At 64.6% G+C, this 57671-nt stretch carries 51 protein-coding genes and 1 tRNA gene (2 of these 52 running past the window's edge); 31 read left to right on the top strand and 21 right to left on the bottom strand.

The annotated features are described in order from the left end of the window. Both nucS and B4400_RS08660 read left to right on the top strand, forming a co-directional pair. Positions 1 to 566, top strand: partial view of an endonuclease NucS gene (gene nucS / locus B4400_RS08665; protein ID WP_078309366.1) — the 3' portion only. It extends 124 nt beyond the left edge of the window; only the last 566 of its 690 coding nucleotides appear in the window; its start codon lies off the left edge, out of view; its stop codon occupies positions 564 to 566. A gap of 29 nt (positions 567 to 595) precedes the next feature. After that, positions 596 to 901 (top strand): Rv1322 family protein, encoded by a 306-nt coding sequence (locus B4400_RS08660; RefSeq protein WP_078309363.1) that lies wholly within the window; start codon positions 596 to 598, stop codon positions 899 to 901. Here the strand turns inward: B4400_RS08660 and mce are convergent. Continuing rightward, positions 898 to 1371 (bottom strand): methylmalonyl-CoA epimerase, encoded by a 474-nt coding sequence (mce, locus tag B4400_RS08655; protein ID WP_078309361.1) that lies wholly within the window; start codon positions 1369 to 1371, stop codon positions 898 to 900. The genes B4400_RS08660 and mce overlap by 4 nt on opposite strands. A 60-nt stretch (positions 1372 to 1431) precedes the next feature. Between mce and B4400_RS08650 the strand changes: the two genes are divergently transcribed. From B4400_RS08650 to B4400_RS08640, 3 genes are all read left to right on the top strand, one after another. Next, a complete protein-coding gene (locus B4400_RS08650) occupies positions 1432 to 2610 on the top strand; it encodes an acetyl-CoA C-acetyltransferase (RefSeq protein WP_078309359.1) in 1179 nt (392 codons plus the stop codon). Between the two features lie 62 nt (positions 2611 to 2672). Then, positions 2673 to 3026, top strand: a complete 354-nt coding sequence (locus B4400_RS08645) for a DUF3817 domain-containing protein (RefSeq protein ID WP_078309357.1) — start codon at positions 2673 to 2675, stop codon at positions 3024 to 3026. A gap of 34 nt (positions 3027 to 3060) precedes the next feature. Further along, a complete protein-coding gene (locus tag B4400_RS08640; protein WP_078309355.1) occupies positions 3061 to 3990 on the top strand; it encodes a tetratricopeptide repeat protein in 930 nt (309 codons plus the stop codon). A 24-nt stretch (positions 3991 to 4014) separates the two neighbouring features. Here B4400_RS08640 and B4400_RS08635 read toward each other — a convergent pair whose 3' ends face one another. Genes B4400_RS08635 through B4400_RS08625 form a run of 3 tightly spaced genes read right to left on the bottom strand, consistent with a single transcriptional unit; the run spans position 4015 to position 9798 of the window. Further along, a complete protein-coding gene (locus tag B4400_RS08635) occupies positions 4015 to 5469 on the bottom strand; it encodes a neutral zinc metallopeptidase (protein WP_078309353.1) in 1455 nt (484 codons plus the stop codon). Positions 5470 to 5521: 52 nt separating this feature from the next. After that, on the bottom strand, positions 5522 to 7729 hold the full coding sequence (gene glgB / locus B4400_RS08630) for a 1,4-alpha-glucan branching protein GlgB (RefSeq protein ID WP_078309351.1): 2208 nt from the start codon (positions 7727 to 7729) through the stop codon (positions 5522 to 5524). Beyond that, on the bottom strand, positions 7726 to 9798 hold the full coding sequence (locus B4400_RS08625) for a maltotransferase domain-containing protein (protein WP_078309459.1): 2073 nt from the start codon (positions 9796 to 9798) through the stop codon (positions 7726 to 7728). Before B4400_RS08625 ends, glgB begins: the two co-directional genes overlap by 4 nt. A 75-nt stretch (positions 9799 to 9873) precedes the next feature. Here B4400_RS08625 and glgP point away from each other — a divergent pair, with 75 nt between their 5' ends. Next, positions 9874 to 12492 (top strand): alpha-glucan family phosphorylase, encoded by a 2619-nt coding sequence (glgP, locus tag B4400_RS08620; protein ID WP_078309349.1) that lies wholly within the window; start codon positions 9874 to 9876, stop codon positions 12490 to 12492. 6 nt (positions 12493 to 12498) lie between these two features. Here glgP and B4400_RS08615 read toward each other — a convergent pair whose 3' ends face one another. The 5 genes from B4400_RS08615 to B4400_RS08595 are packed head-to-tail and all read right to left on the bottom strand — an operon-like array spanning position 12499 to position 18522. Then, positions 12499 to 13956 carry a neutral zinc metallopeptidase gene (locus B4400_RS08615; RefSeq protein ID WP_078309457.1) on the bottom strand — a complete coding sequence of 486 codons (1458 nt, stop codon included), beginning with the start codon at positions 13954 to 13956 and terminating at the stop codon, positions 12499 to 12501. A gap of 19 nt (positions 13957 to 13975) precedes the next feature. Next, complete coding sequence (locus tag B4400_RS08610; RefSeq protein WP_078309347.1) at positions 13976 to 16030, bottom strand: ATP-dependent DNA helicase; 2055 nt, start codon at positions 16028 to 16030, stop codon at positions 13976 to 13978. Continuing rightward, positions 16027 to 16581, bottom strand: a complete 555-nt coding sequence (locus B4400_RS08605; protein ID WP_078309345.1) for an isochorismatase family protein — start codon at positions 16579 to 16581, stop codon at positions 16027 to 16029. The genes B4400_RS08610 and B4400_RS08605 overlap by 4 nt, the downstream gene beginning before the upstream one ends. Before the next feature lie 24 nt (positions 16582 to 16605). Beyond that, the gene (locus B4400_RS08600; protein WP_078309343.1) at positions 16606 to 17199 is read right to left on the bottom strand and encodes a TetR/AcrR family transcriptional regulator; all 594 of its coding nucleotides are present in this window, start codon (positions 17197 to 17199) and stop codon (positions 16606 to 16608) included. 18 nt (positions 17200 to 17217) lie between these two features. Beyond that, entirely contained in the window at positions 17218 to 18522 is a 1305-nt protein-coding gene (locus B4400_RS08595) for a nicotinate phosphoribosyltransferase (RefSeq protein WP_078309341.1), read from the bottom strand. Between the two features lie 115 nt (positions 18523 to 18637). Here B4400_RS08595 and clpS point away from each other — a divergent pair, with 115 nt between their 5' ends. The 11 genes from clpS to rdgB are packed head-to-tail and all read left to right on the top strand — an operon-like array spanning position 18638 to position 26019. Then, positions 18638 to 18940, top strand: a complete 303-nt coding sequence (clpS, locus tag B4400_RS08590; protein ID WP_078289020.1) for an ATP-dependent Clp protease adapter ClpS — start codon at positions 18638 to 18640, stop codon at positions 18938 to 18940. A gap of 11 nt (positions 18941 to 18951) precedes the next feature. Beyond that, positions 18952 to 19539 carry an oxidative stress transcriptional regulator AosR gene (aosR, locus tag B4400_RS08585; RefSeq protein ID WP_078309338.1) on the top strand — a complete coding sequence of 196 codons (588 nt, stop codon included), beginning with the start codon at positions 18952 to 18954 and terminating at the stop codon, positions 19537 to 19539. Then, positions 19536 to 20528: a P1 family peptidase gene (locus B4400_RS08580; RefSeq protein WP_078309337.1), complete on the top strand. Its 993-nt coding sequence runs from the start codon at positions 19536 to 19538 to the stop codon at positions 20526 to 20528. The genes aosR and B4400_RS08580 overlap by 4 nt, the downstream gene beginning before the upstream one ends. 39 nt (positions 20529 to 20567) lie before the next feature. Then, positions 20568 to 20981 (top strand): M67 family metallopeptidase, encoded by a 414-nt coding sequence (locus tag B4400_RS08575; RefSeq protein WP_078309334.1) that lies wholly within the window; start codon positions 20568 to 20570, stop codon positions 20979 to 20981. Positions 20982 to 20999: 18 nt separating this feature from the next. Further along, positions 21000 to 21281 carry a MoaD/ThiS family protein gene (locus tag B4400_RS08570; RefSeq protein WP_078289084.1) on the top strand — a complete coding sequence of 94 codons (282 nt, stop codon included), beginning with the start codon at positions 21000 to 21002 and terminating at the stop codon, positions 21279 to 21281. Between the two features lie 6 nt (positions 21282 to 21287). Beyond that, positions 21288 to 22250: a cysteine synthase gene (locus tag B4400_RS08565; RefSeq protein ID WP_078309332.1), complete on the top strand. Its 963-nt coding sequence runs from the start codon at positions 21288 to 21290 to the stop codon at positions 22248 to 22250. Continuing rightward, positions 22247 to 22906: a rhomboid family intramembrane serine protease gene (locus B4400_RS08560; protein WP_078309330.1), complete on the top strand. Its 660-nt coding sequence runs from the start codon at positions 22247 to 22249 to the stop codon at positions 22904 to 22906. The genes B4400_RS08565 and B4400_RS08560 overlap by 4 nt, the downstream gene beginning before the upstream one ends. Next, complete coding sequence (gene murI, locus B4400_RS08555; RefSeq protein WP_078309327.1) at positions 22903 to 23757, top strand: glutamate racemase; 855 nt, start codon at positions 22903 to 22905, stop codon at positions 23755 to 23757. The genes B4400_RS08560 and murI overlap by 4 nt, the downstream gene beginning before the upstream one ends. 42 nt (positions 23758 to 23799) lie before the next feature. Then, entirely contained in the window at positions 23800 to 24561 is a 762-nt protein-coding gene (locus B4400_RS08550) for a cyclic nucleotide-degrading phosphodiesterase (protein WP_078298315.1), read from the top strand. A gap of 49 nt (positions 24562 to 24610) precedes the next feature. Then, positions 24611 to 25390 (top strand): ribonuclease PH, encoded by a 780-nt coding sequence (gene rph / locus B4400_RS08545; RefSeq protein ID WP_078288997.1) that lies wholly within the window; start codon positions 24611 to 24613, stop codon positions 25388 to 25390. An 8-nt stretch (positions 25391 to 25398) separates the two neighbouring features. Next, entirely contained in the window at positions 25399 to 26019 is a 621-nt protein-coding gene (rdgB, locus tag B4400_RS08540) for an RdgB/HAM1 family non-canonical purine NTP pyrophosphatase (protein ID WP_078309325.1), read from the top strand. 46 nt (positions 26020 to 26065) lie between these two features. Here rdgB and B4400_RS08535 read toward each other — a convergent pair whose 3' ends face one another. Genes B4400_RS08535 through B4400_RS24875 form a run of 4 tightly spaced genes read right to left on the bottom strand, consistent with a single transcriptional unit; the run spans position 26066 to position 28230 of the window. Then, positions 26066 to 27001, bottom strand: coding sequence for an NADP-dependent oxidoreductase (locus tag B4400_RS08535; RefSeq protein WP_078309323.1), 936 nt, complete (start codon positions 26999 to 27001; stop codon positions 26066 to 26068). A 58-nt stretch (positions 27002 to 27059) separates the two neighbouring features. Further along, on the bottom strand, positions 27060 to 27413 hold the full coding sequence (locus tag B4400_RS08530; protein ID WP_078309321.1) for a DUF3817 domain-containing protein: 354 nt from the start codon (positions 27411 to 27413) through the stop codon (positions 27060 to 27062). Beyond that, positions 27410 to 27778, bottom strand: a complete 369-nt coding sequence (locus tag B4400_RS08525) for a hypothetical protein (RefSeq protein ID WP_176112812.1) — start codon at positions 27776 to 27778, stop codon at positions 27410 to 27412. Before B4400_RS08525 ends, B4400_RS08530 begins: the two co-directional genes overlap by 4 nt. Positions 27779 to 27825: 47 nt before the next feature. Further along, entirely contained in the window at positions 27826 to 28230 is a 405-nt protein-coding gene (locus tag B4400_RS24875; protein WP_286151162.1) for a hypothetical protein, read from the bottom strand. Positions 28231 to 28641: 411 nt separating this feature from the next. Here B4400_RS24875 and B4400_RS08515 point away from each other — a divergent pair. The 5 genes from B4400_RS08515 to B4400_RS08495 all read left to right on the top strand — a co-directional run bounded on the left by B4400_RS08515 (position 28642) and on the right by B4400_RS08495 (position 36269). After that, positions 28642 to 28727, top strand: a tRNA-Leu gene (locus B4400_RS08515). A gap of 53 nt (positions 28728 to 28780) precedes the next feature. Next, positions 28781 to 30592 (top strand): fatty acyl-AMP ligase, encoded by a 1812-nt coding sequence (locus B4400_RS08510; protein ID WP_078309318.1) that lies wholly within the window; start codon positions 28781 to 28783, stop codon positions 30590 to 30592. 136 nt (positions 30593 to 30728) lie between these two features. Beyond that, complete coding sequence (locus tag B4400_RS08505; RefSeq protein ID WP_078309316.1) at positions 30729 to 32180, top strand: DUF3375 domain-containing protein; 1452 nt, start codon at positions 30729 to 30731, stop codon at positions 32178 to 32180. Continuing rightward, the gene (locus B4400_RS08500; RefSeq protein WP_078288976.1) at positions 32177 to 32911 is read left to right on the top strand and encodes a DUF4194 domain-containing protein; all 735 of its coding nucleotides are present in this window, start codon (positions 32177 to 32179) and stop codon (positions 32909 to 32911) included. Before B4400_RS08505 ends, B4400_RS08500 begins: the two co-directional genes overlap by 4 nt. Continuing rightward, positions 32898 to 36269 (top strand): ATP-binding protein, encoded by a 3372-nt coding sequence (locus tag B4400_RS08495; protein ID WP_078309314.1) that lies wholly within the window; start codon positions 32898 to 32900, stop codon positions 36267 to 36269. Before B4400_RS08500 ends, B4400_RS08495 begins: the two co-directional genes overlap by 14 nt. Here the strand turns inward: B4400_RS08495 and B4400_RS08490 are convergent. Continuing rightward, entirely contained in the window at positions 36266 to 37051 is a 786-nt protein-coding gene (locus B4400_RS08490; protein WP_078309313.1) for a crotonase/enoyl-CoA hydratase family protein, read from the bottom strand. The genes B4400_RS08495 and B4400_RS08490 overlap by 4 nt on opposite strands. Before the next feature lie 73 nt (positions 37052 to 37124). On the opposite strand from B4400_RS08490, the gene B4400_RS08485 reads away from it, so the two are divergent. Both B4400_RS08485 and B4400_RS08480 read left to right on the top strand, forming a co-directional pair. Beyond that, the gene (locus B4400_RS08485; protein ID WP_139361322.1) at positions 37125 to 37697 is read left to right on the top strand and encodes a TetR/AcrR family transcriptional regulator; all 573 of its coding nucleotides are present in this window, start codon (positions 37125 to 37127) and stop codon (positions 37695 to 37697) included. Then, a complete protein-coding gene (locus B4400_RS08480; RefSeq protein ID WP_078309310.1) occupies positions 37694 to 39928 on the top strand; it encodes a molybdopterin oxidoreductase family protein in 2235 nt (744 codons plus the stop codon). Before B4400_RS08485 ends, B4400_RS08480 begins: the two co-directional genes overlap by 4 nt. Here B4400_RS08480 and B4400_RS08475 read toward each other — a convergent pair. The 5 genes from B4400_RS08475 to B4400_RS08455 all read right to left on the bottom strand — a co-directional run bounded on the left by B4400_RS08475 (position 39925) and on the right by B4400_RS08455 (position 45933). Continuing rightward, on the bottom strand, positions 39925 to 41352 hold the full coding sequence (locus B4400_RS08475; RefSeq protein WP_078309308.1) for an FAD-dependent monooxygenase: 1428 nt from the start codon (positions 41350 to 41352) through the stop codon (positions 39925 to 39927). The genes B4400_RS08480 and B4400_RS08475 overlap by 4 nt on opposite strands. Beyond that, the gene (locus B4400_RS08470) at positions 41349 to 41921 is read right to left on the bottom strand and encodes a TetR/AcrR family transcriptional regulator (RefSeq protein ID WP_078309305.1); all 573 of its coding nucleotides are present in this window, start codon (positions 41919 to 41921) and stop codon (positions 41349 to 41351) included. The genes B4400_RS08475 and B4400_RS08470 overlap by 4 nt, the downstream gene beginning before the upstream one ends. A gap of 78 nt (positions 41922 to 41999) precedes the next feature. Further along, positions 42000 to 43517 carry an FAD-dependent monooxygenase gene (locus B4400_RS08465; RefSeq protein ID WP_078309303.1) on the bottom strand — a complete coding sequence of 506 codons (1518 nt, stop codon included), beginning with the start codon at positions 43515 to 43517 and terminating at the stop codon, positions 42000 to 42002. A gap of 66 nt (positions 43518 to 43583) precedes the next feature. Next, on the bottom strand, positions 43584 to 44300 hold the full coding sequence (locus B4400_RS08460) for a siderophore-interacting protein (RefSeq protein WP_078309301.1): 717 nt from the start codon (positions 44298 to 44300) through the stop codon (positions 43584 to 43586). Between the two features lie 73 nt (positions 44301 to 44373). Beyond that, a complete protein-coding gene (locus B4400_RS08455) occupies positions 44374 to 45933 on the bottom strand; it encodes a PPE family protein (protein ID WP_078309299.1) in 1560 nt (519 codons plus the stop codon). Positions 45934 to 46397: 464 nt separating this feature from the next. On the opposite strand from B4400_RS08455, the gene B4400_RS08450 reads away from it, so the two are divergent. Together B4400_RS08450 and B4400_RS08445 are read left to right on the top strand one after the other, a co-directional pair. Then, positions 46398 to 47051: a TetR/AcrR family transcriptional regulator gene (locus B4400_RS08450; RefSeq protein WP_078309296.1), complete on the top strand. Its 654-nt coding sequence runs from the start codon at positions 46398 to 46400 to the stop codon at positions 47049 to 47051. 396 nt (positions 47052 to 47447) lie between these two features. Next, on the top strand, positions 47448 to 47900 hold the full coding sequence (locus B4400_RS08445; RefSeq protein ID WP_078309294.1) for an MTB12 C-terminal domain-containing protein: 453 nt from the start codon (positions 47448 to 47450) through the stop codon (positions 47898 to 47900). A 21-nt stretch (positions 47901 to 47921) separates the two neighbouring features. Here the strand turns inward: B4400_RS08445 and B4400_RS08440 are convergent, their stop codons facing one another. Continuing rightward, positions 47922 to 48377 carry a MaoC family dehydratase gene (locus B4400_RS08440; RefSeq protein ID WP_030094965.1) on the bottom strand — a complete coding sequence of 152 codons (456 nt, stop codon included), beginning with the start codon at positions 48375 to 48377 and terminating at the stop codon, positions 47922 to 47924. A 134-nt stretch (positions 48378 to 48511) separates the two neighbouring features. Between B4400_RS08440 and B4400_RS08435 the strand changes: the two genes are divergently transcribed. Next, positions 48512 to 49207 carry a sensor domain-containing protein gene (locus B4400_RS08435; RefSeq protein ID WP_078309292.1) on the top strand — a complete coding sequence of 232 codons (696 nt, stop codon included), beginning with the start codon at positions 48512 to 48514 and terminating at the stop codon, positions 49205 to 49207. Positions 49208 to 49214: 7 nt separating this feature from the next. Here B4400_RS08435 and B4400_RS08430 read toward each other — a convergent pair whose 3' ends face one another. Beyond that, on the bottom strand, positions 49215 to 49955 hold the full coding sequence (locus B4400_RS08430; protein WP_078309290.1) for a TetR/AcrR family transcriptional regulator: 741 nt from the start codon (positions 49953 to 49955) through the stop codon (positions 49215 to 49217). Positions 49956 to 50219: 264 nt separating this feature from the next. Here B4400_RS08430 and B4400_RS08425 point away from each other — a divergent pair, with 264 nt between their 5' ends. From B4400_RS08425 to B4400_RS08410, 4 genes are all read left to right on the top strand, one after another. Next, positions 50220 to 51989: an alpha/beta hydrolase gene (locus B4400_RS08425; RefSeq protein ID WP_139359913.1), complete on the top strand. Its 1770-nt coding sequence runs from the start codon at positions 50220 to 50222 to the stop codon at positions 51987 to 51989. Between the two features lie 70 nt (positions 51990 to 52059). Next, the gene (locus B4400_RS08420) at positions 52060 to 52881 is read left to right on the top strand and encodes an alpha/beta fold hydrolase (RefSeq protein WP_078309453.1); all 822 of its coding nucleotides are present in this window, start codon (positions 52060 to 52062) and stop codon (positions 52879 to 52881) included. Between the two features lie 112 nt (positions 52882 to 52993). Next, entirely contained in the window at positions 52994 to 53716 is a 723-nt protein-coding gene (locus B4400_RS08415; protein WP_078309289.1) for a DUF1906 domain-containing protein, read from the top strand. Between the two features lie 814 nt (positions 53717 to 54530). Continuing rightward, a protein-coding gene (locus B4400_RS08410) for a type I polyketide synthase (RefSeq protein WP_078309288.1) crosses the window boundary here: on the top strand, positions 54531 to 57671 show its 5' end (the start). 6117 nt of this gene lie beyond the right edge of the window; only the first 3141 of its 9258 coding nucleotides appear in the window; it begins with the start codon at positions 54531 to 54533; its stop codon lies beyond the right edge, outside the window.

The raw sequence follows: 57671 nt of genomic DNA, 5'->3' as shown, positions 1-57671 counted from the left end.
GGGCCTACAAGCCGCTCAACTGGATGAGCCCGCCATGCTGGCTCACCGAAACCGAGGGTGAGGGCTCGGAGGAGAGCGGAGCGCCGACCGTATGGATCGTGGAGAACAAGGCCGCCGAGCAGCTGCGGATCACCATCGAGAACATCGAGCATGACTCGGCACATGAGCTCGGCGTCGACCCCGGACTGGTCAAGGATGGTGTGGAGGCGCACCTGCAGGAGTTGCTCGCCGAGCATGTTGCGCTACTCGGCGAGGGATACACACTGGTGCGTCGCGAATACATGACTCCCATCGGGCCGGTGGACCTCCTGTGCCGGGACGCCGACGGTGCGACGGTCGCGGTGGAGATCAAGCGCCGCGGCGAGATCGATGGTGTTGAGCAGCTGACCCGCTACCTCGAACTGCTCAACCGTGACACCACGCTGGCGCCGGTCGCCGGTGTCTTCGCGGCGCAACAGATCAAGCCGCAGGCTCGCACTCTTGCCGAGGATCGAGGAATCCGTTGCCTCACACTGGATTACGATGCCATGCGGGGAATGGACTCAGACGAATTCCGTTTGTTCTGAAATTGCACCGCGGCTCATAGAATCACCGCATGGGCCGCCGACATCCGCCGCGCCGCGCCGCCGCCGATCGTGCCGTTGCGCTGCCGCTCGGCGGGCATCAGGTGGAACAGGGGACCGACGGTCTGGATTACCAGGTGCGGCGCATCTCCGCAGCGCGCGCGATCAAGGTATATCGCTGCCCCGGGTGTGATCACGAGATCGCGGTGGGGGTAGCGCATGTGGTGGCCTGGCCTGCCTCCGAGGGGCAAGACAGGGGAGCCGAAGACCGCCGCCACTGGCATACGCCCTGCTGGAGCAACCGCGCGAATCGAAGCCCGACGCGGCGTTGGAGCTAGTGCGACTGCGTCGGCTGGACGAGCTCGATGAGTACGCCGCCGGTGTCCTTGGGATGCAGGAAGTTGATGCGTGAGTTCGCGGTGCCGACGCGCGGCTCCTCGTAGAGCGCACGCACTCCTGCGGCACGCAGCTGATCGGTCAGCGCGTCGATATCGGTGACGCGATAGGCCAGCTGCTGCAGTCCCGGGCCCTTCTTGTCCAGAAACTTGGCGATGGGCGAGGACTCATCGAGCGGGGCCATCAGCTGAATCTGGGCGCTGCCGGGTTCTGCTCCGGGGAAAGACAGCATCGCCTCGCGGACGCCCTGGCTCTTGTTGATCTCCTCGTGCACCAGGATCATGCCCAGGTGCTCGTGGTACCACTCGATCGCGACGTCCAGGTCAGGCACCGCGATACCCACGTGGTCGATCGCGGTCACCAGGCCGGTCGATAGGATCGAGGGAACATCAAGCGGAGACGATGTCGTCATAACGCAACGGTAACGCGTTCCAGAAAACGGCGTCCACTCGAGCAGCATTAAGGAGACTCAATGACCACGTCCGTGATTGTTGCTGGAGCGCGTACACCCGTTGGCCGCTTCCAGGGATCTCTGAAGGACTTCTCGGGCGCTCAGCTGGGTGGCATCGCCATCAAGGGCGCCCTGGAGAAGGCCAAGGTGGTGCCGTCCGCGGTCGACTACGTGATCATGGGCCAGGTTCTCACCGCTGGTGCCGGCCAGATTCCGGCGCGCCAGGCGGCGGTTGCCGGCGGAATTGGTATGGACGTCCCGGCGCTCACCATCAACAAGGTGTGTCTTTCCGGTGTCGATGCCATCGCCCTCGCTGACCAGCTGATTCGGGCCGGTGAGTTCGAGGTCGTCGTCGCCGGTGGACAGGAGTCCATGACCAACGCCCCGCATCTGCTGCCCAAGAGCCGGTTCGGGTTCAAGTACGGCGACGTGACGCTTGTTGATCACATGGCCTTCGACGGTCTGCACGACGCCTTCACCGACCAGGCGATGGGCATCCTCACCGAACAGCGCAACGTCTCCGACAAGTTCACCCGCGAGGAGCAGGACGAGTTCGCGGCGCGTTCCCATCAGAATGCTGCCCGCGCCTGGAAGGACGGCGTCTTCGCCGACGAGGTGGTCTCGGTTCAGATCCCGCAGCGCAAGGGTGATCCGATCGAGTTCGCCGAGGACGAGGGCATCCGTGCCGACACCACTGCCGCGTCACTGGCCGGCCTGCGTCCGGCGTTCAGCAAGGACGGCACCATTACCGCGGGGTCGTCCTCGCCGATCTCCGATGGTGCCTGTGCGGTCGTGGTGATGAGCAAGGAGCGCGCGGAGCGCGAGGGGCTGGAGTGGATCGCCGAGATCGGCGCACACGGTGTTGTCGCCGGCCCCGATTCCAGCTTGCAGCTGCAGCCGGCCAACGCCATTCGGAAGGCCTGTGAGCGGGAAGGGATTTCCCCCGACCAGCTCGACCTGGTCGAGATCAATGAGGCCTTCGCGCTGGTGGGCTTGGCCTCGATCAAGGACCTGGGAATCGATCCGGCCAAGGTCAACGTCAACGGCGGCGCGATCGCTATCGGGCACCCCATCGGGATGTCCGGTGCCCGGATCACCCTGCATCTGGCGCAGGAGCTCAAGCGCCGCGGCGGTGGAATCGGTGTGGCCGCACTGTGCGGCGGCGGCGGTCAGGGTGACGCCTTGATCGTGCGGGTGTGATTTACGACGCGCTGTAGTAGGTCCGCTGAGGTGTCGGGCACCCCATCGGGCAGACTGAGGGCATGACACAGCTTTTCGACCTGCGCAGCACCGCCAGCAGGTTCCGCGCCATCGCGTTGCTTGAGGCCGTCAGCTGGGCGGGTCTGCTCACCGGGATGTTCTTCAAGTACGTGCCGGATCCGGGCAATGAAATCGGCGTGAAGGTCTTCGGCTGGATCCACGGCGTCGTCTTCATCGCGTACTTAGTGGTGGGGTTCCTGGCCGGGCGCGAGTACCGCTGGAACCCGCTCACCTGGTTGCTCGCACTGTTAGCTGGGGTTGCCCCATTGTGCAGTGTGATCTTTGTCATATGGGCTGATAGGGCGGGTAAGTTGCCCGTCGCGGGGGCGGCGCCGACAGGTGACGCAGCACCGTAGTGCGGAAGCCGCGAGCCGTGACAGACTGGAGAGCGTGACCCGACCACGTCCCGCGATGGCTGCGGCCATGTCCGGAGCTGTCGACCTTTCCGCCCTCAAGCAGCGCGCGCAGGAGTCCGCAGTACCCCGCGAGCCCTCGGCCGGGGGTGAATGGACCGTCGAGGTAACCGAGGCGAATCTCGAAGCCGAGGTGCTGGCGCAGTCCAATCGCGTGCCGGTCATCGTGCTTCTGGGATCGCCGCGCAGCGAGGCCTCCGCGGCGCTCGCCGCCACACTGGGCGACCTGGTCGCAGAGGACAACGGCACGTGGACCCTCGCCAGGGTCAATGTCGACACCAGCCCGCAGATCGCGCAGGCCTTTGGCGTGCAGGCTGTGCCCACCGTGGTGGCAGTGGCGGCGGGGCGGCCCCTCACCAGCTTCGCGGGACCGCAACCGGCCGATCAGCTGCGGCGTTGGCTGGACTCGATTATTGACGCCGTCGCCGGCAAGCTGCCCGATGCCGCTGGGCCGGAGGGTGGGGACGTCGACGAGCCCGAAGACAACACGGACCCGGCGCTCGCGGCCGCGCGTGATGCTTTGGACTCCGGAGATTTCGAGGCGGCCAGCGCCGCCTATCAGGCCCTGCTGGACGGCGGCGCCACCGGTGCGGTGGCGGCCGAGGCGGCCGCGTCGGTGCGCCAGATCGAGTTCCTGATCCGTGCGACGACCCAGCCTCAAGATGCGGTGGCCGTCGCCGATGCCGCGCCCGGCGATATCGCGGCGGGGTTAGCCGCCGCGGATGTGGAAGTGCTTTCGCAGCAGCCAGATTCGGCCTTCGACCGGTTGGTCGCGCTTGTTCGTGCGACATCCGATGATGATCGGGCCACGGTGCGCGCCCGCCTGCTCGAGCTGTTCGAGTTGTTTGACCCCGCCGATCCCGCGGTGGTCGCCGGGCGGCGCAAGCTCGCTAACGCCCTGTTCTAGCTCAGTGTTGACGGGCCCCCGTAACTACGGGAAGCGCTTGGCGCAGGTCTGGTCATTGCCCAGTACGCCTATCCGATAGGCGTCGATACGGGAGAATCCAGCCGGCGCCGTCTGGCCCTTCACGTCACTGGAAGCTCTACCGCTGGAAAGCAATTCGGAGACGGCCTCGTCGAGGTCGCCGCCGGAGAGGATGACCGGCGCGCGGGGAGTCACGATGCCCCTGCCCGCGGCGCGCGAGGTGAAATATCCCGTCAGGCATGCGGTGCGCAGCCCCGTCATGATGCCTTCGGTTTCCAGCCCCGCGGCCTTCTGTGCCGCCAGCGCATAGCGCGAGACGATCACACTGAACGCCGAATAGTCGCCGTTCACTTGCGCGGAGAACAGCGCCCGGTCCGATGACGGGGTGGCCATCTTCTGCAGGGCCTTCGGGTCCAGGGCAATCGTGTTGTCCTTGGGGCAGAACGAAGCCGGCGCGGTACCCGAACCGTCCGGGCATTTCCCGTCGCCATAAACCGTCTTGGGCGGATTGTCCATGGGGAATACCTGCGAAGCCGCGGCGAGCACCGCGTCGATGGTGTCCGGGTTGATCGGCCAGTTGTCGCCGTTCGGACCCACGCCCAGCCCCTTCGGCAGTTCACCGCGGCGCTTGAGAATCTCTTGGGAATCGATGCGCTTGCATGCCATCGGGCCGTCGGTGAAACCGAACTGGAAGGCCGACACCCGTTCGAATGCCGAGCCGTGGATGGCCCACTTCTTGCTGGTGTCGTTGTCGCGGATCGCGATCATCGCGGCCGTCACCTTGTTGAGCCCGTCGGCGGTGTTCAGGGTGAACCGCGGCGAATCGCCCTGAGTGACCCAGCGCAAGTAGGCCCCGGCGAAGCAGTCGGCCTGCTGCTCCTGATTCAGGTCCATGAGGTACTCGACTTGGTCCTTGCTCATCTTCGGATCGTCGATCGGATTGATGAGCTGGGCATGGAACTGGATCGAGTGTCCGTACTCGTGGGCCATGACGGTGTTCATGGCCATATCGCCCATTTGCTTGCGCAGGTAGGGGAACAGCTGACCGCGATCCCAGGCGAATGAGTTGTCCAGTGGGCAGAACGCGGCGTTGATGAAGTCGGTCAGGTTGCCCCCGCAGAACTCGAGGTCGCGGTTGTTCTTGCGCGAGTCGGCAGAGATGAGGCGGGACACGGGCCGGAAGTTCGCGAACGAATCGCCGTAGAACTGCGTCCAGAAGTCCTCGATGTCCGCCAGGGACACCTTGACGTAATCATCGATCTCGCCGTTGTCGGTGTTCTCGATCTTGCGCTTGGGGACCTGCACTCCGGGTTTCATGCCGGAGGGGCCATCGACCGCGGGCATGCCCGCCACACGCAGCGGATCCGCGTAGATGGATTGAGGTTGCCCACCGAGCGGACGGCCACACGATGTGATCACCAGCACCAGCCCCACCAGCAGTGCCATCCAGCGTTTGGACATCGAGCCACCCCCCTCGGTACGCGAGTTTGCGTTTAGCGCATCCTAATGTTGTCTACAGGTCCTCTGAGACGGGTTCCAGCCAGATCGCGGCGGCGGGCGGCAGTGCCAGCGTGGCCGAGGCCGGGCGGCCGTGCCACGGGTTCGCCGCGGCGATCACCTCGCCCAGATTCCCGACCCCGCTGCCGTGGTACTGCAGTGCGTCGGTGTTGATGACCTCACGCCAGCGACCGGTCAGCGGCAACCCCACCCGGTAGCTGCTGTGCTCTACGCCCGCGAAATTGAAGATGCATGCCAGCACCGAACCGTCATCACCGAAGCGCAGGAAGCTCAGCACGTTGTTCGCCGAATCGTTGGCATCGATCCACGAATAGCCTTGGGGTGCGGTGTCTTGGGACCACAGCGCGCGGCGCTGTCGGTATGCGGAATTCAGATCTGCCGTCAGCGCCGCGATTCCCGACGAATACCCGTCTTCGCCCAGCTGAAACCAGTCGACACCGCGTTCATCGGACCATTCGGCCCGCTGACCGAACTCCTGCCCCATGAACAGCAACTGCTTTCCGGGATGTGCCCACATGTAGGCCAGCAGACAGCGCAGTCCGGCGGCCTTGGCGTGGTCGTCACCGGGGATGCGGGTCCACAGTGTCCCCTTGCCGTGCACCACCTCGTCATGGCTGATGGGCAGCACAAAGTTCTCGCTGAAGGCGTACAGCATCGAGAAGGTCATCTCGTGGTGATGGAAGCTGCGGTGAATGGGATCGCGCCCGAGGTAGCCCAGGGTGTCGTGCATCCACCCCATGTTCCATTTCATGGAAAAGCCAAGGCCGCCAAGGCTGGTAGCCCGGGTGACGCCCGGCCACGACGTGGATTCCTCGGCCACCGTGACAATTCCGGGATGCAGCTTGTGTACGGTGGCGTTCATCTCCTGAAGGAACTGCACCGCTTCGAGGTTTTCGCGGCCGCCGTGAATGTTGGGCGTCCAGCCGCCCGCGGGGCGTGAATAGTCGAGGTAGAGCATCGATGCGACGGCGTCCACCCGCAGCCCGTCGATATGGAACTGATCGAGCCAGAACAGGGCATTGGCGACCAGAAAGTTGCGTACCTCCGGGCGCCCGAAGTCGAAAACATATGTGCCCCAGTCCAACTGCTCGCCGCGGTGCGGGTCGGCATGCTCATACAGGGGTGTCCCGTCGAAACGCGCCAGCGCCCACGCGTCCTTGGGAAAGTGCGCGGGTACCCAGTCGACGATGACGCCGATTCCCGCCCGGTGCAGAGCATCGACCAGGTACCGAAAGTCGTCGGGCGTGCCGAATCGAGAGGTGGGAGCGTAGTACGAGGTCACCTGGTAGCCCCAGGATCCACCGAAGGGATGTTCGGCCACTGGGAGCAGCTCGACGTGAGTGAACCCTTGAGCCAGTATGTATTCGGTGAGCTCGTGGGCTAGTTGTCGGTAGGAGAGTCCGGGGCGCCACGATGCCAGATGCACCTCGTAGGTGCTCATCGGTTCGAACACGGGATTGCGGGTGCTGCGCCGGGACATCCATTCGCCATCCTCCCAGGAGTACGACGAGGTGGTGGCCCGCGAAGCGGTGGCCGGTGGCAGTTCGGTGGCGAACGCGAAGGGGTCGGCGCGATCGGTCACCGACCCGTCGGCGCCGTGCACGCGGAACTTATACAAGGCGCCGAGCGTCATGCCCGGCCAGAACAGTTCCCAGACTCCGGAGGATCCCAGGGTTCGCATGGGGGCGTCGTTGCCGTTCCACCCGTTGAAATCGCCGATCACCGAGACTCCGTGCGCGTTGGGTGCCCACACCGCGAAGGAGATGCCACTCACCTCGCCGTCCGCGGTGACGAATGAGCGCGGATGCGCGCCAAGGATTTCCCAGAGACGCTCGTGGCGGCCCTCGTTGAAAAGGTGTAGGTCCACTTCGCCGAGCGTGGGCAGGAATCGATACGCGTCGGCGGTGATAAGCGACGTGCCGCCGTAGTCGACGTCGAGGCGGTAGTCGAGGAGGTTCAGGAAGGGCAATGCCACCACGAATAATCCCGATCCGAGGTGGGTCATCGGGTGGAGTTCCTCGCCCACTACCGCGGCGACCGCGGTTGCGCCGGGCTTGAACGCTCGAATGACGGTGTGCCCCTTACCGCGCGGATTCGAATACTCGTGCGCCCCGAGGACCGAATGCGGGTTGTGATGGGTTCCGGCCACTAATCTGGCGATATCGGCGGCGTCGGGCTTCGCGAAGGTCGCGGGCATGGTCATGGGCGGAACACCAGGTGCGCTCGGGCCTGTTCACGAACGTGCGGCAGGTTGAGAATGTGGGCGACGGCTTTGGGCGGGTCGAGTCGCACGTAGTTGGCCTGTCCCCATCGATACTGCTCACCGGTGAGTTCGTCACGCACCCAGAAGGTTTCGGGCCAGTCCAGGCCCAGCGCGGGCAAGTCGAGCCAGATGGTGCCGTCCTCGGGGCCGAAGGGGTTGAGATTCACGATGACCAGGACGGCGTCGCCGGTTACCGGGTCGAACTTGGAATACGCCAGCAGAGCCTCGTTTTCCACGTGGTGGAAGGTGATGTTGCGCAGCTGATGCAGGGCGGGATGCAGTCGCCGGATCTCGTTGAGTCGAGTAATGAACGGCTCCAATGATTCGCCGCGCGTGACGGCGCCCTTGTAGTCGCGGGGGCGCAGCTGATACTTCTCCGAGTCCAGATATTCCTCGCTGTCCTCGCGCAGCGGAACATGTTCGTAGAGCTCGTATCCGGAGTACACGCCCCAGGTGGGGCTCAAGGTTCCGGCGAGGACGGCGCGGATGGCGAACATGCCCGGTCCGCCGTGTTGGAGGCTGGCATGCAAGATGTCGGGGGTGTTGACGAAGAGGTTCGGGCGCGCCACATCTGCCTGCGCGGCGATCTCTCTGCCGAAGTCGGCGATCTCGGATTTCGCGGTGCGCCAGGTGAAGTAGGTGTACGACTGGGTGAAGCCGAGCCGGGCCAGGCCGTAGAGCCGGGCTGGGCGGGTGAATGCCTCGGAAAGAAACAGGACATCGGGATCGGCCGCCTTGACCTCACCGATCAGCCACTGCCAGAAGTCGGGGGGCTTGGTGTGCGGATTATCCACCCGGAATATCTTGACGCCGTGGGCAATCCAGTACTGCACCACGCGCAGTACCTCGGTATATAGGCCCGCTGGATCGGTGTCAAAGTTCAGCGGATAGATGTCCTGATACTTCTTCGGAGGATTTTCCGCATAGGCGATGGTGCCGTCGGGGAGCTCGGTGAACCACTCGGGATGCGCGTCCACCCAGGGATGATCTGGCGCGCATTGCAGCGCCAAGTCCAGTGCTACTTCCAGGCCCAGTTTGCGTGCCGTGGAGACGAATCGGTCGAAGTCTTTGACGGTTCCGAGCTCGGGGTGGATAGCATCGTGGCCGCCTGCGGCGCTGCCGATGGCCCACGGTGAACCGACCTCACCGGGCTCGGCGACCGGATTATTGTTGCGGCCCTTACGGTTTATCTCACCGATCGGATGAATCGGCGGTAGATAGACCACATCGAATCCCATGGCGGCGACCCGTGCCAGATCCGCGGCCGCCGTCGCCAGAGTGCCATGCATGGCGCGTCCGTCCGGCCCCACTCCACCGGTGGAACGCGGGAACAGCTCGTACCAGGAGCCGTACAACGCGCGGGTGCGATCGACCCAGACGCCGTACTGGGTGCCGCGCGTGAGCAGGTCGCGCAGCGGGAACTCGGCGAGCAGCGCCTGCACCTCATCGGAGAGCGCGTGTTGGAACCGTGCTCCTGGATCGTCCTGGGTGCGCAGCGCTTCCGCCGAGTCCAGGAGTGGCTTGCGGCGCTTGCGCGGCACTCCGGCCGCCGCACGCTCGAACAGTCGCGCACCGATCTCCAGGTCGTTGGCCAATTCGGCGGCCTCCTGCCCGGCCTCCAGTTTGGCCTCGACGTTGTGGCGCCAGGTCGCGATCGGGTCACCCCATCCGTCGACCCGGAAGGTCCAGAGACCCTCCCGGTCCGGGACGAAGCTGGCGTGGAAACGATCGAGTGCGCCGCCCGGCCGCATCTGAACATGCAGCGGTTTGATGCGCGTCGCGCTTGTGTCCTTGTCGCGAGGGGCCGAGATGCGGCGCAGCGGGCCCTCCGCGAGCTGCGGATAGCTGGGGCCCAGACAGCGCACCACCAGGGTCGCGGCAACCGCCTCGTGACCTTCCCGCCATACGGTTGCCGCCACGGGCACGACCTCGCCCACGACTGCCTTGGCCGGATAGCGTCCACCCGAGATCGCGGGGGCGACATCGTCGATGCCTATGCGTCCGGTCACCACGTCCACCGTAGTAGACGGCCTATCTCGCCGCCGGACATGCGCTCAACCGAAATCTCAGTAAGGTTCTGAAGGGTGAAAGCCCTACGTCGATTCACGGTTCGCGCCCATCTTCCGGAGCGGTTGGCGGCGCTGGGTGAGTTATCGAACAACCTGCGCTGGTCGTGGCACCAGCCGACCCGCGATCTCTTCGCTGATATCGACCACCAACTGTGGGACCAGACCAACCATGATCCGGTCGCGGTGATGGGGTCGGTCCCGGCACAGCGGCTCGACGAACTGGCGGCCGACGACGGGTTTGTCGACAGGGTGGCCGCGCTGGCGGGTGATTTGCATGACTACCTGAACCGGCCGATGTGGTACCAGCGTCAGCTGGAGCGAACCGGCGACGACCCCGCCGAGACGTTCGACCTGCCCGCCGCAATCGCCTACTTCTCGATGGAGTTCGGCGTCTCTGAGGTGCTGCCGAACTACTCCGGCGGTCTGGGCATTCTGGCCGGCGATCACCTCAAGGCCGCCTCCGACCTGGGTCTGCCGCTCATCGCGGTCGGACTGCACTACCGGTCCGGATACTTCCGGCAGTCGCTGACCGCCGATGGCTGGCAGACCGAGCAGTATCCGTTGATCGACCCGGCCGGTCTGCCGCTGCGGCTGCTGGCGCATGAGGATGGCACCCCGATCTTGATCACGGTGCCGATGCCACAGGACAGAGTGCTCTCGGCACGGATCTGGGTTGCTCAGGTGGGCCGGATTCCGTTGTTGCTCTTGGACTCAGATATCGCCGAGAACGATCGGGAACTGCGTTATGTCACCGACCGGCTGTACGGCGGTGATCAGGACCACCGCATCAAGCAGGAGATTCTGGCCGGTATCGGCGGTGTGCGCGCCATTCGTGCGTACGTCGCCTCCGCCGGGGTGCCGGCTCCGGAGGTGTTCCACACCAATGAGGGCCATGCCGGGTTCCTGGGGCTGGAGCGCATCCGTGAGTACATCGGGCAGCACGGACTGGATGTCGAAACAGCCTTGACGGTGGTCCGGTCCAGCACCGTGTTCACCACGCACACACCGGTTCCCGCGGGCATCGACCGATTCCCCGTCGACTTGGTGCGCAGGTACTTCGGGGAGTCCGGTGATTCCACGCTGCTGCCCGGGGTACCGGTGGATCGCATCCTTGCCCTGGGCGCGGAGGACGATCCGTCCACGTTCAACATGGCCCATATGGGACTGCGCCTGGCACAGCGCGCCAACGGCGTATCGCTGTTGCACGGCCAGGTGAGCCGGTCGATGTTCAATGGATTGTGGCCGTCCTTCGATGCCGCAGAGGTCCCCATCGGGTCGATCACCAACGGCGTGCACGCGCCCACGTGGGCATCGCCGCAGTGGTTGGAGTTGGGGCAGCAGCTCGTCGGCGCCGAAGCGTTCAACGATGCCAGCGGATGGGAGCGCATTCACGAGGTGGATCCCGGGCACATCTGGTGGATCCGGTCGCAGCTGCGCGAGCAGCTGATCCAGGATGTGCGGCGGCGGATACGCGCATCGTGGCTGCAGCGAGGTGCTGCCGAGGCCGAATTGGGCTGGGTGGACAGCGCCTTCGACCCGGCTGTGTTGACCATCGGCTTCGCGCGTCGCGTCCCGACGTACAAGCGGCTCACCCTGATGCTGCGTGATCCGGAGCGATTGCGTGAGCTGCTCCTCGACGAGAAGCAGCCGGTGCAGCTGATCGTGGCAGGCAAGTCGCATCCCGCCGACGACGGTGGCAAGGGGCTCATCCAGCAGATCGTCAAATTCGCCGATCAGGCCGATGTGCGACACCGGATCACCTTCCTGCCCGATTACGACATGTCGATGGCCCGCTACCTGTACTTCGGCTGCGATGTGTGGCTGAACAACCCACTTCGTCCGCTGGAGGCATGCGGGACCTCCGGGATGAAGAGTGCGCTCAACGGCGGGCTCAACCTGTCCATCCGCGATGGCTGGTGGGACGAGTGGTACGACGGCGAAAACGGTTGGGAGATACCGACGGCCGACGGGGTCACCGACGACGCCCGACGCGATGACCTGGAGGCCGCGGCGCTGTACGAGCTGCTGGCGCAGAAGGTCGCGCCCAAGTTCTACGAACGTGATGAACACGGCACACCGCAGCGCTGGGTAGAGATGGTTCGTCACACCCTGGAGAAGCTGGGTCCCAAGGTGTTGGCATCCAGAATGGTTCGTGACTACACCGTGGGCTACTACGCTCCCGCGGCAAAATCGCTGCGCGCCACCGTCGGTTCCGATTCTTCGTTTGCCCCGGCCAAGGAGCTGGCGCGTTATCGGGAGCGGGTGCAGCAGGTGTGGCCGTCGCTGGTCATCACCGACGTCGACAGTTCGGGACTGCCCGACACTCCGCTGCTGGGATCACCGTTGACGCTCACCGCGTCGGTTCAGCTGTCCGGGCTGGCCCCTTCGGAGGTCGCGGTGCAGGCCGTGATCGGTCGAGTTGACCTGGACGACAAGCTCTCTGATTCGGAGATCGTCCCGATGACGCACACGGGCAGCCGCGATGGAGGCGTGGAGACGTTCTCGGCCACGACCACGTTGCCGGTCTCCGGATCTGTGGGCTACACGGTGCGGGTGCTTCCGCACCATCCGCTATTGGCCGGCGACAGCGAGCTGGGCCTCTCGGTGCTGGCGGCCAGCGATCTGGAGCACTAGGAGCGGTCAGACGTAGCGCTTGAGGCAACGATCCGCCGATCCGGCCACCCCGTCGCGGAAGGCATCGATCCGGGAGAAGCCGGCCGGGATGGTGGTTCCGTTGACATCACTGGCCACGACGCCATTGGTCAGCAGCCCCGATACGGCCTCGTCAAGATCCCCGGCGGTGAGCACCATCGGGTTAGGTTTCTGGGTTGGCGTGATGGGTTTGGCCATTGCTGCCGAAGCGACACCGGTCAGGCAGGCGCTGCGTAGCGCGCTCTGCCCGTTGTCGAGCGGCAGGCCCCGTTGTTTCTCGATCGCCAGCGCATAACGGGAAATAACCATCGAATAGGCGGTGAAGTCGCCGGTTATCCGTCCCTGATCGTGGGTGGGCAGTGCCAGGTCGGCCAGTCGCGGCAGATCGAGAGCCACCGTGTTGGAGTCCGGGCAGTACACCGCAGCCGCGGATTGCCGGCGATGACCGGGCTCATCGCACGCGGCCCCCGATACCGACAGTCGCGGCGGTGCTGTGTTTCCCGCAGACGCGAACACCTCCCGGAGCACGCTCATCAGCGTGCGCAGGGTGTCGACGGTGACGGGCGTGTCTCCCGATTCGCCGGACGGCAGATTCTCGGGGAGCCCGCCGCGGCGCTTGGCGATCTCCGCCATGTCGATTCGGGTGCATTCGACCGCGCCGTCCATAAATCCGCGCTGGAAGGCCGACACCCGCTCGAATGCGGATCCATGCGCATCGAGGAGGGCGCCCGCCTCGACGGGATCGTCCCGGAAGGCGATGAGCGCCGCGATGACCTTGTTGAGACCATCTCCGGTGCTCAGCGTGAAGCGCGGTGAGCTGCCCTGGGCCACCCACCGCAGGTATGTTCCGGCGAGGCAATCGGCCATCTGCTCACCGACCAGCGTTTGGGTCCGAGAGTCAACCATCTCCGACTGGTGCGCGACGGCATGCCCGTATTCGTGGGCCAGCGTCATGGGTACCGCCATGGCGCCGAACATTCGCACCAGCCTGGGCAACAGCACGCCACGATCCCACCCAAGGCTGTTCTGGCTGATGCAGTACCCGGCATTGTCGAAGCCGGTCGTCGGGTTGCCACAGAAGTCCGCGCCACCGGGGCCCTGGCTGTTCCAGGACATCAATGATCCGACCGGATGAAACGTGGCCCAGAAGGTCTTGGGATAGGCCTCTTGCCAGAAGTCTTCGATGTCAGCGACGGCGCTTACCGCAAGCCGGTCCATCTCGCCGTCGTCGGTGCCGTGTACGGCCTTGTCGGCCGGTTTGGGATTGGAGCGTAACCCGGACGGACCGTCGACGGCAGGGAGTCCGGCGACTTGATACGCGTTGCCTAGCTGCGAAACCGGCGCGCCCTCAACGATATTGGCGCAGGCTGATAAGGCCAGGGCGGCAAGGGCGCAGCAGGCCAGGATTCGCTCCGGGGTGCGAAACCACCTGACCGGAATCGACATGGCCATCTCTCTGTCGGGGCTATCCCCGTGTGCGGGAGCCCTCTCCAGCATAAGTCGCGCTGTGCTTAGTCGTGAGCCGTTGTAGCGCCGCGGTGACCACCGACAAATCGTGTGTCGACCAGAACGGTGGCAATGATGCCCGGAGGAATCCGCCGTACCCGGCCGTCGCCATCCGTGAATCGAGCACCGCGACAACGCCTCTGTCCTGCGCGCTACGCAACAGGCGGCCGGTTCCCTGCGCCAGCAGCAGCGCTGCCTGGGTGCCCGCCACCGCCATGAACCCGTTGCCGCCGCGTGCGCTGATCGCTCGCTGCCGGGCCGCCCGGAGTGGATCGTCCGGGCGGGGGAAGGGGATTCGGTCGATGAGAACGAGCGACAACGAGGGGCCGGGTACGTCGACGCCCTGCCACAGCGACAGGGTGCCGAACAGTGAGGTTTCGGGCGCCGCACTGAATTGTTCGACCAGAACCGATGTCGCGTCGTCACCCTGGCACAGCACGGGGGTGTCGAGCCTGGAGCGCATCTCTTCGGACGCCTCCTTGGCGGCGCGCATCGAGGAAAACAGTCCTAGCGTGCGTCCCCCTGCCGCGCGGACCAGGGTCTCGATCTCATCAAGCGTCGCCGCGCCAAGTCCGTCACGTCCCGGGGCGGGAAGGTGCCGCGCGAGGTAAAGAATGGCGGACTTCTCATGCTGAAAAGGAGACCCGACATCGATGCCATGCCAGACGGTCTTGGTCTCGGTGCCAGAGTCTGTGCTGGGTTCGCGGGCGGGCAGGCCCCAGGATGCGGCCATGGTGTCGAACTTCCCCCCGAGAGCCAGGGTGGCCGAGGTGAGGATGACTGTGCGCTGTCCGAACAGCCGAGTGCGCAGCAGCCCCGCCACCGACAGCGGGGCAACCCGCAGAACTGGGCGCACCGAGCCCCGGTTGTCCTCATGATCGAGCCAGACCACGTTGGGGCGGGCCGTGATATCCGGTTCGCCCCAGCAGGCCAGCGCTAAGGAAGCGGCATCGACGATATCGTCCAGTGCGGCAACTGCTTCCGTACGTGCCGCGGCGGTGGCGGGGTCGGTGGACTGGCCTGTGGGGATCTCGGTGCGGGCCGCGGCAGCGGCGTCGCGCAGTGCGGTCAGATAGGTGACGGTTTCCTCGTCCGCGCGGTCGATGGTGCCGGGCTTGCTGTCGTGGATCAATGAGGAGAACGTTGCCGAGCTGGCCTCGAACCGGCTCGCTGTCTCGGGGGATACCAGTCGGCCGATACGCCGGATGGTGACGGTGAGGCCAACTGCCGAGAGTTCTTGGGTGGCAACGCTTGTTACCCGGTCGACGAGATCGTGCGCCTCGTCGACGATCACCGCGTCATGCTCGGGCAGGATGTTGATGTCGGCGATGGCATCGATGGCCAGCAGTGCATGATTGGTGACCACGACATCCGACTGTCCCGCGTCGAGCCGGGCCAGCTCGGCAAAGCACTCTGTGCCGAACGGGCATCGCGTAGCGCCGAGGCATTCGCGTGCCGACACGCTGACCTGTGACCACGAACGATCGGGCACGCCGGGCTTGAGCTCGTCGCGATCCCCGGTCTTGGTGGTATCCGCCCAGTCATTGAGCCGCTGTACGTCGCGTCCCAGCGCGCTGGCCGCGAAGGGTTCGAACAGCGTGTCGGGCGCTTCCTGGTCGGAAGCCGCTCCGTTATGCAATTTGTTGAGGCACAGGTAATTTCCCCGGCCTTTGAGAATCGCGAACGTTGGTTTTCGGGACAGCGAGGGGGTCAACGCCTCCGCTAACCGGGGCAGGTCGCGATCCACGAGCTGACGCTGCAGCGCGATGGTGGCCGTCGAGACCACGACCGGGGATGACTCCTCGATGGCGTGGGCGAGGGCAGGCACCAGGTACGCCAAGGACTTCCCGGTGCCGGTGCCGGCCTGGACCACGAGGTGCTCACCGCTGTGTAGGGAGTGTTCGACGGCGGTGGCCATCGTGAGCTGTCCGGCGCGTTCGGTTCCGCCAAGCGCTGTGACGGCGGTGGCAAGCAGACCTGTGGATGTGGATGCGCCGCTCGATTTCTCGTTCAGCGGATCACCTCGACGCCGGCGTCCCGGAGCTCATCCAGGGCGCGATTCACCGATTCTTCCTCAATGCCAACGGAATACTCGGAGAGCACACGAACACGAAGCCCCTGGCGAGCGGCGTCGCGGGCGGTGGCGGCCACGCAGTACTCGGTAGCGATACCCACCACGTCGACGCTGTCGAGATCCCGGGCCCGCAGCCAGGACCCCAGTGCGGTGCCCTCGGTGGAGATGCCCTCGAAGCCTGAATATGCGGCGGAGTAACCGCCTTTGGAGAACACCGCGTCGACAGGGCCAAGATCCAGGTCCGGATGGAAGTCGGCGCCGGGGGTACCGACCCTGCAGTGTGGCGGCCAGCTTGTCGCGAAGTCCGGTGTCGCGGAGAAGTGATCACCGGGGTCGATGTGAAAGTCGCGCGTCGCGACCACCGCGTCGTAGGCGCCGGACGCGGTGAGGTTGTTGATCGTCCGGGCGAGCGCGGCGCCACCGGGCACGGGCAACGAGCCTCCTTCGCAGAAGTCATTCTGCACGTCGACGACGATAAGTGCCCTGCCCATGGATCGACGGTACCCGGCCTGTGCTCAGTCGAAGATCGCCGACACCTGGCGGCCCATACGTGAGATGTAGTCGATGAGCTCGTCACGGCTGATGCCTAGATCTCCGCGCAGATAGTCGATGATGGCGCCCGAGGCCGCACCGATGAGCGATACCGACAGAAATCGGCGGCGTCCGGGATCGCCGACGTCCACCAGCGCTTTCTCCGCGAGCGAGGCGAACGCCATCGACCCCGCGAATCCGACGCTGCCGAGTGTCGGCTCGGTGAAAGGAGCCAACATCATGATGCGGCCATATTCGGGGTTGTCGACGGTCGCCCCGATGAAGGTCTCCACCGCGCGGGTTTCCAAATCGTCGCCATCGGCAGCGAATTCGGTGACGACACGCATCACGGATTCGAGGACGTCTTGGTACACGGCACGCACGAAGTCGTCTCGATCGCCGAACTCCTCGTAGAAGTTGCGTTCCGAGACACCGGAAGACCTGCATACGGTGCGGATGGTCAGCGCCGGGCCGTCGATGGCGCCGAGCGCCGCGATGCCCGCGTCGAGCAGCGCGCGTCGACGCGTCGCCCGACGCTCCTCGGGAGTGGTTCCCGCCCATTGCCTTCTGGCTGCCATGTGTCCTCCGGGCGAGAATTATCCCACCAGGCGGGTGGTAATCGCAGGATCCCCGTGGGAAAGGCCCAGTCCTTCCCACGGCAGGCTCAGCAATCCCGCGTGTACGCGGCCCCTGGCGTCGTCGAGTGAGTCGGTGGTGATGGGCGTGCCGCCACGCGCCAGTGGGGTGGTCAGCGTCCGGTGCGGCTCCTTCAGCGCAGGCTGGCCGCTGGCCGCGCGGTACACCACTTCCTCGGTAATGGTGCCGGTCGGCTTGGCGGTGCGCAGGGCGCATTTGTGACCGCCGTGGGATTCCTTATGACTGCTGCGTTTTGCCACAGGGATGCCGTCGATCTCGACGAGTTTGTAGACCATGCCGGCCGTGGGGAATCCCGAGCCGGTGACCACCGAGGTACCCACCCCGTAGATGTCGACGGGCTCGGCGCGCAGTGCCGCGATGGAGTACTCGTCGAGGTCTCCGGAGACCACAATGCGGGTTCGGTGCGCACCGAGGGCGTCGAGTTGTGCTCGAACCTGCCGGGCCAGCATGCCCAGATCTCCGGAGTCGATGCGCACCGCTCCGAGCTCGGGGCCCGCGACGGCGATCGCGTTCTCGACCCCGCGGGTGATGTCGTAGGTATCCACCAGCAAGGTGGTGGATACACCCAGCGCCTCCACCTGTGCGCGAAATGCCTCGCGTTCGGCCTCGCCGGGGCTCATGCCGTCCTTGGCGTGAAGCAGGGTGAACGCATGCGCGGCGGTGCCGCGAGCGGGCACGCCGTAACGGCGTTGCGCCTCCAGATTGGACGTGGATTCGAACCCGGCGAGATAGGCCGCCCGGGCGCAGGCCACCGCCGCCAGCTCGTGAGTGCGGCGCGATCCCATCTCGATGAGCGGACGGCCTCCGGCCGCCGACACCATTCGGGCGGCGGCAGAGGCGACGGCACTGTCGTGGTTCAGAATCGACAGCGCCAGGGTTTCGAGGATGACGCATTCAGCGAAGGTTCCCCGCACGGTCAGCACCGGGGAGCCCGGGAAGTAGAGCTCACCCTCCGGATAGCCGTCGATGTCGCCACCAAATCGATACCCGGCGAGGTACTGGAGTGCGTCATTGTCCAAAAAATCGGATAGTGATTTCAGTTCTTCGGATCCGAACCGGAACTCGGCAAGCGCTTCGAGTAATCGAGCGGTACCGGCGACCACGCCGTACCGGCGGCCGTCCGGCAACCGTCTGGCGAACACTTCGAACGTGGCTTGACGTCCCGCGGTGCCGTCGCGCAGTGCTGCGGCGAGCATGGTGAGCTCGTACTTGTCGGTGAGCAATGACGTGCGCGAGTGCGTCATGTGCGCCACGTTAGCGGGATACCGGGGTGCATGACCGGCTCCGACAGGCTTCGGGCCGACGGCGGAACTCCGAACTTCATGCTGACAGAGTTGGCGGTCCCGGTATTCTGGGGCCATGGGTGCGCCGGCGCGAGCCTTGCCAGGGACTACTGCGGAGAGGTCTGTCGAACATGTCGACCAGACCCAGTCGCCGTGGGTCACCATCGTCTGGGATGACCCGGTGAACCTGATGAACTATGTCGCCTATGTGTTCCAGCAGCTGTTCGGCTACAGCGAGAGCGAGGCCACCAACCTGATGCTTCAGGTTCACCATGAGGGTAAGGCTGTGGTGTCGTGCGGCGCTCGCGAGTCGATGGAGATCGATGTCAGCAAGCTGCACGCAGCCGGTCTGTGGGCCACTCTGCAGCAGGATCGCTGAGCCGCTGATCCGTGCGAAAGTGGAAGCGCGTCAACGCGTCTGATGGGACTCGGCTGCGTTCGGAAATGGAGCCGCACGAGGCAGCGCTCGTACAGTCGATGGTCACGTCGATGTTGGCGATGCTGGACGAGCGCGAATCGTCGGCGCCTAGTGACGAATTGGCGCAGCTGACCGGTATTCGGACGGGAAACTCCGAGGCCCCCACCGATGTCACCTTGGGGCGGCTGCTCCCGGACTTTCACCGTCCGGACCAGGACGGTACCAGCAGCATTGAGGCGGTCAGTGGACTCAACAGTGCGCTACGCGGCCTCTATGAGCCAGAGATCATCGATGCTAAACGAGAGGCGGGACAACGGTTGTTGCGCACGCTTCCTCCTGAGGGTGGACGGTTCGAGCTGTCCGAGGACGACGCGCGCGCATGGCTTACCGCGCTGAATGACGTGCGATTGGCGCTGGGAGCGATGCTCGGGATCGACAGCGACGGCCCGCAGGAGCTGCCCGCCGACGATCCCATGGCCGGGCATATGGACATCTATCACTGGCTGACGGTGATGCAGGAGTTGCTGGTGCTCGCGTTGATGGGGAAATCGGCGGTATGAGTCAGTTCTCTGGGGCGATCACGGATGTCCCGGGAATACTCGTGGGGCATCACCAGCGATTGGACGCCGATGCCGCCCTTGGATCGGGCTGGGCCACCGGTACCACCGTGGTGCTGGCGCCACCGGGGACCACCGGCGCGGTCGATGTGCGTGGCGGGGCTCCGGGAACGCGTGAGTCCGATCTGCTCGATCCGGCCAATACGGTCTCGACGGTCGACGCCATTGTGCTCACCGGGGGAAGCGCCTACGGGTTAGCCGCCGCCGACGGAGTGATGCGCTGGCTGGAGGAACGAGGCAGGGGAGTGGCGCTGCCGGGCGGCACTGTTCCCATTGTCCCCGGCGCGGTCATCTTCGACCTGCCTGTGGGCGCCTGGAAAAATCGGCCCGACGCTGAATTCGGATATCGCGCAGCAGAAGATGCCCATGACGCGCCGAGTTGGGGTGCGGTGGGCGCCGGTGTCGGAGCCCGGGCCGGAACCCTCAAGGGGGGCGTCGGGTCGGCGAGTGCGGATCTGGGCAACGGGATTGTGGTGGGAGCCGTGATTGTCGCTAACCCTGTTGGGCTGGTTATTAATCCGTCGACAGGGCTGCCCTGGGATCCTGCGTGTGTACCGGAACTGGGCGCGCCCCCGGCCAGCCAGATCGCAGCGCTGGCCGCGTTGCCCGACAAGTCGGTGTCGTTGAACACGACGATCGGCGTGGTGGCGACCAACGCCCCGCTGACCAAGGCGCAATGTCGCCGAGTAGCGATCGCCGCCCATGACGGGTTGGCACGGGCGATCAGGCCCGCGCACACCCCGATGGACGGGGACACGTTGTACGTGCTTGCGACCGGGACTGGCGGGGGCGATGCCGTAGCTCTGACCGTCTCGGTGGGGATCGCCGCTGCCGACTGTGTGGAGCGGGCCGTCGTGCGCGCGGTGGTGGGCGCCGGGAGCGTCGCCGGAATACCCGCATATCGTGACGTGTTGCCAGGAGCGTTTTCGTAGTGCTCCGCCACGGCGCCAGAGGGAAGGGAAGGACTGTTGGTGCTTCGTATTCGTGCTGACCTGGTCGACGCCATGGTCAAGCATGCCCGTGCCGACCACCCCGATGAGGCCTGCGGCGTGCTGGCGGGTCCGGAGGGGTCCGATCGTCCCGAGCGCCACGTGGCCATGGTCAACGCCGAGCGGTCTCCGACTTTTTATCGCTTTGATTCCGGTGAGCAGCTTCGCGTTTGGCGCGAGATGGATGGCGCCGACGAGGTACCGGTGGTTGTCTATCACTCCCACACCGCGACCGAGGCGTACCCCAGCCGTACCGATATCAACTTGGCCGCGGAGCCCGATGCCCACTACGTCTTGGTGTCCACTCGCGATCCGGAGCAGCATGAGCTGCGCAGTTACCGGATTATCGACGGGGTGGTCACCGAAGAGGACATCACCATCGTTGAGCAGTACTAGAGAAAAGGAATGTCCACAGTGTCGATTGAAGTATCGATTCCCACGATCCTGCGTACTCACACCGGTGGCGAGAAGCGCGTCACCGCAACGGGTTCTACCTTGCAGGCGGTGATCACGGATCTGGAGTCCAACTATTCCGGGATCTCCGACCGACTCGTCGATCCCGCTTCTCCTGGCAAGTTGCACCGTTTCGTCAACATCTATGTCAACGACGAGGACGTGCGGTTCTCGGGTGGGCTGGACACCGTGATCGCCGATGGCGATTCGGTCACCATCCTGCCCGCCGTGGCCGGTGGCTAGCGGCGCATGACCCGCTACGACTCGCTGCTGCAGGCCCTCGGGAATACGCCGTTGGTCGGGTTGCAGAGGCTGTCCCCGGCCTGGAACGGCGATCCGCACGTGCGGTTGTGGGCCAAGCTGGAAGACCGCAATCCGACCGGATCCATCAAGGATCGGCCCGCGCTGCGCATGATCGAACAAGCCGAGCAAGACGGGCTGCTGGAACCGGGAGCCACGATTCTCGAGCCCACCAGCGGTAACACCGGCATCTCGATGGCGATGGCCGCCCAGCTCAAGGGCTACACGATGATTTGCGTGATGCCGGAGAACACCTCCATCGAGCGGCGTCAACTGCTTGAGCTCTATGGCGCCCGCATCATCTTCTCCCCGGCCGAAGGCGGCTCCAATACCGCCGTCGCCACCGCCAAAGAACTTGCCGCGCAGAACCCTTCGTGGGTGATGCTGTACCAGTACGGCAACCCGGCAAATGCTGCCGCGCACTATCACGGCACCGGCCCGGAGATTCTGGCCGATCTGCCCGAGATCACGCACTTCGTCGCCGGGCTGGGTACCACCGGCACCCTGATGGGTACGGGACGGTTCTTGCGCGAACGAGTGCAGAACGTACAAATTGTTGCCGCCGAGCCGCGGTATGGCGAAGGTGTCTACGCGTTGCGCAACATCGACGAGGGATTCGTACCCGAGTTGTACGACCCCGAGGTGCTCACCACACGCTTTTCGGTCGGGTCGTTCGACGCGGTGCGCCGCACCCGTGAGTTGGTGCAAGTCGAAGGCATCTTCGCGGGCATCTCGACCGGTGCGATTCTGCACGCGGCACTCGGCATGGCCGCCAAGGCGGTCAAGGCCGGCGAGCGGGCGGATATCGCCTTCGTGGTGGCCGACGCGGGCTGGAAGTATCTGTCGACCGGTGCGTACGCCGGTACCGTGGATGACGCAGAGGACGCGCTGGAAGGGCAGTTGTGGGCATGACGGGATATCAGGGTGGCCCGGAGGGGTTCCATCCAGCCCGTCCCGAGCGGTCCGGACGTCCACAGTGGGTCACCGGGGGAATCCTGGTGGTCGCGTTCGTCGCGCTGCTCTATGTCGTCGAGGGCATCGATTCGGTCTCCGGACACCGTCTCGATGAGAACGGCATTCGCCCCCTGGAGGCGGACGGACTCGACGGCATCCTGTTCGCCCCACTGCTGCATGCCAACTGGGGGCATCTGGTTGCCAACACGGTGCCTGCGCTCGTACTGGGTTTCCTGGCGGCGGCCGCCGGGCTCGGACGCTTCCTCCTGGCAACCGCGATCATCTGGGTTCTCGGCGGAGTCGGCACGTGGCTCATCGGCAACCTCGGCTCGCAGTACGAGACCAACCACATCGGGGCTTCGGGCCTGATCTTCGGCTGGCTCACCTATGTGATCGTCAGAGGGTTCTTCAACCGGAAGGTGGGTCAGATCCTCATCGGTGTCATCGTCATCGTTCTCTACGGCGGTGTGCTGTGGGGTGTGCTGCCCGGACAGTTCGGCGTGTCCTGGCAGGGGCATCTGAGTGGGGCTATCGCCGGCGTACTCGCGGCCTATTGGCTCTCCGGTAGAGAACGCAAGGCGAAGGCCTCATCGCCACCGAGGCTGACGACATGACGAGCCCGAGCGCACCCATCGGGATATTCGATTCCGGCGTCGGAGGATTGACCGTCGCGCGGGCCGTCATCGATCAGCTGCCCGACGAGGACATCGTCTACGTCGGCGACACCGGTAATGGTCCGTACGGTCCGCTGACGATTCCGGAGATCCGCGGACATGCGCTGGCCATCGGGGACGATCTCGTCGGGCGCGGGGTGAAAGCCCTGGTGATCGCCTGTAATACGGCCTCGGCGGCATGCCTGCGCGACGCCCGCGAGCGCTACGCTCCGGTGCCGGTCATCGAGGTGGTCCTGCCTGCCGTGCGACGGGCCGTGCACACCACGCACAACAACAAGATCGGCGTCATCGGCACCGCGGCGACCATCGCGTCGGGTGCGTACCAGGACGCGTTCGCGGCCGCGCGCGATACCGAAATTACGGCCGTGGCGTGTCCACGGTTCGTCGATTTCGTCGAGCGCGGCATCACCAGTGGGCGGCAGGTGCTGCAGCTGGCCGAGGGCTATCTGGAGCCGCTGCAGCGGGCTCAGGTTGACACCGTGGTGCTGGGCTGCACGCACTATCCGTTGCTGTCCGGGTTGATCCAGCTCGCCATGGGCGAGGACGTCACGTTGGTGTCCAGCGCCGAGGAAACTGCCAAGGACCTGCTGCGGGTGCTGTCGGAGAGGGATCTGCTGCGGCCGCATCCGGATGACCCGAGCGCCTCGCGTCCGAACCGTGTTTTCGAGGCAACCGGTGACCCCGACGCGTTCCGCGCCCTGGCGGCCCGATTCCTCGGCCCGGCTGTGACGGCAGTGCAAACTCGAGCTAGCGGTGTTCCGGGTTACACCGAAATTGCAACACCTCTCTAGCCCTCTGCCGAGACGCTTGCCAGGCGTGGCAAGCTAGGGGCTGTGCGAGTCACCGTGCTCGGCTGCTCAGGCAGTGTCACCGGACCGGATTCACCGGCGTCTGGTTACCTCCTGACGGCACCGGATGCGCCACCGTTGGTCATCGACTTCGGTGGCGGTGTCTTGGGCTCTCTGCAACGTTTCGCCGATCCCGGATCAGTGTCCGTTCTGCTGTCGCACCTGCATGCCGACCACTGCCTCGACCTGCCGGGTCTGTTCGTGTGGCGCCGCTATCACCCGAATCCGCCGAAGGGTAAGGCGATCATGTACGGCCCCGCCGACACTCTGGTGCGCGTGGGCGCGGCCTCCGCTGAGATCGGGGGCGAGGTCGACGATTTCACCGACATCTTCGACTTGTACGCATGGAGCGAGGGCGTGCCCGTCGAATTCGGGTCGCTCACCGTGACACCCACTCGGGTGGCACACCCGCCAGAGTCCTATGGGCTGCGGATCGAGGACACATCGGGCGCCGTGCTGGCCTACAGCGGAGACACCGGCATCTGCGATGCCGTGGTCGAGCTGGCTCGCGATGCCGACGTGTTCCTGTGCGAGGCGTCATGGACGCACATGCCGGGGCACCGTCCGCCGGACCTTCACCTGTCGGGGACCGAAGCCGGTCAGATCGCGGCTCGAGCGGGTGTGAAGGAACTGCTGCTGACCCACATCCCGCCGTGGACCTCGCGCGAGGATGTCATCGCGGAGGCCAAATCGGCGTTCGACGGGCCGGTGCGGGCTGTGGTCGCCGGGGAGAGCATCGACCTGTAGCTCTGCCACTCACACTCGGCACTCCGGCGGAGACGATAAGGTCGAGGGCGTGTCCAGACGAGAAGACGGCAGACAAGACGACGAGTTGCGCCCGGTAACCATCACGCGGGGATTCACTTCCCACCCGGCGGGTTCGGTACTCATCGAGTTCGGCCAGACGCGGGTGATGTGCACCGCCAGTGCCACCGAGGGTGTACCGCGCTGGCGCAAGGGTTCTGGACTTGGTTGGCTGACAGCCGAATACGCGATGCTGCCGGCCTCTACCCACACCCGCAGCGATCGCGAATCGGTCAAGGGGCGCGTGGGTGGTCGTACCCAGGAGATCAGCCGCCTGATCGGGCGTTCGCTGCGCGCGTGTATCGATTTGTCGGCATTGGGGGAGAACACCATTGCCATCGACTGCGATGTGTTGCAGGCCGACGGCGGAACCCGCACCGCGGCCATCACCGGCGCCTACGTGGCACTGGCCGACGCGGTGACCTACCTGGCCGCGCATGGCAAGCTGGCCGATGAAGAGCCCCTGTCCTGCGCGATTGCCGCCGTGAGTGTCGGCGTCGTGGACGGCCGGGTGCGGGTAGACCTTCCGTACGAAGAGGATTCGCGCGCCGAGGTTGACATGAATGTGGTGGCCACCGACACCGGTACGTTGGTGGAGGTGCAGGGCACCGGCGAGGGTGCCACCTTCCCGCGCACAACGCTGGACAAGCTGCTTGACGCCGCGGTGGGAGCTGCCGAGCAGCTGTTCGTTCTGCAGAAGGAAGCACTCGCGTTGCCCTACCCGGGTGTACTGCCTGACGCGCCACAGAAGAAGGCGTTCGGTTCGAAGTAGGCGGGGGCATGAAAATACTTGTCGCAAGCCGTAACCCAAAAAAGCTGGCGGAACTGCATCGGGTTCTCGAGTCTTCGGGGGTTACCGGGGTCGAACTGGTTTCGCTTACCGACGTCCCCGAATACGAGGAAGTGCCCGAAACGGGTGCCAGTTTCGAGGACAACGCGCTGATCAAGGCGCGTGAGGGTGCGCGACAGACCGGATTGGCCTGCGTTGCCGATGATTCCGGGATTGCGGTGGACGCGCTGAACTGGATGCCGGGCGTGCTGTCCGCGCGCTGGTCTGGACGGCACGGAGACGACGCCGCGAACACCGCACTGTTACTTGCCCAGCTTTCCGAGGTGCCCGATGAACGTCGCGGGGCGGCGTTCGTTTCAGCGTGCGCGCTCGTGACGCCGCAGGGCGAAGAGGTCGTCGTGGAGGGACGCTGGAAAGGCTCCGTCGCACGGGAACCCGCGGGACAGAACGGCTTCGGCTACGACCCCATCTTCGTACCGCGCGGGGGTCTGCGGACCGCGGCGGAAATGACACCCGAAGAGAAGGATGCGTTATCGCATCGAGGGCGGGCGCTGGCGGCGCTGCTCCCGATGCTGCGCAACCTGGTGAACCTCGGCCGCACCGCGCCCTAGCCTCCTGGAGAGCAGTCCCCGCACGCCGGGGACTGCTCGCGCAGGGTTATGGCTGCAGGATGATCTTTCCGCGGGCGTGACCGGTCTGTACGTACTCGTGGGCCTGGCGCGCTTCGGCCAATGGATAGGTGCGGTCGACGGTGACTTTCAGTTCGCCGTTGCTCGCCAGTCGAATCAGCTCGGGACGGGACGCGAGCCGTATCTCGGTGCCTGCGTCGGCGCCCGGGGCGCCGCCCAGCGCCTTGAAGCCATCGCTTGCGGCACGGCCAAATCCGGCAATCGTCGCGATGCGGTCTTTGTCGGCAACGAGCGCCAGGGAGACGTCGGCAGCCTCGTCGGTGCCGACGAGGTCGAGGGCGGCGTCGACGGATCCGATGGCGCTGACACGATCTTGCAAACCGGGGCCGTACTCGACGGGAATCGCGCCATAACCGCGCAGCTGGTCGTGGCGGGCAGCGCTCGCGGTGGCGATCACCGTCGCGCCACGGGCCTTTGCGAGCTGGGTGGCAAGCAGCCCCACACCGCCCGCGGCACCGTGAATCAGGACGGTGTCGCCCTCGGTGACGTTGGTGGCTTCCAGGAGGTGGACCGCGGTCTGCCCGGTGAGGAGGAATCCGGCAGCTTCGGCAAAGGATAGATTCGCAGGCTTCTTGAACACCTCATCCGCCGAGGCGATGATCTGCCCGGCGTAGCCGCCGATCTGCCCGGCAGCGATGACGTCGTCGCCGGGTTTGAGCCCGTCGACACCTGAACCGACAGCTGCGACTGTTCCGGACACCTCGAGACCGAGGCGCATCGGGAGATTCGCAGGGTCGGTACCGAAAGCTCCCGAGTACAACTTCCAGTCGATCGGATTAACGCCGGCGGCCTTGACGTCGACAAGGACTTCGCCCTCGCCGGGACCGTCGATCGGCACTTCGCGGAGTTCGAGGACATCGGATGCGCCATATGCGGTGGCGACAACTGCATGTGTAGTGGTCATACCGCTATCCAAGCCGCATCGTCATGTCAGTATTCCTGACATTGGAGATTTCTTTCGGCTAGACGCCGAACTGTTCCTTGACCTGCTTGGTGCGGTAATGCTCGACGATGAAGCCGAGCAGCGGAATCGTGCCTGCGAGCAGCGTGCCAGCAGTGCGCGGCCACGGCCAGCGCACCTTGATGGCCAGATCGGTGGTGAAGATCAGGTACACGAAGTAGATCCAGCCGTGCACGATCCCGATCCAGCTCGGCGGATGCGGAACGTGCTCAATGTATTTGAGCCACATCTCCCAGCACAGGGCGATCAGCCAGACACCGGTGGTCCACGCCAGGATGCGATAGCGCCACAGTGCGCCGCGGATCTTCGCGACCGGCGTGGTGACTATGTCGGACGTGGCTTCATGCTCAGTCACGGGGCGGGCTTCCTATCTTCTTCGGCCAGGGCGGCGAGGTAAGCGTTGTATTCGGTGAGTGTGCGGTCGGCGGGGTCCGGCTTCGCGGCGGCGGGGCGCTCGGGCAGCAGCCCCTCAGGAATCTCGGTCACGCGATCGATGGGCGGCGGGGGCGGACCCTCGTCCTCGTACTGGACGAAGCGCCGGTAGGCCCAGATCACAAATGCCGCGAATAGCGGCCACTGCAACGCATAACCAAGGTTCTGGCCGTCACCAGTCACCGACTCGAAGCGCTGGAACTGCCAGTAGGCCAGGCCCAGGAACGCGAGCGCACTGACGCCGACCAGCACGATGAGTGCCGGTCTCCGACGCCGTGTAGTGGACACCTTCTGACGGTACCGCGTGAGGTGGATGTCGATGCCGATGCCCCTGGTCAGCGCTTCGGTCCGATGAACTCGTCGAGACGTGCGGTGGCCGCCTTGCGGTAGATGGAGACCACGTACTTGGTCGATCGGCTCCAGGGAATGTCGAGACTGTCGAGTGCGGCGGTGAAGAGCCCGAGGATGTCTTCGGAGCGGTTGGTGAAGTGGTATCGGATGCTGGCGACCCCACGGTCGTTGGCGATCACCCGGCAGCCGTCGCTGTGTATCAGGCCGCGAAGAAAGTCTTCGGTGGCCTGATCGACGAGGTCTTGCTGCCACGGTTCGAGGGCGATCTTGCGATGGTGCTTGCGGCCGGGGCCGTGCTGAGGGAACAGGCAAGGCCAGTGTTTGGAGTAATGAGAGACCTGCACACATCCCTTGGGGCACTGAACAATCGCGGCATGCTGTCCAGGCATCAAAACATCGATTGCGGCTCGACACTGCTCGATGATGACCGGATAATTCCGGTCCAAGGTGATCCTGAGACGCCAGGTACGTCTGTCCCGTGAGATGCAGCCATCGCCTAGATAGAGGCCTAGGAGGTAGGCGTAGCTTGCTGCATGTAGCGAAGACTGATCGTGAGCTGCCCCACAGGCTGTCACGTTGGTAGATGCCCTAATGAGGACTCCAGGCCGGCAGCGCCAATCTCGCACCGTCGGTCGAGGTATCCCTGTGTGACGTGCGATGGCACAGTCGTTCATCCCGGTCTGGATGAGCCGTTGGACTCGACAAAACTCGTCTGCGGATCGCACGGGAACTCCTCAAAAGCAATGTGTGATCGAACATAACCGGGGTCTCTGACAGCGACGAGGTACGATCGGAGCCCTGCGGGCGTGGCGAAATGGCAGCCGCGCGGGCTTTAGGTGCCCGTGTTCGTAAGAACGTGTGGGTTCGACTCCCTCCGCCCGCACCAGGGGTCTCGTGGGCGACCCGGTGCAATCTCCATCCGCGCCTAGACTTGAAATCGTGGTTCGCGCTGACGGTTTGCTTGATATCGACGATTGCCTGGATGCCGACGGAAACGTCGCATTGCCACCCGGCACCACCCTGATATCCCTCATCGAGCGCAACATCAGGAACGTCGGTGACACCGTCGCGTATCGCTATCTGGACTTCACCACCTCCGAGGACGGCGCCCGCATCGAGCTCACCTGGTCCCAGCTCGGGGTGCGCCTGAAGGCGGTGGCCGCCACGCTGCAACGCCACATCGAACGGGGTGATCGGGTAGCCGTCTTGGCTCCGCAGGGTCTGGACTATGTCGTCGGATTCTTCTCGGCGATCAAGGCCGGCGCCATCGCGGTGCCACTCTTCGCCCCCGAGCTGCCCGGCCACGCCGAGCGTCTGGATACCGCGTTGCGGGACTGCACGCCCACGGTTGTCCTGACCACGGCCGCGGTACGCGGAGCCGTTCGTGAGTTTCTCGACGGCCTCACCGAGATCCCCGCGCCGACAATCCTGGTCATCGACGAGATCCCCGACGACGCGGGGGACACCTTTGAGTACGTGCATCTCGTGGATGACGACATCTCACATCTGCAGTACACCTCAGGCGCCACGCGCCCGCCGGTCGGAGTGGAGATCACTCATCGCGCCGTCGGTGTCAACCTGACCCAGATGATCCTGTCGATCGATCTGCTGGACCGAAACACTCACGGCTGCAGCTGGTTACCGCTGTACCACGATATGGGTCTGTCCATGATCGGCTTTCCGACTGTCTACGGCGGCCACTCCACCCTCATGTCGCCGACAGCCTTTGTCCGTCGCCCGCAACGCTGGATCAAGGCGCTTTCCGATGGATGCAAGGAAGGCCGCGTGATCACCGCCGCGCCGAACTTTGCCTACGAGTACACCGCGCAACGTGGTGTACCCAAGGCCGGCGCGGACATCGACCTGGGCAATGTCGTGATGATCATCGGCTCCGAGCCGGTGCGTATTGACGCCATCCGTACGTTCGAAAAAGCCTTCGTGCCCTTCGGATTACCGGCGACCGCGTTCAAACCGTCCTACGGTATCGCCGAGGCGGTCCTGTTCATCTCGAATATCGCCCCGGATGCCGAACCCTCTGTCATCTACCTCGACCGCGACCAGCTCGCCGAAGGCCGGGCGGTGCCCACCGCCCCCGATGCGCCCACTGCCACCGTCCATGTGTCCTGTGGCCAACTTGCCCGCAGTCTCGCGGGTGTCATCGTGGACCCCGAGACGAGCAATGAGCTCGCAGACGGTCGCATTGGCGAAATCTGGTTGCGGGGCAACAACGTTGGGCGTGGGTATTGGGGGCGCCCCGAGGATACGGCGAGGACATTTCACGCCCGGCTCGGCGAGACGCTCGCGACGAGCCATGCTGATAAGGCCAAGGCGGGCGGCGACTGGCTGCGCACCGGTGATTTGGGCTTCTACCTCGACGGTGAGCTGTACGTGACCGGCCGCATCGCCGACCACCTCACCGTGGATGGGCGCGGCCACTACCCGCAGGACATCGAGGCCACCGTCGCTGATGCCTCGCCGATTGTCCGCCGCGGATACGTCACCGCGTTCACCGTCGATGACGGTCTGGTCATCGTCGCCGAGCGGGCCTCGCGTACCGCCAAGGCCGACCCGCAGGAGGCCATCGACGCGATCCGTGCGGCGGCCCACGCCCAACACGGCCTGGAACTCTCCGACGTGCGATTGCTCCCTGCGGGTGCCATCCCGCGGACCACCAGCGGAAAGCTGGCGCGATGGGCATGCCGCCGCCAGTACATGGACGGCACCCTGGGTGTCCACGGAGATCCCAGCTAACTCATTTGCCTCATTTGTCCCACGTCAGCGAGCCCATTCGCCACGCCCCCGTCGGCCCGGTAGGTTTTCCGGGCCAGCGGCTATGACGGCCGCGCTGGCCGGGGAACAAGCGCGAGCGATGTGATGGAGGTGTGCGGTGAATGACCTGACGATCGACGAGCTGTTCGCGCACAACGACGACGTGCAGAAATCCCGTGCGGTCAGGCTGCTGGCCGCCAAGAATCTGGCGCCGTACATCACGCTGATGGAGCGCCACCTGGACCGCAGCGCCAAGGTTTCCGAGCCCCAGCTGGTGGCCAAGCTGGACCGGGACGTGGTCGCGGTTGGACTGGGTGAACAGTCAGGACTCGCCCTCATCAAGAGCTGGGCAAGCGACGGCTGGCTGCACCGCGCGTCGGACGGAGCTGGTCCCGACGCCGAGAACGTCTGCTCGCTGACCGAGGATGCCCGCAGCGCGCTGGCCTTCGTCCGCCGCTTACGCCGTGCCGACAGCGTGGCCACCGGCGGATCCATCGCGGGTATCGCCGCGGGCCTCAAGAGGGTCGCCACCCAACTGGACGGCGACCCGGCCCGCCTGCGTTCCGATATCGAAGCCCAGATCGCCGAGCTGCAGACCCAGTTGCACGCCATCGATGAGGGATATCGGCCCGAACCGGACATCGTCGATCTTGAGGACGAGACCCGAGCCATCGCCTATCAGATGGAACAGGTGATCACCGACATCGTGCGTTATGGCAGCATGCAGAACGAGATCACCGCCGGACTCATCGATGCCGCAGAGGACTCCGACACCGGGTTCCGGGACCGTGCGCGACGGATGTTCGCCGACTATGACACCCTTTTCGACTCCCGGGAACGGGCCTCCTACGCCGCCTTCACGCGCACCATCCAAGACCCCGATCAGCGCGCCGCCCTGCGCGGTGATATCGCTTGTGTGGCTGAGGGATTGCCCGAGCTCGATCCGGGGCTGCGTGATGTCATGAAGAATTTCTTCAAGCTGGTGTCGCAACAGGTCGCGGAGGTCTCCCGCATCGAACAGCGCTGCGCGCAGCGCATCCGGCGATTCTTCGCCGCCGGCACCACGGAGCAGGCGCGTGGGCGCGCCCGACAGCTCAACGACGCACTGGCCGCTGGGCACGCTCTGCTCAAAGTGTCCACCGCGGACTCGCTGATTGACGCCGAGCTACCGATCGGCCGCTCGGCCGCGGCCGCCATTGGTGCTCTCTCGTTCACGATCAAGGACACCGCGCCGCCGGTGCTTGCGCAGGATGCGCCGTCCGGGCCGCTCGATTTGAGCGGGTTCTCGGCGCTGGCCACCCAGGTGGATATGGCCTCACTGGCCGAAACCGTGAACAACGCCGTCGCCAAGGGGCCAGTGTCGTTGCCCGACATGATTTCTCACGTCGAAGCGCCGTACCTGGGTGATGTCATCGTGTTGTGGTCGCTTGCCCTCAAGCAGGACAGCACTGCCGACCGCGAATCGGTAAGAGTGAAATTCCGGTCCCTGGACGGGCAGGACCGGGTGATGGAGGTGCCGCAGTTGATGTTCCGTGAACCAGTGCTGGCGAGTGTCGAGGAAGAAATATGAGCGCTGTGACCACAGGTTCCCCCTTGGGAAACATCAACTTCGATGATCTTCCCGGTGTCGAACCCGATGCTTCGGCGCCAAGAATTGTCAAGGGACCGCGGTTCGACGGCGATACCAGCGAGCTGCCGGACAAGGCGTGCTGGGCGCTGCAGAACCTGGTGGCCCGGCGTTATCTGAGCAAAGATGGCCAGCCCGAGCTGTGGGCGTCGATGATCGAGCACCGCAAGGTGCTGGCCTCGCGCCTGTCCGAATTGGACCTGCGGTTGCGGGTTTTCGACGATCTCGAGGTCGCGTACGCCGAGCCGGCTCCGCTGGAGAATCCCAGCGCATACGGCGCCCGGGTGTTGCGCCGCGAACCCCTGGGCACCTACGCATCGATCGTTGCCCTGCACCTGGCCAAGATCGCACGGACCGCACACGACGAGCACGTACTGGTGAGCCGCGACGATATCCACGAGCTCTTCGCCAACGTCAGTCACGACATCGACCGCGATGAAGCGATGCTGCGCGACCGTGTCGACGAGGCCATTAAACGACTGTCCAAGGCCGAGATCCTGCAACGCACCCGCGATGACGAGCACAGCTACACCATCAGCCCGGTCATCAATGCGCTGATGTCCGCGCAGATGATCGAGGCGTTGCAACGCCAGTACGAGCAGCTACAGCGGGGCGGCACCGCCCCAGAAGACTCCACCGACGAAGAAGATGGCGATACCGATGACGACGAATGACGACCTGAATGGCAGGCCGAGTGGCGCAGCCACCCAGCAGTTCTGGCTGTCCCGGCTGCAGGTCATCAACTGGGGTGTCTTCGACGGGTATCACAGCATTGAGTTCAGCCGCCGCGGCACGCTGATCACCGGCTCCTCCGGCAGTGGTAAATCCTCGCTGCTGGACGCGATCTCGCTGGCGTTTCTGTCGTCAAACCGCCGTAACTTCAACGCATCCAGTGATACCACTGCCGCGGGCTCCAATATGGGCAAGCGCACCGTCGATAAGTACGTGCGGGGTCTGTGGGGTGAGCTGAAGAACCCGGGGGAGCGGCCCAAACAGATGTTCCTGCGCGGTAAGGGCGGGGCATGGTCGGCGATCGCGGTCACGTATGCGGGCACCGACGGCCGGGTAATCACCGGTCTGGTACTCAAATGGCTTGCTCCGGGCTCAGATTCGGACTCCTCCAGTCGCTACTACCTGATTGACGCAGACGCCGATATCCGAGACCTGTGCAATGCCTGGGCGAGTAGGGGATATTCCGCGGCGGTCTTCGAGGGCGCGGGCTGGCGTGGACACAAGAGTGAACGCTGGTACCTGGAGCAGCTCTATGCCGCCGTCGGCATTCAGGGCTCGTCGGCGGCCCAGCAGCTGCTGGGCAAGGCCAAGTCGCTCAAGAGCGTTGGCGGCCTGGAACAGTTCGTGCGCGAATACATGCTCGACGAGCCGGAGTCCATGGCCGCGATCTCCGAGGCGCTGGGGCAGATCACCCCGCTGGTCGACGCGCGCGCCGCGCTCGCGGTCGCACAGCGCCAGCGGCAGACCCTGGGCGACATCGAACAGATCCAGCAGACGTACGCCAGCGATGCCGCACAGCTGGCCACCGTCGACGTCGTGGACCACCACACCGTGCGCGACTATGTAGACCAGCAGCGGCTTGCCCTGGCAGGGCCCGAGATCGATCTGTTGGACACCGAGATCACCCGGCTCGGCGGTGAATGCGATGAAATCCAGTCGCGCCAGGACATTCTCACCGGTGAACGGGACAAGCTGCTCGGCCGGATCGCCGCCGCCGACAGTAACCTGGCACCGCTCAAGAGCGAGTTGGCTCATGCCCGTGCCCGTGCCGAGGAGGTGTCGCGCCGGCGTACCGCCTACGACAGCGCGCTGGGGGATCTCGGGCACGATGAGGATGTCGAATCCGCCGAGGAATTCGAAGCCATGCGGGTGGAGAGCCTGCGCGCGGTCACCCGGATCAACGCGGAGCTCGAAGCCGGCCATGACGCCTACGTGATGGCCGCCGGTGCTCTGTCGACGGCGCGCGATCAATTGCGGGCGGCTTCCACCGAGCTCAAGCGCGTCGAGCATCTAGGCACCCCGGTGCCTCCCGACGAGGACCGCATGCGTGGCGAAATCGCGGCAGCGCTGGGCCTTACCGCCAAGGACCTGCCCTACGTCTGTGAACTGATGGATCTGCGTCCGGGCCAGGAGCGGTGGCGCAAGTCTGTGGAAAAGGTGCTGCGGTCCACCGGCCTGTGTCTGCTGGTACCGGACCAGCACCACCGGCAGGTGCTGCGATACGTCAACGAGCACCCGATGCGCGGTTACCTCCAGATGGAACGGGTGATTCCGTCGGGGTCGCCTCGACGCGCCGAACCCGGCACCCTCGCCGACTGCCTGCGACTCACCAACCCCAATCACGAATGCGCCAGTGCCGCCATGAATCTGGTCGCCGGCGTGGGCGATTACGTGCTCGTGGACACACCCGACGAGTTCAGTAAGCACCGCCGCGCCGTCACCGATCAGGGACTGCGCAAGGACGGCGACCGGCGCGCGGTCAAGGATGACCGGCGCGAACTGCGCGCCTCGCAGTACATCTATCAGGGCAATGCCGGCGACAAGCGGGCGGCGCTCTCCGATGATGTGGTCGAGGCTCAGCAGGCCGTCGGTGACGCCGAGAAGTTCATCGGCGAAATGGATACCAAGCGCGAGGAACTGCGCTCGGAAGTGGTGCGGTGGTCCAAACTGCACAGCCAGTACGAGTATTGGAGCCAGATCGACACGGACTCGGCGGAAGCCGCCGTGGCACGGCTGCAAGACCAATACGAGACGATGCTGGAGGCCAACCCCGACCTCACCGGTCTGCAGCAACAGGCCGATTCATATCTCGACGAGATCAAGAAGCTCTCGGAGCGCATTGGTGCATTGAGAAGACAAGAATCTGAACATGATTCGCGTCGTACCCGCCTTTTGGATCTGATGGACAACTTGAATCCGCGTGAGGTAGGCGGGCACACCAGATCCGGTATCGAGACGTATGTTCCACAGCTCTCGTCAAGCCTGGACGTGCTGGAGCCGGACTCCTACCGACTGGAGCTGTGGCGCCAGATCGAGAAGGACCAGTCGGTGCTGCGCGAGAGCGTCACGCGCTCACGAAACGAGCTCAACCGAATTCTCAACGCCTATGACCGGGACTTCCCGGACTCGATTCCCAATGACAGTGAGAACTTCGACGAGAAGATCCACGACTACGTCGCCTTGTGCCGCCGGATCGACGAGCGTGATCTGCCCGCCGCCTACGAGCGGATGCTGCGGCTGATCACCGAGCAGGCACCCACCGCGGTCCTGCGGCTGCACCAGCTCGCGGAGGAGGAGGCGCACCGCATCACCGACCAGATCGACCGGGTAAATAGCGGTTTGGGCTCGGTGGAGTTCAACCGCGGGACGCGCTTGACCCTGCGAGCCGAGCCCAAGGCGCTCGAGGCGGTGGGTGAGCTGAATGAGCGGGCCCGGCGCATCTCGGGGCGAGCGGTGGCAGTGTCGATGGGAGACGAGAAAGCCATCCACGACCAGTACCAGGACATTCTGCAACTGCGGAACCTGCTGGCGGCCGAGACTCCCGAGGCCCGGCAGTGGACGCGCGACGCGTTGGATGTACGCAACCGCTTCGTGTTGTACTGCGAGGAGCGCGATGCCACGAGCGGCGAAGCGATCCGCACCTACAGCAATGCGGGTGCGAATTCCGGTGGGGAACAAGAGAAGCTGATGGCGTTCTGCCTTGCCGGTGCGTTGAGCTTCAACCTGGCCAATCCCGAGACGGGGGATAACCGGCCGGTGTTCGCGCAGCTGATGCTCGACGAGGCGTTCTCGAAGTCGGACCCGCAGTTCGCGCAGCAGGCGCTGTCGGCATTCCGCAAGTTCGGGTTCCAGCTGGTGATCGTTGCCACCGTGCAGAACACCACGACCATTCAGCCCTATATCGACAGCGTGGTCATGGTGTCCAAGCCCGACGGCCCGGGTGTGCGGCCCGTGGCCTCGACACGCACCGTGCCCATCGGCGAGCTCGGCGACGTGCGCAGGGCGGTCACCGCGCGCTAGCGACCCACGAACTCGGCGGCGGTGCGGGTCAAGAATGCCTGCACGCCCAAGGCGGCGTCCTCGGTGGTGAACAGCTCGCGGATGGTGGGCACAAGCTGTACTTCGGCAGCGGCCTCGCCCTCGGCGAGAGCCAACCGAGCGTTTCGCAGGGTAGCTTGCACACCCAGCGGCGCTTGGCGCGCGATGGTGTGGGCGATCGCAATCGCCTTGTCGACATGTTCGCCGACAGGTACGACCTCCTGCACGATCCCGATGCGATGAGCCTCGGTGGCGTCGAAGGGCTCCGCCGTCAGCATCCAACGCATCGCGTTGCCCCAACCCGCTGTACGCGGGAAGCGAATGGTGGCGCCACCGAACGGATAGATGCCACGGTTGATCTCAAGCTGTGCGAACGTCGCGGTCTCGTCCGCGATCACGATATCTGCGGCGAGCGCGAGCTCGATGCCCAGCGTGAGTACCTTGCCATGCACGGCGACGACAAGCGGCTTGGACAAGTGCGTACCGTCGACCTGCCACGGGTTGATTCCGTTCTCGGCGGTCAATGACGCGCCGTTCTGAATCTCAGCCGCCACGCTGGCCAGGTCGAGGCCGGCGGTGAACATCGTCCCCTCCCCGTGCAGGACGGCGGCCCGCAGCTCGGCATCCGCATCGAATTCGCCGAACGCCCGTGATAGCTCCTGCAGCATCGCCTTGTCGAACGCGTTGCGCTTGGCGGGTCGGTTTAGGCCGATCACCAGGACGTATCCGTCGCGCCGGATGCTCAGGGTTTCGTACTCAGACATTGACTTCTCCGTGTCGTTAGCGGATTATGTAGAGCAGCATACATAGCCATGTGCACCTCGGGAAGGACGACGATTGAGCACCCCGCGTGAACGAATGGTGGCCTCGGCCGCCCTGCTGATTCGCGAGCGTGGTGCCCACGCGACGGCCATCTCCGATGTGCTCGAACACAGCGGCGCGCCGCGCGGCTCGGCGTATCACTACTTTCCCGGCGGACGCACTCAGTTACTTGGCGAGGCAGTGGATCTGGCCGGTGAGTACATTGCCGGGATGATCGACTCCACACCCTCGGGGGTGGAGGCTCTGGACACGCTTGTCGCCTCTTATCGGAAGCAGTTGGTGCGCAGCGACTTCCGTGCGGGATGCCCCGTGGTGGCGGTCGCGGTCGAGGCAGGGGATCCGGAGAGTCCGGCCAGTAATCAGAAGCTTATCGAGCACTCGGCGGCCGTCTTCCAGCGTTGGATCGGCATCATCGCGGACAAGCTGGCCAGTGCCGGCGTCGCCCGTGCGCGTGCCGACGAGCTGGCGATGCTGATGACAACCTCGTTGGAGGGGGCCATCATCGTCGCGCGATCGATCCATGACATCACACCAATCGATGTGGTGCATAAGCAATTACGCACGCTGATCGAGGAGGCTTTGTCATGACCGCCACCAACTGGCTGCCCACCGCCTGCATCCTGTGTGAGTGCAACTGCGGCATCGTTGTCCAGACCGAGGGGCGAACACTCGCCAAGATCCGTGGCGACAAAGACCACCCGGCATCCCAGGGGTACACCTGTAACAAGGCATTGCGCCTGGATCACTACCAGAACAATGCCAACCGGCTGACCTCACCCATGAGGCGGCGCTCCGACGGCACATACGAGGAAATCGACTGGGATACGGCGATCGTGGAGATCGCCGAGGGCTTCAAGCACATCCGTGACAGCTATGGCGGCGACAAGATCTTCTATTACGGTGGCGGCGGTCAGGGCAATCACCTGGGCGGCGCTTACAGTGGCGCCTTCCTCAAGGCCATCGGGTCCAAGTACCGCTCTAACGCACTGGCGCAGGAGAAGACGGGCGAGGCCTGGATCGACAAGAATCTCTATGGCGGGCACACCCGCGGTGAGTTCGAGCATGCCGAGGTGTCGGTCTTCGTCGGGAAGAACCCATGGATGTCGCAGAGCTTTCCGCGGGCGAGGGTGGTGCTCAATGAGATCGCCAAGGATCCGCAGCGCTCGATGATCGTCATCGACCCGGTGGTCACCGATACCGCCAAGATGGCCGACTTTCACCTGCGGGTGCGCCCCGGTGCCGACGCCTGGTGTCTTGCGGCGCTCGCCGCGGTGCTGGTGCAGGAGAGCCTCTGTGATGAAGCATTTCTCGCCGAGCATGTCACCGGCACCGAGGAGGTTCGGGATGCGCTGCGTGCGGTACCCATCAGCGACTACGCGCAGCGCTGCGGTGTAGCGGAGGACCTCATCCGCCGGGCAGCCCGCCGTGTTGCCGCCGCCGAGAGCGTGGCGGTCTTCGAAGACCTCGGGATTCAGCAGGCCCCCAACAGCACCCTGAGTTCCTACCTCAACAAGATGCTGTGGATTCTCACCGGAAACTTCGCCAAACGCGGTGGCCAGCACCTGCATTCATGGATGGCACCACTCATGGGCGGGTTCTTCGGCAAGACCCCGGTGACCGGAGCCCCGATCATTGGTGGCCTGGTGCCCTCCAACGTGATCCCCGAAGAGATCCTCACCGATCATCCCGACCGGTTCCGCGCGATGGTCGTCGAGAGTAGCAATCCTGCGCACTCGCTGGCGGATTCGGCGCGGTGCAAAGAGGCGTTCCAGGCCTTGGAGCTCCTGGTGGTCGTGGATGTGGCGATGACAGAGACCGCCCGTCTTGCCCATTACGTGCTGCCGGCGGCCACCCAATTCGAGAAGGTCGAGGCGACCTTCTTCAATCTTGAGTTTCCGCACAACACCTTTCAGCTGAGGCACCCACTGTTCGAACCGGAGCCTGGGACCTTGCCCGAGCCCGAGATTTGGGCCCGATTGGTGCGAGCGTTGGGAGTGGTCGACGACGCGGAGCTGCAGCCGCTGCGCGAAGCCGCCGCACAGGGACGGGATGCCTACTTACAGGCCTTCTTCGCGGTGTTGGCCAATCCGGCACTCGGTCCGCTGGCACCGTATGTCCTGTACGAAACCCTCGGACCGACCCTGCCCAAGGGCTTGGAGGGTGCCGCCGCACTGTGGGGCCTGGCGCAGAAGGCCATGATGACCTATCCGCAGGCGGTGGCGCGGGCCGGGCACCCGGATGGCAACGCGCTCTTTGACGCCATCTTGAACAGTCCGTCCGGTGTGACTTTCACGATTCATGAGTACGAAGACGACTTCGCTCTCATTACGCACGCGGACCGTAAGATCGCGCTTGCGATCCCTGAAATGCTGGACGAAATACGAGGATTGGCATCCCGTCCGGCGCAGCTGACGACACCGGAGTTTCCGATCGTGCTGTCGGCGGGAGAGCGGCGGGCGTACACCGCCAACGACATCCTGCGTAATCCGTCCTGGCGTAAACGGGACCAGCAGGGCGCGTTACGGATAAGCCCGGAGGACGCACATCGGCTCGGCATCGCTGACGGCGACCGGGTTCGCATCTCCACCGCGGCGGGTAGTGCGGAGGCCACCGTCGAGATCAGCGACATGATGCAGGCCGGACACGCCTCACTCCCGAACGGGTTCGGCCTCGATTACACCGACGAGTACGGCGAAACGCACGTGCCGGGTGTGGCGCCGAACGCGCTGACGTCGTCGGCCTGGCGCGATGAATATGCGGGCACCCCATGGCACAAGCACGTTCCCGCACGTTTGGAGACACTGACCGCTGCCATCTAGCGCACGCGGGCGAGATACGCGCGCAGGGTCTCTTCGGATTCGGTCATGACTCCGATGTACCCGTCTGGGCGCACTAAGACGAGTGTCGGCTCCGTGACGTCGTAATCGGTTGACGGCGTGATCCGCTGGACGCGCACGTCGTCGATGTCGATGGTCCGATCGTCGACCGTGAGCACGGTGAAGTGTGTGCCGCGCAGGACGTCGAATAGCCGATGGCCTTCCCGCAGTATCGCATCCGGTGCGCGGTCGCCGGCACGTAGCGCCCCGGGACAAGGGCGGTCGTCGACGGCCAATGATCGGCCGCGATACGTGATGTCCAGCTGATGTAGTTGTGGCGCAGGGTCCTCTGAGGGCTCGAAGTTGCGGTGATGCAGATCGGTGCTCAGCCCCAGCACCGATGCGGCGACGGGCATTCGCTCCTCTTCATAGGTGTCCAGCAGTTGCGCGGAGGCGCCTGCGATGACTGCCGCCAGTTTCCAGCCCAAGTTGTAGGCATCCTGCACGCTGGTGTTCAGGCCCTGGCCGCCTGCCGACGAATGCACGTGGGCGGCATCTCCGGCCAGCAAGACCCGGCCCTCTCGGAACCTGTCCACCATCCGCGCGTTCACCCGATACAGCGATATCCACCGGAGGTCGGTCAGTACAATGTCTTCGCGTCCGGACCGGTAGTTCAGAAGGGTCTGTACCGCCTCAAGAGTCAGGGGCGGAACATCGTCGGTCGCCATGCTCGCGACGAACTGATAGTGAGCACTGCCCGGCAAGTTCCAGAGCGAAAAGCGTTCCGCCACCTGACCGCCGCGTGTCAACACGTGACAGAACGTGCCATCCAGCTCCTCGGCCCGAACGTCGCCGATCAGTGTTCGTTCATTCTCGAAGCTCTCGCCGGCGAATCCGGCACCGAGAACCTTGCGTACGGTGCTGCGCCCGCCGTCGGTGCCGACCAGGTACGCGGCACGTATCCGATCGGGAGTGCCGTCCCGCATCACCGTAACGCTCACTCCGTCGGCATCTTGCTCAAAACCTGTTATTTCACAGCAGAATTCCACATCCGCGCCGAGTTCACGCAATCGGTTGAGCAGGATTTCGTCGGTCCGCCATTGCGGCACCATCCAAAACCCCGGGTAGCGAACTCCCGGTCCGGACGGGATATGCGAACCCAGCATCTCGAGAAGCGTTCGCTCGGCGATAATCTCGCTTCCGGCGTAGATACGGAATGGCGGCATTTCCATACCGCCCGATCTGATCGCCTCTGCGACGCCCAGATCGTCGAAAACCTCCTGGGTGCGCGGTGACAACCCCTTGCCGCGGGAGCCCGGAAATAGGCTGGGCGCCTTGTCCAATACCCTGCACGGGACACCGCGACGTGCCAATTCACAGGCCAGCGTTAGGCCAGTGGGGCCCGCGCCGGCGATCACCACGGTCACGAGATCGTGCTCCGGATAAGCACGATCAGCACGTCGTCGACGAGTCGATCGATGAATGCGGTATCGACTGCCGCCTTCACGGTCAATCGGTGCGCGAGCATTGCCTCGGCGACATCATGAACCAGCGCGCGGTCGATTTCCGGAGATGTTTCACCGCGTGCGATCGCCCGAGACAGGGGAGCGTCGAAAGGAGACAGGCCCGGATCTGCGAGGTGCCGGTTGATGGCGTCGGCCAGCTCCGCGTCGTGCTCCATCGCGCGGATGAGATCCACGTACAGACTTGGTGGAACCGCTTCGGTTTTGCGGTGCAGCATGGTCAGCGTTGCGACAAGATCGCCCCGCAGCGAGCCGGTATCGGGAACCTGTTCGTTGTAGCCCGCGTCGTGTGCGTCGAGGGCAGCCTTCACCAGTTCAGCCTTGTTTCTCCATCTGCGGTAGATGGTCGTCTTGCTGGCATGTGCCTGCGCCGCAACGGAATCCATGGTGAATCGTTCGTATCCTTCACGGACTAACACGCGTAAGGCGGTATCGAGTATTGCCGTGGTGCGTGCGACACCGCGTGGAACCATGATACTAAGTGTACGTCATACGTACACTTGAGTCATGCTCTGAATATATGAATGTCGCGTAGGCGGCTCGATCAACTCTTAGCCGCTGACGTCGGAGTGCAGGGCGTTTCCGAACCACTGGCTGAGCGCATCGGCCAACCCAGTCATGCTCGCATCCTGGCTTACCCACGCCACGTACCCGTCCGGCCGTACCAGCAGGGCCGTGACGCCTAAATCTGCGTTGTCTAGACGCACCACTTGTACTCTGCCGTTTTCGGCGACGAACTTGTTGAGTTGTTCGCGGCCAGTCAAATCCACTAGGAGGAAACGGCCGTCGCGCATATGTTGCGCTGCCAGGGGCAGCAATTCGCTCGGTACGAATCGGCCGACCATCGGATGGGCCGAGTCAGGTGCATAGTCTTGGTCCGCGCCGCTCGCCAATGCGGCGAAGTATTCGTGTGCGTCCGGGATCGCGAGCACCTCCGCCAGGATGTCCCGGAGCGCGTCAACTTGTGGACCAGGGCGCATCAGCGCAACCTGGGCGCGCGTGCTGCGCAGTACGCGCGCAGCGGCGGGATGTCGCTCGGTGGTGTAGGTGTCGAGCAGCGAGTCAGGGCCGCGACCGGTGACTACGAGGGCCAGCTTCCAGCCGAGGTTCGCGGCATCTTGTAGCCCGAGGTTGAGTCCCTGCCCGCCGATCGGGGAGTGCACGTGTGCGGCGTCACCGGCCAGCAGTACACGTCCGCGCCGGTAGGTGTCGGCTTGCCTGGTGTTGTCACTGAACCGCGTCCCGGTGTGCAGGCTGTGCACTGTCACCGAGAGGCCGCCGGCCCGCAGCATGCTGTCTTGCAACTCGTCGGGAGTCATCGGCGCATCACGGTCGATTGGACCGGTGCCGTCGAACTCGACAGTCGTGATCTCGCCGGGCACCATCAAGCTGTTCACCAGGCCGTTGGGGCCGCGCAGAATCGCGGTAGGTGTGTCCCGGCTAGAAAGTTCGGCCACTGCAACCCGCCCCGTCATGGTGGGCGGTGTGCCGGGGAAGGCAAAACCAGCAGTTTTGCGAGCCACGCTTCGGCCACCATCGCAGCCAACGACGTAACTCGCGCGTATCGAACGCCCGTCGGCCAGCTCTGCCACCGCCGAATTCTCCTCGTCCCGAACGACAGTCACCCTGGTGTCAGGCTCGATGTGCACTCCCAGTCCGGTAGCCCAGTCGGCGAGGACGTTTTCCAGCATGTGTTGCTTCATCAGGTAGCAGCGACCGCTGGCGGCGGCGTCGGCCGTCAGCGGCAGTCCGCCGAAGTGGCCTGCCGCGCGTCCGTCACGCATCAGGTGAAGCGCCGTCGACAGCTGGTCTGTATCGCTTGCCTGTTGTCCGGCCTCAGCCAAGCAGTCAATCCAGGCCGATTGCGCGGCCTCTAGCGCGGGAACGAGTCCGCGTAGGGACAGCGTGCGAGAGCTGCGTCCATTGACTGAGCGCTGGCCGAAACTCCTTGTGCGGGACTCAGTTCCGTCGGAAGCTTCCAATACCAGCGGTCGCGCCCCGCCGAGGATTAGTTCCCCAGCCAATAACAGTCCGACAGGGCCTGCCCCAACGATCAGTACATCGATCATGACATCTCCTAGTTAGTGCATTCGCGAATCTGCTGTTGCCTGCCCGACGGCTACTTCGGCGCAGCATTAACTCAGTCCCGGCCGCCCATGCGCCCAGTACGCGCGTGCCTTGATCCGTGGTGCAATGTCGGGCCACCGGCGCACGGCGCGGCGCACGGCGTTCACCGTGGCTGCATCGCCACTGACGATGAGGTCTTGTGGCCCACTCGCGGATTCCATCGCTTCTCGCAGCTGTTCAAGCAGTGCGCTGCGATCCTGGGATTTGGTGACGACTCGGGTGTTGTCGTTCAGCTTCAGCATGGCAAGTAGTGCACACAACGAAGCGAGATCCGTTGCCTCATAAATGCATCGGGCCGATGGGTTAACGGTGCGCAGTGCATGAGCCAGTGCGACGCTAGTTTCATCCCCGACAAATACTGTCGACTCGGCCGTTTTCGACAGATCTAGGGAGCGGCTCGGCCCGAAGGCTTCACACTCGGCGCCGATGGTGATGTTGCCGAACCAATCGGCCGCGGGGCCGCTGCCGTGAAGGAAGGCAATCAGCTCTGTGGAGCCCGCGTGATGGTCCCAGCTGATTGGCGTGTAGGCGCGCATTTGAAGAGAGCCGCGCCGTGTCCGAACCTGCATCTTGTCACCCGGGGTCCATTGTGCGCGCTGGAATGCCTGGCTGGTGATGCGAATCTTGACGAAACACGATGCTAGATAGGTGACTTCGGCAACCTGCACCGGCGTGAACAAAACATCGGAAAGCATGTCGGACAGGCGTGAGGTAATGGGGACCATCGTCGTCGCTTTCTCCGCGGTGCAGCACCGGCGGGGGGTAGGGGTCTGGCATCTGCTGAGCATGTAGCGCCCGTCATGGGGTGTCGTCACCTGGCGGCCAGCCGCCAGGTATCAAAGGCTGCGTTGCGATCCGCTCGACAGGCCGGGCTGTGTCACGGTCCGCGTAGCCGCGAGGTGCCGCGGTCTGCTGCGTGTTGATACCTGAGCGACCTGATACGACCATGCTGCGGCGGGACGTTGGGGTCATGGTGTGGGTTGAGTCGGCAGGCGCGGATTGCGCCGGGAGTGGGCCCAGTTCGGCAGGCTCGTGCAGAGACTCGGTGACATACATCCGGCGGTCTGCTATGCCGGGGTGCCGTTGGCGCCGCCGCCTTGCCGCGGCGGGAGCTTTCCCGGCGGTCTGGGTAGATGCTGCGGCATCAGTCGCCTGCGGCAGGGGGCTCCCCGTTCGATCTTTGATCGCGGGGCTCTCGGGCGGGCGCGGGCCGGCCGCAGCGCCGTACACGGCGTACCACCCACCCGCTGGCGCAGGGGGGCTCGTCGCCGCGGGCGTACCCGTGGCTGCCGGTGCCGCAGTCGCCGCCGGTGCGGTGGCGGGCGCGGATGCGGAGCCAGGTGCTGGAAGAACTGCCAGTGCGAGACTGCGGGGGTGGGAGGCAGGGGCAACACCTGTCGATGTATGCGTGGGTGACGGCGTCTGCCCGATGGTCGCGGCCAGCCACTCGGGGGAGGCAAACGCTATGGCCAACGGAAGGGCGATGGCAGGGGCGAAAAGCAGCAGTGCCGAACCGATCTGCAGTGTCCACAACAAAATGCTGGTGGCCACGAACTGGCCTAGCCCCAGCATCGCTGTGAGCAACGGGGCAAGTGCGCTCAGCGCCGCCGCGGGGTGGGTGATCAGCAGTGTCAGAAGCTGCCGAAGATCGAGTTTGAGGAACTCTTTGAGAACGTCAGTGAACCCCGGCGGAAGCAATGCTTTGAGGATCTCCTCCAGAAGGGACTGAACGGTGGATTGACTGTTGTCCAGCGCTATTTGACCATTAGAGGCCTGCATATGTGCTGTGGCAGAAAGGTTGGCAGTCCCGAACGGCGGCGGGGCCAATATCGGCGGCGCGGGCAGCGGGTGCGGCAGCGCCGCCGAGGCAGCCTCTGCGATGCTGGCGTAGGTCGCCATGGCGGTAGCCGCCTGAATCCACATACGCACGTAATCGGCCTCGTTCAGAGCGATCGCAATGGTGTTGATCCCGAAGAAGTTCGCGCCCACGAGGGCCCCGTGGACGGCATGGTTGAGCGCGAGTTCCGCCAGAGTGGGCATTTCCGCCAGGGCGGCCGTGTAGGCGGCTGCCGACTGTTCGAGCTGGGCGGAGTTCACAGCACTGCAGTCTGCGGCTTCCTCGAGCCAGCTCAGATAGGGCTGGTGCCCGGCGAAGTACTGGTCAGCGCTGGATCCTTCCCATGTGCCAGCGCGTACCTCGGCCAACAGTTGCCCAATTTCGGTTGCCGCCGCGCGATATTCGACGGCCAAAGAACTCCAGGTTGCGGCAGCCGCCAAGAGCGCGCCGGGCCCTGGGCCCGCAGAGAGCAGCGCCGAGTGCACCTCTGGCGGAGAGGCAAGCCAAATTGACCCGGTCATGGCCGCCGCCCCTCATTGCCAGTCGAAATTGGCGCGGAAGGTGGGACACGCACGTGTGGACTCCTCGCTAAGGGGTGCCGAGTAACTACGGCATTTGTGGGTGGGCGGGGACCCAGGACAGCTGAAAGTCACAACAAAGAGAGCTTTAATCCATGTCCTGGCTCATCGCGCACTACATCACTGATGTAGTGGAACACTGCCAATTATCCTGCCGCAGTGAACTATTCGCTACTCGCGTTCGGTGGCGACGTTGTTGTCGGCTGCGGCGCAAGGTCTTTATCTGCGCAATGCCTGCTAGTCGTCGCGCAGCCGTGCCCGGTGTCACGCACCTGACTCAGCTTCGTCGCGCGCTACTCGCGTTTCGGCCACATCTGCGGTAGCCCCACGCAGCGGAGGACACCCGTTTATGGCGCACCGCAGGTCTACGCTGGCGTGGCGATCAGTCAGCGAAAGGCCCGGTCACGATGAGCCAGCACCAGCTCCATCCACGTAAGCAACCCCGCCAGCAGCGCTCGGAGCGGACACGCGAACGTATCCTCGAGGCGGCCATCGCGGTATTCACTCAGTACGGCTATGGGCGAGGCACCACGAACCGGATTGCGCAGTGGGCAGATATCTCCATCGGCTCGCTGTATCAGTACTACCCCAACAAGGACGCCATCGTGGTGGAGCTGGCGGCGCGCCACCTCGATGCGGGTATCGCCGCAGCTAACGAACGCCGCCGCGCGGGGCCGGCGGAGTCCACAGAGGATGCCATGCGTTCCATAGTGGCTGCCGCGGTGAGCAACCACCTGCAGGATCCAGAGTTCCTCAGAGTTCTTATCGAACAGGCGCCGCGCTCAAGTGAGCTCATGGCCAAGGTAGCGCATGTTCAGCGTGCCGCTGTCGATGACATGTGCCGGCTCCTCGACAGATGTCCTGACGTAGCCGTCGCCAACAAGGACGCGGCGGCCCGGCTGGTCGTCACGACGATTGAGTTGGTGGTGCACCAGATGCTGTCCGCACCTGATCCCGCAGGGATTGCTGATTTCGAGAACGAACTAGTAGCGATGCTCACGCGCTACCTCACGGCGGGAGTCGGCCAGGCCGCCGCGGTAATCGATTGCCCCGCAGAATAATAAGCTCACATTGGCTGCGTCTGGCCTAGATGATGCAGCGGCCGGCGATGACTACGCGTGCGCACCGCTGCCGGACTCGATGTAACCCTGCTGCCGTGCAACGCGGTCGCAGGGTGGAAGGCGAGTATCCGATGGTGCCGCGGCTATTGGGTTCGGGCGCCAAGCCGACGTACTGGCACATCAGAGCCTGCTCATCGGGCCCATCTTCGGTGGCTCGATAGCCCTCCAAAGACGAGTAGAAAAACAGGGTGATCTAGTTGATTATTTCCAGGTGAATTAATCGAACATGACTGGCAGCCAGCGGATTTAGAGAGCTATTGGCGAGAGTGGACGAGCTTCTGCCAGCGCTGCTCCGCCTCTCATGAGACGAACAGATCCTGAAAGGGCGAAACAACGATGTATACCGTCATTCACCGGGCCCTGGCAGCTGCGGCCGCTGGCGCCTTGACCGCCGGATTGGCTCTGGGCGCAGGCAACAGTTACGCCGAGCCGGCTCCCGCGTTGCTATCCGCCGACCAGTTGACCAGGCGGCTGGCGGTCATTTTCGACACCAATGCCGGTGCCGCAGAACGTGCCGCCTACCTTGAGGGCGGCCAGGCAGCGCTGCCGACGGCAGACGAGATCGGGGGACCGATCGCCCAGCACCGCTCAATGGTGTCCTTGCGCGTTGAGAATCCCGCACTCGAAGGCAACCACCTCACCTCCCAACTCGTTATGTCGGTGATAGGTATGGGTTCTCGGCGCCGAACCCTGGACTGGGTCGAGAGTGGCGGAGCATGGAAGCTCTCCAACGGCTCCCTTTGCGCTCTCTTCGATGAGACGGCCAAAGGTAACGGCTGCACGCTATGACGGGCGCTTGACGAGGCGTGACTACTGGTACAGGTACACGCTTTCGGCAGCGCATGGCGGCCGGTCCTTGCCCTCGATCTCGTACTTGATGCCATAGGTGGCCTCGACGGTGCCCTTATCGCGCAACTTGGCCGACAGCAGCGTGACGTGTCCGCGAACCCGCGCCCCCACATGCAGCGGCGCCGGGAACCGCACCTTGTTCACGCCATAGTTGAGCACCGCATCGTATGACGCGATCTCAAGCACCTCGTCCAGGAATGCCGGGGCGAGTGCGAGCGTCAGGTATCCGTGCACGATGGTCCCGCCGAACGGGCCGGCCTTGGCGCGTTCGGTATCGGTGTGGATCCACTGCCGGTCACCGGTCGCGTCCGCGAACTCGTTGACCTGTTCCTGGGTGATCTGAACCCAACTGCTGGTACCCAATTCGACTCTGCCCAGCGACAGCAGCTCCTGTGGTGTTGCCAGCTTGGTGGACATACCGCGCACTCCTCTTCGGGTCGTGGTGCCTGATCGCATTACCGACTTGTCGTGTCGACTGGACCCTTCTTACCCGAGATCGCATGCCTGCCACGGGACAATGCCGAAATCCGGGAGAGCGGTAGATGCGGGTAATGTTTGCCAACATGAGGTGGTCGGTGCCGGTGCTGGTCGCGTTGTTGCTCGTGGTGACGGGCTGTCAACGTGGAGTCGACGGGGAGGCCACGGCGGAGAGGGGATCCGTATCTGCCGGGCCGATCCAGCCCGCGCAGCTCGACCAACTCCTCACTCCGGCGCAATCGTTGAGCGTGACGCCGGGAAAGCCGCTGTTCGAAACCGATATGCAGTCGATTCTGTGGATCGGTGCCGAGCCCGCTGAATGTCAGGGGGTCGTCGGTTACGGCCGCTATCCGCTCTTCCCCACGAACTACACCGGACGAGAAGCGCGGACGCAGACCGATAACCAGTACCCGAACCAGCATCAGCTCCTGGAGGTGTCGGCTACCTATCCCGGCGATTTTCAGGCGGCTCGGTTCCTCGAATCGATGCGCGCGACCGTATCCAAGTGTCAGCTTCCGGTCGCTGCCTGGGGCGATGACCAGAAACGCCATACGGTCACGCCCGGTCCAGTGGTTCCTGGCTCGCCGGACATGGTCCGTTGGTCGACGAATCTCGATGGTGATCAATGGATTTGCGAGTTCGCCGTGATCGCCAAGGCGAATGTGATCGCGCAGCTGGTCACCTGCTCGGCGGATCGGTCGATCGACAACACCGCGCTGTCGAACAATCGACTCGAGAAAATCGAGGAGCTGCTCAACTCCAAGGTCTAAGCGCCGGTCAGGACGCTTCGCGTGCCGCGATGTCCTGGGAGAGCAGATGCTCGGCTCGTTCGATGATGGCATCGACGGTGAAGTCGAAGTGGGCGTCGGAGATGGACGCGATCGAATGACCGCGAGACGCCAGATCATGCAGGGTGGGGGCGAGCGTGGCGTTCGGTACCAGGCTGCGGGCCTCACCGGACGCGGGCATGACGGTGTCCATGTGCTCAAGCACCACGATGCCGCGAATATGCAAGGACAGGGCGAAATACACGTCTAGCGCGTTGTCCGGGCTGAAGCCGACACCGATCAGGGTTTGGACAAGCGATTCCAGGTTCTGAATGCTCGCCTGTAATGCCTCGTTGCTGAGCTCGCTGGTGCGCATCAGGATGAGTTCAACCAGCACTGGGCGTTCCCGAAATGCCTCGCGCATCCGGCGGGTATGGCTGCGCAGCGCGTCCTGCCAGGTTTCGTCGCCAATGAAGGGTGCAGCGAAGTGATACTGCTTGGTGGCGCGGTCGGTCATCGCGTCGAGCAGCTCGCCCTTTTTGCGGAAGTACCAGTAGATACTGGTCACACCGACATCGAGATGCTTCGCTAGCAGCGGCATGCTCAGCCCACAGATCCCTATTTCCTCGGCGAGCTCGAAGGCTCCGGCGATGATGTCCTCGGCGGTGATGGACCCGCGGCGCCGTCGTTCCCGCTTAGGGCTTTGTGCGCTGGTCGTCCTGGCCTCACGGCCGACACCGGCATGTCGCATGTGTAATCCTCGTCGTGCCCCCGTTGCATCGATCTGCCCCGCCCTACGGACAAAGAGCCCTGATAGCAAGTTCGCAGGATACCGCAGGGACCTGTGAGAGCGGTCGGCTCCCTGTCGCGCACAATTCGCTGAGCCGGTGAGGTCCGGTCCGGCTCGGCGATTTGCGCAGCGCGGTCTCAGGTGGTGGTGGCGTCGCAGTGACCCACCGCACCACGTCGCCGATCTGGTAATACCTCTGTGCGGTGTGGCGACGTGCGGGCACCATTGACACGCGCAGCTGGCGGCATCAAGAAGGGTGTGGCGATGGCAATCGACAGGGATATCGACAGCGATATCGAAAAGGAACCGGCACCGGACGCCAACGAGCTGGCACCGGAGGCGTCGGTACTGAAGCCAGAGAAGACGCGCTGGTGGGTGCGGCACTATACCTTCACGGGCACCGCCGTGGGCCTGGTCTTTCTCTGGCTGTCGATGACTCCGTCGTTGCTTCCACGGGGGCCGCTTTTTCAGGCGCTGGTGAGCGGGGGCTCAGGTGCCATCGGCTACGCGCTTGGTGTGCTGGCGGTGTGGCTGGTGCGGTACATGCGGTCGAAGGATTCGAGTCCGAAGGCGCCTCGCTTCGCCTGGTGGGTCCTCATCGTGGTCGGAATCATCGGCACCGCCGCGATGATCGTGTGGTTCCACTTCTGGCAGGACCGTGTGCGTGACCTCATGGGTGTGCCGAGGCTAAGTTTCTGGGCGCACCCGCAGACCGCTGTGCTGTCGATCATCGTTTTATTCATCCTGGTCGAGATCGGACAGCAGATCCGTCGGCTGATTCTGTTCCTGATCGAACGGCTCAACCGCGTGGCCCCCAAACGAGTCTCGGCTGTGGTTGCCGTCACGCTGGTGGTGGTTCTTGCGATGGCACTCATCAACGGCGTTGTCGTCAGGGTGGCAATGGATTTCTTGAACAACACCTTCTCGGCGGTCAACAACGAGGAGAACCCGGACAATCCTGCGCCAACGACATCGCTGCGTTCGGGCGGGCCGGGTTCGCTGGTCTCCTGGGCGTCGTTGGGCAATCAGGGCCGTGCCTTCATCGGCGGCGGTGCCACCACACAGGAGCTCTCGGCGTTCAATAAGGCACGGGCGACCGAACCGATCAGGGCCTACGCGGGCCTGGAATCCGCCGATGGAATCAAGGCGACGGCCGAGCTCGCGGCCCGTGAACTGGAACGCGAGGGTGGTCTGCACCGCAAGGTGGTGGCGGTGGCCACGACGACGGGAACCGGCTGGATCAACCAGGCCGAGGCGGACGCCCTCGAATACATGTACAACGGCGACACCGCCATCGTCAGCATGCAGTATTCATTCCTGCCCAGCTGGCTCTCGTTCCTGGTGGACAAGGAGAACGCGCGTCAGGCGGGGCAGGCGTTGTTCGAGGCCGTGTCCGCGCGGGTCCGCGCCATGCCGGAGGGTGTGCGGCCCAAGCTTGTGGTGTTCGGGGAGAGCCTCGGATCGTTCGGCGGCGAGGCACCGTTTCTGTCGGTGAACAACATCGTGGCGCGCACGGACGGTGCGCTGTTCTCCGGCCCGACCTTCAACAACTCCATGTGGCTGGAGGCCACGCATAACCGCGATGACGGATCGCCGGAGGTGCTGCCCATCTACGACAAGGGACGAAACGTTCGATTCGTTTCGCGCCCAGAGGATCTCAAACGCCCCGCCGCTACCTGGGCGCGCCCGCGCATTGTGTATCTGCAGCACGCATCGGATCCGATCGCCTGGTGGAATCCCGACCTCATCCTGAGTAAGCCGGACTGGCTGCGCGAGCCCCGCGGCTATGACGTGCTGCCGAGCATGGAGTGGATACCGTTCGTGACGTTCCTGCAGGTCTCTGCCGACATGGCGGTCGCGGTCAACGTCCCCGATGGGCATGGTCACGTCTACGTACAGGCGGTCGCCAACGCGTGGGCAGACATCCTGCAGCCACCTGGATGGACAGCGGAAAAGACCGAACGGCTGCGCCCACTGCTGCACTCAGGGGCGTAGCGGGCCGACCTCATGGGCGGTTGTTCCGTACGGTGGCTGGGTGAACCACACCCTGGGGTCGAGTAACTATGTGACCACCTCCGACGGGCGCGCGTTGCATTACATGGTCGCCGGAACTGGTGATCCGACCGTGGTCTTCGAGTCCGGAATGGGCTTCTCGCGGTCGGCGTGGGGGCTCGTGCAACCCCTTGTCGCCCAGCGTTTTCGGGCGGTGGTCTACGACCGGGCGAACTTGGGGCGCAGCGATGACGATCATCAGCCGCGCACGCTGGAGCGAATCACCGAGGACCTTGGTGCCCTACTGGCGGCGCTCGGTTCGGGCCCCTACATCCTGGTGGGCCACAGCTATGGCGGAACCATCGCACTGGCCTCGACTGTGGCCGATCCGTCACGTATCGCGGGCATCGTTCTGGTCGATCACTCCGACGAGAACCTCGACGCCTACTACCGCCCGGCTTCGCCTGGCCTGCGGCTCCTCGGCGTGATCCATCGTGCGGTGCTCGACGTGATGGGGCGGGTCGGTCTGCTGCCGTATCTCATTCGCCGCATGATGCCCCGGATGCCACGCGACGTCGTCGATGACATCACGTCCGAAGATCTGACGTGGCGAGCGGGGCGTGCCGCCAACGAGGAGGACCGCCGCTTTGTCGCCGGGGTGACCGGGTTGCGCGATAACCCGCCCGTGATCAACGGAATCCCCATCACCGTCATATCGGGAGCGCGTGCGGAGTTTCTCAATGAGGAGACACGGTCAGAGCTGAACGCTGCCCACCAGTTGACGGCGCATCGGCTCGGTGCGCGTCACGTAGTTGCTCGCAAATCCGGACATCAGATCGTCCTCACGGAACCCCGATTGATCGCCGATGAGGTGTTTCGGATGGCGGACAGTTAGGTAGCGCTGTGCCGTATGTGACACGCGTGGCTGCCGTGCTTATTGAGGTAGCTGTCGTAATCTGAGGTTTGAGTTATTCAAGCGCTCGGAACGGCCTTGTGAGGTAGCAGTCGTGTCACTATCCCGTCGGGATGTCCTCAAATACGCCGCGGCCATGCCCGCCGCGGCGGTGCTGGGTAGTGCCGTCTCTTCCGCGCTGGCACCCTCGCAGGCCAACGCGGCCTCGTTGGGGACCCTCATCGATTACGCGGGCGGAGTACCGACTCCCGAGTCGATCAAGGCCGCAGGACATCTGGGAGCTATTCGGTACGTCTCCGATCCGCGCAGCCCGGGACTGTCGGCCGGTAAGCCCATCAAGCTCGCCGAAGCGCGCGATCTGTATCGGGCCGGTTTGAAGATCGTCTCCAACTATCAGTACGGCAAGCAGGACACCGCCGATTGGCTTGGCGGCCAGGAAGCCGGGATCAAACACGCGCAGCGTGGTTGGCAGCTGCATATCGCGGCCGGCGGCTCCTACAACGTGCCGATCTACGTTTCGATCGACGACAACCCGACACCTGAGCAGTACAAGAATCAGGTGGCGCCCTACCTGAGGGCGTGGGAATCAGTGGTGGGGCATGCCCGTACTGGGCTGTACGGCAACTCCAAGACCATCGATTGGGCGCTGCAGGACGGGCTGTGCTCTTACTTCTGGCAGCACAACTGGGGCAGCCCCAAGGGCTTCGTTCACCCCGAGGCACACCTGCACCAGTTCGAGATCGACAAGCGTCAAGTCGGCGGAATCGGCGTCGATCTCAACGACATTCTCAAGCCCGCCTTCGGGCAGTGGGTCTGACACCGGTCTGAGCGCAGACCTCACCGGCGCTGCGGCGCCTCCCGTGTGGATGGCAACGCCCTTGCAGTAGCCCGCGCTTCAATTCCACATCACGTGATATGGCCACTTACTCCGACCGCGATTGAGCACAGCGAACGCGTGGGTGAACTCATAGGCGGCGTCATGCGGTCATGGCGCGCCGCCCGCGGGACGGCCGACGTCCTTCGCGGTGTGCTGAAAACGGGTGGGGGACCACGGAACCACCACGCCGGGCGATTCGTGGTCCGGCGGTAGTGGGATGTCGACATTGATCCCGACATCGCGGGATAGTGGCGAGGTTTCTGCGCCCGGAGGCGTAGCTGGACAAACCTCATTGGCCACACGCGTCACAGAAGGGGGAGCCGCTCTGCAATATCAGCAAACATGTGGCACGTATTCTGGGAATTCGCGGTCTGGATGGCATTGTTGCGGCTGCTGGATGCGACACGCGCGAGCGTCGGCGGTACTATCGAAATCAAACATAACGATTCGATAACAATCGATGTCTGATCTGCGATGTTATACCTACTCGACCGTAACCACCTGCATGCAGCGCGTTTGATTCGGCGGTCAGTTGCCAGCGCCTGGCCTGCTGTTACGTAAGCGGTGGTTACTCTCGCGTAGAACTCGGCAGTAACTATTACGCCAGAAGAAATCGTCACCCCTCTTATGACACTCTTAAATCCAGACCTGCGGTGATGGTGCATATGCACGTGCCTCAACGCCCCCGATCGACAAGGACGACGACACGGGTGCGGCTGGACTCACGACTGACGGAAAGACGGGTAGCGGCGACGTGACGATCAACGAATACGACAAGGTGACCAGCGCTGAGGATCCCGACGCGAACGGCGCGGTCGATCCGGGCCCCAGTGCGGGACCCGCGCTGATCGACCGTCTGGAGTCTGGTGAGCCGTACGCAGTGGCCTTCGGAGGTCAAGGCAGCGACTGGCTGGAATCACTCGCAGAACTGGCGGCTTCGGCCGGTATCGAATCGGAGCTGGCCACCCTCGCTGGTGAGGCCGAGCTGCGGCTAGAGCCTGTCGCCAAGGAGCTCGTGGTCGTGCGTCCGGTCGGTTTCACCCCGCTTACCTGGGTGCGTGCGCTGACCGCTGAGGAGCCCGTACCCGCCGCCGCGCAGCTGACCTCGGCCGCGGTGTCCATGCCGGGTGTACTGCTGGCGCAGCTGGCCGCGGTCCGCGCGCTGAAGATCCAGGGCCTCGATGTGGCCCAGCTGCCACCGGTCGCCGTCATCGGGCACTCGCAGGGTGTGCTGGCTGTCGAGGCGCTCAAGGCCCATGGTGCCCGCGATGTCGAGCTGCTGGCCATCGCTCAGCTGGTCGGTGCCGCTGCCACCCTGGTCGCGCGCCGCCGCGGCATCGTGGTGCGCGGCAACCGCACTCCCATGGTGTCGGTGACCAATGTCGACCCCGAACGCATCAAGGCACTTCTTGACGAGTTTGCCCAGGATGTCCGTACTGTTCAGCCGCCCGCGCTGTCCATCCGTAACGGCCGCCGCTCCGTCGTCATCACCGGTACTCCCGAGCAGCTGTCGCGTTTCGAGTTGTACTGCGAGCAGATCGCCGACCGCGAGGCCGCCGAGCGCAAGGACAAGGTGCGCGGGGGCGCGATCTTCAGCCCGGTCTTCGACCCGGTCAATGTGGAGGTGGGCTTCCATACCCCACGCCTGGCCGACGGCGTCGAGATCGCCGGTCGCTGGGCGGCGGCCGCAGGGCTCGACATCGAACTGACCAAGGCCCTGACCGAGTCCATCCTCGTCACCCCGGTCGATTGGGTGAACGAGGTGAACCATGTCGCTGACGCCGGCGCCCGCTGGATCCTCGACCTGGGTCCCGGCGATCTCCTGACTCGCCTGACCGCCCCGGTCATCCGTGGCCTGGGGATCGGCATCGTGCCCACCGCCACCCGCGGGGGACAGCGAAACCTGTTCACCCACGGTGCGGTTCCCGAGGTCGCCCGCGCCTGGACCAGCTTCGCGCCCACCGTGGTGTCACTGCCCGACGGTTCGGTGAAGCTGTCCACCAAGTTCACTCGCCTCACCGGCCGTTCACCGATTCTGCTTGCGGGCATGACCCCGACCACCGTCGATTCGAAAATCGTTGCGGCCGCGGCTAATGCGGGTCACTGGTCCGAACTCGCCGGTGGTGGGCAGGTCACCGAAGAGATCTTCAATGCCCGCATAGAAGAGCTCACCGGTCTGCTGGAGCCGGGACGCCAGATCCAGTTCAACTCCTTGTTCCTGGATCCCTACCTGTGGAAACTGCAGGTTGGCTCGAAGCGTTTGGTGCAGAAGGCCCGTCAGGCCGGTGCGCCTATCGACGGAGTCGTTGTGACCGCCGGCATCCCCGAGCTGGAAGAGGCCGTCGCGCTCATCGACGAGCTCACCGAGATCGGCTTCAGCCATATCGTGTTCAAGCCGGGCACGGTCGAGCAGATCCGCTCCGTCGTGCGCATCGCCGCCGAGGTCCCGACCCGTCCGATCATCATGCACGTCGAGGGTGGCCGCGCCGGTGGACACCACTCCTGGGAGGATCTCGACGACCTGCTGCTGGCCACCTACTCGGAGCTGCGTTCGCGCTCCAACATCACCGTATGTGTCGGCGGCGGCATTGGCACGCCCGAGCAGGCTGCCGAATACCTCAGCGGCCGTTGGGCATTGAAGTTCGGATTCCCGTTGATGCCGGTCGACGGCATCCTGGTCGGCACTGCGGCCATGGCCACTCTGGAGGCCACCACCTCGCCCTCGGTCAAGCAGATGCTGGTCGAGACCCAAGGCACTCCTGAATGGGTTCCCGCCGGAAAAGCCCAGGGCGGCATGGCTTCCGGGCGTAGCCAGCTGGGTGCTGACATTCACGAGATCGACAACGCGGCCTCCCGCTGCGGTCGTTTGCTTGATGATGTCGCCGGTGATGAGGATGCGGTGTCCAAGCGCCGCGACGAGATCATTGCCGCGATGGAGCTGACCGCCAAGCAGTATTTCGGCGATGTCGCCGAAATGACGTACGCGCAGTGGCTGAATCGCTATGTGGAGCTGTCCATCGGTGACGGTGACAGCACCGCCGATACCGCTGTGGCGCACTCGCCGTGGCTGGATATCACCTGGCGCGATCGGTTCGAGCAGATGCTCAAGCGCGCCGAGGCCCGGTTGCATCCCAAGGAATTCGGTCCTGTCGAAACGCTGTTCGCCGACGAGTCCCTGGTGGAACGCCCGGCCGATGCCATCGCGGCACTGCTGCAGCGCTACCCCGATGCCGAGGCCATCAAGCTGCACCCGGCCGACGTGCCCTTCTTCGTCGCGCTGTGCAAGACGCTGGGTAAGCCCGTCAATTTCGTGCCCGTCATCGACAAGGATGTGCGCCGCTGGTGGCGCAGCGACTCGCTGTGGCAGGCCCACGACGCGCGCTACACCGCCGAGCAGGTATGCATCATCCCCGGTACCGCCGCGGTCGCCGGGATCACCCGGGTCGACGAGCCGGTGGGCGACTTGCTCAACCGGTTCGAGCAGACCGCTATCGACGAGGTTGTCGCCAGCGGTGCGGAGCCGTTGCCGGTGCGTTCGCGTCTGCGTCGCCGCTGGGATGTCGAGGGTCCGTTGGCCAGCGTGCTGGACGCGCCAGATGTGCTGTGGTCCGGACGCATTGCCGTTAACCCGGTGCACCGGATCGCTCCCGATGGCGCTTGGCAGGTCTTCGAGGACCGCACCGCTTCACATCCGTCGACCGGCGCACGCCTCGAGGTCACCGGTGACGACTCGGTGCGTCTGAGCGTGCCGCTGTCGGGTATCTGGGTCGACATCGACCTGACCCTGCCTGTCACAACTCGCGACGGTGGTACCCCGGTGGTGACCACCGAGGCCGCGGCCGCCGCCATGCGGACCGTGCTCGCGGTGGCCGCCGGCGCTGAGGATCAGGCAGGC

This window comes from Mycobacterium sp. D16Q13, from assembly GCF_002013375.1.
Taxonomy (GTDB): Bacteria; Actinomycetota; Actinomycetes; order Mycobacteriales; family Mycobacteriaceae; genus Mycobacterium.
The sequence above is the reverse complement of the archived record's forward strand: the minus strand, read 5'-3'. Positions and strand labels throughout refer to the sequence as shown.

Bases quoted from the DNA above. Each gene is read 5' to 3' on its own strand.
- B4400_RS24875 (WP_286151162.1), bottom strand. From the start codon at position 28,230: ATGCCTGGACAGCATGCCGCGATTGTTCAGTGCCCCAAGGGATGTGTG.
- B4400_RS08440 (WP_030094965.1), bottom strand. From the start codon at position 48,377: ATGTCCACCAAGCTGGCAACACCACAGGAGCTGCTGTCGCTGGGCAGA.
- B4400_RS08460 (WP_078309301.1), bottom strand. From the start codon at position 44,300: ATGGTCCCCATTACCTCACGCCTGTCCGACATGCTTTCCGATGTTTTG.
- B4400_RS08465 (WP_078309303.1), bottom strand. From the start codon at position 43,517: ATGATCGATGTACTGATCGTTGGGGCAGGCCCTGTCGGACTGTTATTG.
- clpS (WP_078289020.1), top strand. From the start codon at position 18,638: ATGGGTGCGCCGGCGCGAGCCTTGCCAGGGACTACTGCGGAGAGGTCT.
- B4400_RS08580 (WP_078309337.1), top strand. From the start codon at position 19,536: ATGAGTCAGTTCTCTGGGGCGATCACGGATGTCCCGGGAATACTCGTG.
- B4400_RS08565 (WP_078309332.1), top strand. From the start codon at position 21,288: ATGACCCGCTACGACTCGCTGCTGCAGGCCCTCGGGAATACGCCGTTG.
- B4400_RS08495 (WP_078309314.1), top strand. From the start codon at position 32,898: ATGACGACGAATGACGACCTGAATGGCAGGCCGAGTGGCGCAGCCACC.
- mce (WP_078309361.1), bottom strand. From the start codon at position 1,371: ATGACGACATCGTCTCCGCTTGATGTTCCCTCGATCCTATCGACCGGC.
- B4400_RS08480 (WP_078309310.1), top strand. From the start codon at position 37,694: ATGACCGCCACCAACTGGCTGCCCACCGCCTGCATCCTGTGTGAGTGC.
- B4400_RS08560 (WP_078309330.1), top strand. From the start codon at position 22,247: ATGACGGGATATCAGGGTGGCCCGGAGGGGTTCCATCCAGCCCGTCCC.
- murI (WP_078309327.1), top strand. From the start codon at position 22,903: ATGACGAGCCCGAGCGCACCCATCGGGATATTCGATTCCGGCGTCGGA.
- B4400_RS08500 (WP_078288976.1), top strand. From the start codon at position 32,177: ATGAGCGCTGTGACCACAGGTTCCCCCTTGGGAAACATCAACTTCGAT.
- B4400_RS08455 (WP_078309299.1), bottom strand. From the start codon at position 45,933: ATGACCGGGTCAATTTGGCTTGCCTCTCCGCCAGAGGTGCACTCGGCG.
- B4400_RS08650 (WP_078309359.1), top strand. From the start codon at position 1,432: ATGACCACGTCCGTGATTGTTGCTGGAGCGCGTACACCCGTTGGCCGC.
- B4400_RS08645 (WP_078309357.1), top strand. From the start codon at position 2,673: ATGACACAGCTTTTCGACCTGCGCAGCACCGCCAGCAGGTTCCGCGCC.
- B4400_RS08615 (WP_078309457.1), bottom strand. From the start codon at position 13,956: ATGTCGATTCCGGTCAGGTGGTTTCGCACCCCGGAGCGAATCCTGGCC.
- B4400_RS08445 (WP_078309294.1), top strand. From the start codon at position 47,448: ATGTATACCGTCATTCACCGGGCCCTGGCAGCTGCGGCCGCTGGCGCC.
- rdgB (WP_078309325.1), top strand. From the start codon at position 25,399: ATGAAAATACTTGTCGCAAGCCGTAACCCAAAAAAGCTGGCGGAACTG.
- B4400_RS08430 (WP_078309290.1), bottom strand. From the start codon at position 49,955: ATGCGACATGCCGGTGTCGGCCGTGAGGCCAGGACGACCAGCGCACAA.
- B4400_RS08470 (WP_078309305.1), bottom strand. From the start codon at position 41,921: ATGGTTCCACGCGGTGTCGCACGCACCACGGCAATACTCGATACCGCC.
- glgB (WP_078309351.1), bottom strand. From the start codon at position 7,729: ATGACCATGCCCGCGACCTTCGCGAAGCCCGACGCCGCCGATATCGCC.
- B4400_RS08595 (WP_078309341.1), bottom strand. From the start codon at position 18,522: ATGACGCACTCGCGCACGTCATTGCTCACCGACAAGTACGAGCTCACC.
- B4400_RS08490 (WP_078309313.1), bottom strand. From the start codon at position 37,051: ATGTCTGAGTACGAAACCCTGAGCATCCGGCGCGACGGATACGTCCTG.
- B4400_RS08635 (WP_078309353.1), bottom strand. From the start codon at position 5,469: ATGTCCAAACGCTGGATGGCACTGCTGGTGGGGCTGGTGCTGGTGATC.
- B4400_RS08600 (WP_078309343.1), bottom strand. From the start codon at position 17,199: ATGGCAGCCAGAAGGCAATGGGCGGGAACCACTCCCGAGGAGCGTCGG.
- B4400_RS08605 (WP_078309345.1), bottom strand. From the start codon at position 16,581: ATGGGCAGGGCACTTATCGTCGTCGACGTGCAGAATGACTTCTGCGAA.
- B4400_RS08535 (WP_078309323.1), bottom strand. From the start codon at position 27,001: ATGACCACTACACATGCAGTTGTCGCCACCGCATATGGCGCATCCGAT.
- B4400_RS08450 (WP_078309296.1), top strand. From the start codon at position 46,398: ATGAGCCAGCACCAGCTCCATCCACGTAAGCAACCCCGCCAGCAGCGC.
- B4400_RS08660 (WP_078309363.1), top strand. From the start codon at position 596: ATGGGCCGCCGACATCCGCCGCGCCGCGCCGCCGCCGATCGTGCCGTT.
- B4400_RS08435 (WP_078309292.1), top strand. From the start codon at position 48,512: ATGTTTGCCAACATGAGGTGGTCGGTGCCGGTGCTGGTCGCGTTGTTG.